At 32.3% G+C, this 57,671-nt stretch carries 59 protein-coding genes (1 of these 59 running past the window's edge); 44 read left to right on the top strand and 15 right to left on the bottom strand.

Annotated features, from left to right (window positions below; all coding sequences use genetic code 11):
• Positions 1-609: 609 nt before the first annotated feature.
• The 20 genes from QZ143_RS00005 to QZ143_RS00100 all read left to right on the top strand — a co-directional run bounded on the left by QZ143_RS00005 (position 610) and on the right by QZ143_RS00100 (position 16,803).
• Positions 610-846, top strand: a complete 237-nt coding sequence (locus QZ143_RS00005) for a helix-turn-helix transcriptional regulator (RefSeq protein WP_292606539.1) — start codon at positions 610-612, stop codon at positions 844-846.
• Positions 847-854: 8 nt separating this feature from the next.
• A complete protein-coding gene (locus QZ143_RS00010) occupies positions 855-1,616 on the top strand; it encodes a DUF4013 domain-containing protein (RefSeq protein WP_292880066.1) in 762 nt (253 codons plus the stop codon).
• Positions 1,617-1,802: 186 nt separating this feature from the next.
• A complete protein-coding gene (locus tag QZ143_RS00015) occupies positions 1,803-2,720 on the top strand; it encodes an ABC transporter ATP-binding protein (RefSeq protein ID WP_292880068.1) in 918 nt (305 codons plus the stop codon).
• 9 nt (positions 2,721-2,729) lie between these two features.
• Positions 2,730-3,455 carry an ABC transporter permease gene (locus tag QZ143_RS00020; protein WP_292880071.1) on the top strand — a complete coding sequence of 242 codons (726 nt, stop codon included), beginning with the start codon at positions 2,730-2,732 and terminating at the stop codon, positions 3,453-3,455.
• Positions 3,456-3,523: 68 nt separating this feature from the next.
• Complete coding sequence (locus tag QZ143_RS00025; RefSeq protein ID WP_292880073.1) at positions 3,524-3,799, top strand: zinc ribbon domain-containing protein; 276 nt, start codon at positions 3,524-3,526, stop codon at positions 3,797-3,799.
• Positions 3,800-3,865: 66 nt separating this feature from the next.
• Positions 3,866-5,314, top strand: a complete 1,449-nt coding sequence (locus QZ143_RS00030) for an asparagine synthetase B (RefSeq protein WP_292880075.1) — start codon at positions 3,866-3,868, stop codon at positions 5,312-5,314.
• Positions 5,315-5,417: 103 nt separating this feature from the next.
• On the top strand, positions 5,418-5,633 hold the full coding sequence (gene gatC / locus QZ143_RS00035; RefSeq protein WP_292606527.1) for an Asp-tRNA(Asn) amidotransferase subunit GatC: 216 nt from the start codon (positions 5,418-5,420) through the stop codon (positions 5,631-5,633).
• An 11-nt stretch (positions 5,634-5,644) separates the two neighbouring features.
• A complete protein-coding gene (locus QZ143_RS00040) occupies positions 5,645-6,130 on the top strand; it encodes an amino acid-binding protein (RefSeq protein WP_292606525.1) in 486 nt (161 codons plus the stop codon).
• 8 nt (positions 6,131-6,138) lie between these two features.
• Positions 6,139-7,158 carry a homoserine dehydrogenase gene (locus QZ143_RS00045; protein ID WP_292880077.1) on the top strand — a complete coding sequence of 340 codons (1,020 nt, stop codon included), beginning with the start codon at positions 6,139-6,141 and terminating at the stop codon, positions 7,156-7,158.
• 30 nt (positions 7,159-7,188) lie between these two features.
• On the top strand, positions 7,189-8,400 hold the full coding sequence (locus tag QZ143_RS00050) for a cofactor-independent phosphoglycerate mutase (RefSeq protein WP_292880079.1): 1,212 nt from the start codon (positions 7,189-7,191) through the stop codon (positions 8,398-8,400).
• Between the two features lies 1 nt (position 8,401).
• Entirely contained in the window at positions 8,402-9,037 is a 636-nt protein-coding gene (locus QZ143_RS00055; protein WP_292880081.1) for a flavodoxin family protein, read from the top strand.
• Position 9,038: 1 nt separating this feature from the next.
• Entirely contained in the window at positions 9,039-10,397 is a 1,359-nt protein-coding gene (locus tag QZ143_RS00060; RefSeq protein ID WP_342765201.1) for an MATE family efflux transporter, read from the top strand.
• A gap of 201 nt (positions 10,398-10,598) precedes the next feature.
• The gene (locus tag QZ143_RS00065) at positions 10,599-10,766 is read left to right on the top strand and encodes a hypothetical protein (protein WP_292606515.1); all 168 of its coding nucleotides are present in this window, start codon (positions 10,599-10,601) and stop codon (positions 10,764-10,766) included.
• Between the two features lie 9 nt (positions 10,767-10,775).
• Positions 10,776-11,552 carry an alpha/beta hydrolase-fold protein gene (locus tag QZ143_RS00070; RefSeq protein WP_292880086.1) on the top strand — a complete coding sequence of 259 codons (777 nt, stop codon included), beginning with the start codon at positions 10,776-10,778 and terminating at the stop codon, positions 11,550-11,552.
• Positions 11,553-11,572: 20 nt separating this feature from the next.
• A complete protein-coding gene (locus QZ143_RS00075; RefSeq protein WP_292606511.1) occupies positions 11,573-12,076 on the top strand; it encodes a hypothetical protein in 504 nt (167 codons plus the stop codon).
• A 163-nt stretch (positions 12,077-12,239) separates the two neighbouring features.
• Complete coding sequence (locus QZ143_RS00080) at positions 12,240-13,841, top strand: CTP synthase (RefSeq protein WP_292606569.1); 1,602 nt, start codon at positions 12,240-12,242, stop codon at positions 13,839-13,841.
• Positions 13,842-13,937: 96 nt separating this feature from the next.
• Entirely contained in the window at positions 13,938-14,807 is an 870-nt protein-coding gene (locus tag QZ143_RS00085; protein WP_292606509.1) for an A24 family peptidase, read from the top strand.
• Entirely contained in the window at positions 14,808-15,233 is a 426-nt protein-coding gene (locus QZ143_RS00090; RefSeq protein WP_292606507.1) for a class III signal peptide-containing protein, read from the top strand.
• 78 nt (positions 15,234-15,311) lie between these two features.
• The gene (locus QZ143_RS00095; protein WP_292880088.1) at positions 15,312-16,118 is read left to right on the top strand and encodes a hypothetical protein; all 807 of its coding nucleotides are present in this window, start codon (positions 15,312-15,314) and stop codon (positions 16,116-16,118) included.
• A gap of 4 nt (positions 16,119-16,122) precedes the next feature.
• Complete coding sequence (locus QZ143_RS00100; protein ID WP_292606503.1) at positions 16,123-16,803, top strand: TIGR00289 family protein; 681 nt, start codon at positions 16,123-16,125, stop codon at positions 16,801-16,803.
• Here the strand turns inward: QZ143_RS00100 and QZ143_RS00105 are convergent, their stop codons facing one another.
• From QZ143_RS00105 to QZ143_RS00115, 3 genes are read right to left on the bottom strand one after another with little or no spacing between them, the layout of a single operon-like run.
• Positions 16,804-17,343, bottom strand: coding sequence for a nucleoside monophosphate kinase (locus tag QZ143_RS00105; protein ID WP_292880090.1), 540 nt, complete (start codon positions 17,341-17,343; stop codon positions 16,804-16,806).
• A 6-nt stretch (positions 17,344-17,349) separates the two neighbouring features.
• Complete coding sequence (locus QZ143_RS00110; protein WP_292606499.1) at positions 17,350-18,087, bottom strand: 4-phosphopantoate--beta-alanine ligase; 738 nt, start codon at positions 18,085-18,087, stop codon at positions 17,350-17,352.
• Positions 18,084-18,467, bottom strand: coding sequence for a hypothetical protein (locus tag QZ143_RS00115; protein WP_292606497.1), 384 nt, complete (start codon positions 18,465-18,467; stop codon positions 18,084-18,086). Before QZ143_RS00115 ends, QZ143_RS00110 begins: the two co-directional genes overlap by 4 nt.
• A gap of 327 nt (positions 18,468-18,794) precedes the next feature.
• On the opposite strand from QZ143_RS00115, the gene QZ143_RS00120 reads away from it, so the two are divergent.
• Together QZ143_RS00120 and QZ143_RS00125 are read left to right on the top strand one after the other, a co-directional pair.
• Positions 18,795-19,838: a ribonuclease H-like domain-containing protein gene (locus QZ143_RS00120; protein WP_292880093.1), complete on the top strand. Its 1,044-nt coding sequence runs from the start codon at positions 18,795-18,797 to the stop codon at positions 19,836-19,838.
• 1 nt (position 19,839) lies between these two features.
• Positions 19,840-21,345: a HEAT repeat domain-containing protein gene (locus tag QZ143_RS00125; RefSeq protein WP_292880096.1), complete on the top strand. Its 1,506-nt coding sequence runs from the start codon at positions 19,840-19,842 to the stop codon at positions 21,343-21,345.
• Here QZ143_RS00125 and QZ143_RS00130 read toward each other — a convergent pair.
• Positions 21,340-22,098 (bottom strand): ferredoxin, encoded by a 759-nt coding sequence (locus QZ143_RS00130; protein WP_292880098.1) that lies wholly within the window; start codon positions 22,096-22,098, stop codon positions 21,340-21,342. The two genes, QZ143_RS00125 and QZ143_RS00130, sit on opposite strands and share 6 nt — an antisense overlap.
• Positions 22,099-22,201: 103 nt before the next feature.
• Between QZ143_RS00130 and QZ143_RS00135 the strand changes: the two genes are divergently transcribed.
• On the top strand, positions 22,202-23,230 hold the full coding sequence (locus tag QZ143_RS00135; protein WP_292606490.1) for a M42 family metallopeptidase: 1,029 nt from the start codon (positions 22,202-22,204) through the stop codon (positions 23,228-23,230).
• A gap of 42 nt (positions 23,231-23,272) precedes the next feature.
• Here the strand turns inward: QZ143_RS00135 and tsaA are convergent, their stop codons facing one another.
• Positions 23,273-23,758: a tRNA (N6-threonylcarbamoyladenosine(37)-N6)-methyltransferase TrmO gene (gene tsaA, locus QZ143_RS00140; protein WP_292606488.1), complete on the bottom strand. Its 486-nt coding sequence runs from the start codon at positions 23,756-23,758 to the stop codon at positions 23,273-23,275.
• A 334-nt stretch (positions 23,759-24,092) separates the two neighbouring features.
• On the opposite strand from tsaA, the gene QZ143_RS00145 reads away from it, so the two are divergent.
• Positions 24,093-24,299 (top strand): TOBE domain-containing protein, encoded by a 207-nt coding sequence (locus QZ143_RS00145; protein WP_292880101.1) that lies wholly within the window; start codon positions 24,093-24,095, stop codon positions 24,297-24,299.
• A 151-nt stretch (positions 24,300-24,450) separates the two neighbouring features.
• Here the strand turns inward: QZ143_RS00145 and QZ143_RS00150 are convergent, their stop codons facing one another.
• The 3 genes from QZ143_RS00150 to QZ143_RS00160 are packed head-to-tail and all read right to left on the bottom strand — an operon-like array spanning position 24,451 to position 26,189.
• Entirely contained in the window at positions 24,451-24,888 is a 438-nt protein-coding gene (locus tag QZ143_RS00150; protein ID WP_292608151.1) for a molybdenum cofactor biosynthesis protein MoaE, read from the bottom strand.
• A gap of 48 nt (positions 24,889-24,936) precedes the next feature.
• Positions 24,937-25,470 (bottom strand): nicotinamide-nucleotide adenylyltransferase, encoded by a 534-nt coding sequence (locus tag QZ143_RS00155; RefSeq protein ID WP_292880103.1) that lies wholly within the window; start codon positions 25,468-25,470, stop codon positions 24,937-24,939.
• Positions 25,471-25,481: 11 nt separating this feature from the next.
• Entirely contained in the window at positions 25,482-26,189 is a 708-nt protein-coding gene (locus QZ143_RS00160) for a hypothetical protein (protein ID WP_292880105.1), read from the bottom strand.
• 124 nt (positions 26,190-26,313) lie between these two features.
• Here QZ143_RS00160 and QZ143_RS00165 point away from each other — a divergent pair, with 124 nt between their 5' ends.
• From QZ143_RS00165 to QZ143_RS00175, 3 genes are all read left to right on the top strand, one after another.
• Positions 26,314-26,979, top strand: a complete 666-nt coding sequence (locus QZ143_RS00165) for a hypothetical protein (protein ID WP_292880107.1) — start codon at positions 26,314-26,316, stop codon at positions 26,977-26,979.
• A 15-nt stretch (positions 26,980-26,994) separates the two neighbouring features.
• Positions 26,995-27,507, top strand: a complete 513-nt coding sequence (locus tag QZ143_RS00170; RefSeq protein WP_292608162.1) for a DUF367 family protein — start codon at positions 26,995-26,997, stop codon at positions 27,505-27,507.
• 194 nt (positions 27,508-27,701) lie between these two features.
• Positions 27,702-28,229 carry a hypothetical protein gene (locus QZ143_RS00175; RefSeq protein WP_292880109.1) on the top strand — a complete coding sequence of 176 codons (528 nt, stop codon included), beginning with the start codon at positions 27,702-27,704 and terminating at the stop codon, positions 28,227-28,229.
• 105 nt (positions 28,230-28,334) lie between these two features.
• Here the strand turns inward: QZ143_RS00175 and QZ143_RS00180 are convergent, their stop codons facing one another.
• The 3 genes from QZ143_RS00180 to QZ143_RS00190 all read right to left on the bottom strand — a co-directional run bounded on the left by QZ143_RS00180 (position 28,335) and on the right by QZ143_RS00190 (position 32,492).
• On the bottom strand, positions 28,335-29,858 hold the full coding sequence (locus tag QZ143_RS00180; RefSeq protein ID WP_292880111.1) for an MFS transporter: 1,524 nt from the start codon (positions 29,856-29,858) through the stop codon (positions 28,335-28,337).
• A gap of 366 nt (positions 29,859-30,224) precedes the next feature.
• A complete protein-coding gene (locus tag QZ143_RS00185) occupies positions 30,225-30,797 on the bottom strand; it encodes a TIGR00645 family protein (RefSeq protein ID WP_342764023.1) in 573 nt (190 codons plus the stop codon).
• A gap of 12 nt (positions 30,798-30,809) precedes the next feature.
• Positions 30,810-32,492 (bottom strand): hypothetical protein, encoded by a 1,683-nt coding sequence (locus tag QZ143_RS00190; protein WP_292880112.1) that lies wholly within the window; start codon positions 32,490-32,492, stop codon positions 30,810-30,812.
• 149 nt (positions 32,493-32,641) lie between these two features.
• On the opposite strand from QZ143_RS00190, the gene QZ143_RS00195 reads away from it, so the two are divergent.
• From QZ143_RS00195 to QZ143_RS00255, 13 genes are all read left to right on the top strand, one after another.
• A complete protein-coding gene (locus tag QZ143_RS00195) occupies positions 32,642-33,547 on the top strand; it encodes a toll/interleukin-1 receptor domain-containing protein (protein WP_292880114.1) in 906 nt (301 codons plus the stop codon).
• Between the two features lie 11 nt (positions 33,548-33,558).
• The gene (locus QZ143_RS00200) at positions 33,559-34,434 is read left to right on the top strand and encodes a toll/interleukin-1 receptor domain-containing protein (RefSeq protein ID WP_292880116.1); all 876 of its coding nucleotides are present in this window, start codon (positions 33,559-33,561) and stop codon (positions 34,432-34,434) included.
• 24 nt (positions 34,435-34,458) lie between these two features.
• Entirely contained in the window at positions 34,459-35,235 is a 777-nt protein-coding gene (locus QZ143_RS00205) for a hypothetical protein (RefSeq protein ID WP_292880118.1), read from the top strand.
• A gap of 304 nt (positions 35,236-35,539) precedes the next feature.
• Entirely contained in the window at positions 35,540-37,795 is a 2,256-nt protein-coding gene (locus QZ143_RS00210) for a RyR domain-containing protein (RefSeq protein WP_292608183.1), read from the top strand.
• A gap of 14 nt (positions 37,796-37,809) precedes the next feature.
• The gene (locus QZ143_RS00215) at positions 37,810-40,173 is read left to right on the top strand and encodes a RyR domain-containing protein (RefSeq protein WP_292880120.1); all 2,364 of its coding nucleotides are present in this window, start codon (positions 37,810-37,812) and stop codon (positions 40,171-40,173) included.
• Positions 40,174-40,360: 187 nt separating this feature from the next.
• On the top strand, positions 40,361-40,507 hold the full coding sequence (locus tag QZ143_RS00220) for a 50S ribosomal protein L40e (protein WP_292608188.1): 147 nt from the start codon (positions 40,361-40,363) through the stop codon (positions 40,505-40,507).
• Between the two features lie 88 nt (positions 40,508-40,595).
• Complete coding sequence (locus QZ143_RS00225) at positions 40,596-41,348, top strand: geranylgeranylglyceryl/heptaprenylglyceryl phosphate synthase (protein WP_292608191.1); 753 nt, start codon at positions 40,596-40,598, stop codon at positions 41,346-41,348.
• A gap of 54 nt (positions 41,349-41,402) precedes the next feature.
• Positions 41,403-42,470, top strand: coding sequence for a DNA double-strand break repair nuclease NurA (locus tag QZ143_RS00230; RefSeq protein ID WP_292608195.1), 1,068 nt, complete (start codon positions 41,403-41,405; stop codon positions 42,468-42,470).
• Between the two features lie 9 nt (positions 42,471-42,479).
• The gene (locus QZ143_RS00235; protein ID WP_292880123.1) at positions 42,480-43,979 is read left to right on the top strand and encodes an ATP-binding protein; all 1,500 of its coding nucleotides are present in this window, start codon (positions 42,480-42,482) and stop codon (positions 43,977-43,979) included.
• A 191-nt stretch (positions 43,980-44,170) separates the two neighbouring features.
• The gene (locus QZ143_RS00240; RefSeq protein ID WP_292880125.1) at positions 44,171-44,566 is read left to right on the top strand and encodes a hypothetical protein; all 396 of its coding nucleotides are present in this window, start codon (positions 44,171-44,173) and stop codon (positions 44,564-44,566) included.
• Between the two features lie 9 nt (positions 44,567-44,575).
• Entirely contained in the window at positions 44,576-44,968 is a 393-nt protein-coding gene (locus QZ143_RS00245; RefSeq protein ID WP_292880127.1) for a hypothetical protein, read from the top strand.
• A 174-nt stretch (positions 44,969-45,142) separates the two neighbouring features.
• Positions 45,143-46,378 (top strand): DNA repair exonuclease, encoded by a 1,236-nt coding sequence (locus QZ143_RS00250; RefSeq protein ID WP_292880129.1) that lies wholly within the window; start codon positions 45,143-45,145, stop codon positions 46,376-46,378.
• A complete protein-coding gene (locus tag QZ143_RS00255; RefSeq protein WP_292880131.1) occupies positions 46,375-49,122 on the top strand; it encodes an AAA family ATPase in 2,748 nt (915 codons plus the stop codon). Before QZ143_RS00250 ends, QZ143_RS00255 begins: the two co-directional genes overlap by 4 nt.
• A gap of 26 nt (positions 49,123-49,148) precedes the next feature.
• Here QZ143_RS00255 and QZ143_RS00260 read toward each other — a convergent pair whose 3' ends face one another.
• A complete protein-coding gene (locus QZ143_RS00260; protein WP_292880133.1) occupies positions 49,149-49,544 on the bottom strand; it encodes a nuclease in 396 nt (131 codons plus the stop codon).
• A 115-nt stretch (positions 49,545-49,659) separates the two neighbouring features.
• Here QZ143_RS00260 and QZ143_RS00265 point away from each other — a divergent pair, with 115 nt between their 5' ends.
• From QZ143_RS00265 to QZ143_RS00275, 3 genes are all read left to right on the top strand, one after another.
• Entirely contained in the window at positions 49,660-50,943 is a 1,284-nt protein-coding gene (locus QZ143_RS00265; protein ID WP_292880135.1) for a Mur ligase family protein, read from the top strand.
• A gap of 67 nt (positions 50,944-51,010) precedes the next feature.
• Positions 51,011-52,201: a hypothetical protein gene (locus QZ143_RS00270; RefSeq protein WP_292880137.1), complete on the top strand. Its 1,191-nt coding sequence runs from the start codon at positions 51,011-51,013 to the stop codon at positions 52,199-52,201.
• Between the two features lie 24 nt (positions 52,202-52,225).
• Positions 52,226-52,879 (top strand): NTP transferase domain-containing protein, encoded by a 654-nt coding sequence (locus QZ143_RS00275; protein ID WP_292880139.1) that lies wholly within the window; start codon positions 52,226-52,228, stop codon positions 52,877-52,879.
• Here the strand turns inward: QZ143_RS00275 and QZ143_RS00280 are convergent.
• From QZ143_RS00280 to QZ143_RS00290, 3 genes are read right to left on the bottom strand one after another with little or no spacing between them, the layout of a single operon-like run.
• Positions 52,871-53,545, bottom strand: coding sequence for a DUF169 domain-containing protein (locus tag QZ143_RS00280; protein WP_292880142.1), 675 nt, complete (start codon positions 53,543-53,545; stop codon positions 52,871-52,873). The two genes, QZ143_RS00275 and QZ143_RS00280, sit on opposite strands and share 9 nt — an antisense overlap.
• A gap of 27 nt (positions 53,546-53,572) precedes the next feature.
• Entirely contained in the window at positions 53,573-54,799 is a 1,227-nt protein-coding gene (locus tag QZ143_RS00285) for a PD-(D/E)XK nuclease family protein (protein WP_292880144.1), read from the bottom strand.
• Positions 54,800-54,809: 10 nt separating this feature from the next.
• The gene (locus QZ143_RS00290) at positions 54,810-57,272 is read right to left on the bottom strand and encodes a DEAD/DEAH box helicase (RefSeq protein WP_292880147.1); all 2,463 of its coding nucleotides are present in this window, start codon (positions 57,270-57,272) and stop codon (positions 54,810-54,812) included.
• Positions 57,273-57,659: 387 nt separating this feature from the next.
• Here QZ143_RS00290 and QZ143_RS00295 point away from each other — a divergent pair, with 387 nt between their 5' ends.
• On the top strand, positions 57,660-57,671 hold the 5' end (the start) of the coding sequence (locus tag QZ143_RS00295; RefSeq protein WP_292880149.1) for a DEAD/DEAH box helicase. 2,877 nt of this gene lie beyond the right edge of the window; only the first 12 of its 2,889 coding nucleotides appear in the window; its start codon is at positions 57,660-57,662; the stop codon falls past the right edge of the window.

A 57,671-nucleotide genomic window follows, 5' to 3' on the forward strand; every position in this document is an offset into this window, starting at 1 on the left:
TTGGATTTGGTTTTGAAAAGTGTTTGATATATATCTGAAGTTGAACAGGTCTTGTTTTGTAAAATCCTTGATGTTAATGTAAAAAACAATCCATTAAATTAAACTTAAAAAATCTTCTTTTAATTTAATCGACTTTAACGTTAATTATTCTGCAGTCAATATATGTGTGAAAAATAGTTTAGTTCCAGGCAGAGTTTTAGGAAAAACGGGTTGGATATTATGGGTTCTTAATTATGATTTTTCTGCCTGGAAGTGATATGTAACATCGAATGTGTTAATCAAATGTTACATATGTTAAAGATGCATTACCTCATATATAAATATTTTGTTTTTAATTTTATCATTAAAAAACTTGTATAATCATCATAAATTAAAAAATAATAGTTAATAGTTATGTATTATATTTAGATAAATTAAATATATCTAATTTTTGAAAATTACAGTTATATTTTCTATTTTAATATTTTTAAATAAATTTAAATGAATTAATATAAAATAGTAAAGTTTATATACTATGTAATGTAAGGTTAACATAAGTAATTATATTTTAACATAATTGCTTAAGTACTTAAATACTTTTTGCAAAAATGAATTAATTTGTGGATTACTATGAGAACCATGATTAAATATTTAAGGCAAGAGCTCAAAATGAGCCAAAAAGAACTTGGGGACAAAGTTGGTGTAACCCGTCAAACCATTAATGCGCTGGAAAATGGTAGATATAATCCATCTTTATTTTTAGCTTATGAAATAACCCAAGTTTTCAATAAAATAATGTTCAAAGGTGATCGAGAGAAATATTTCATCATGGAAGAGATATTTATCTTCGATGATGACTATTATTAGGTGATAAAATGATTTTAGACATATATAAGGATGCATTTGAGTATTCAGCTCAAGACTGGAAAACATTATTGATATTAGGTGTGATTTGTTTATTCAGTGTATTATTGTTACCAATTTTCTTAATTACTGGATATAATTACAGAGTTATTAATAATGCGGTGCACGGGGTTATCAATGGAAGAGATCCTCTGCCAAAATTTGATGAAATTGTAAATATGTTTGTTGATGGAATAAAAGTCGCAATTGTCCAAATTGCATATGTGATTGTGCCTGCAATAATATTTTTAATATTCATGTTTGGTGCATCATATGCCGGCGATGTTGCAGCTGTTGCATTGATGATTATAGGATGCTTGATTACATTGGTTGTTGGCGTAGTGGCATGTTTAATGAATCAAATGGCATTATGTCATATGGCATATAATGATGGTGAATTATCAAAAGCATTTGCATTAAAAGAAATAAAAGGAGTCATTGATGATATCGGCTGGTTTAATTGTATTCTAACCTATTTGGGATTAATAATCATAACTGTTGTCATTTCATCTGTTGTAACTGCAATTGTTGGATCAATATTCACAGTATTGGGGATGTCCGGATTCTTGATAGATGCTACCCTGGGAGGAGGAATACTCTTTTTAGGAATGTTGCTTAATGTAGTAGTGTCCATGTTTATTATTGGTCCATATTTGAGCATATTCAATGCAAGATCAATTGGATTATTGTATACTATGCAAATAGGTAATTCACCTGATGTTGTTGAAGAGTAAATATCTTCAACGACATAACTTTTGAGTTTTGCATGTTACTTTAGATGTTATCAATAATCGGACATAATCATGTCTGTTACATTACAGTAATTGAAGGATATTGTCCTTCAATAGGTTATGGATTGATATATGGAATGTTTTAAACATTCCGCTTTTCTTTTTTTTAATTTTGTGGGGGGTTGTATTATGGTAGACTATGTTATCGAAACAAATAACTTGTCAAAAATATATTACAAAAATAAGGTTGTAAATTCAGTAGATATGCATGTTGAAAAAGGTAAGATTTACGGGCTTTTGGGCAAAAATGGTGCTGGAAAGACTACAACAATGTGCATGCTTTTAAATCTCACATATCCAAGTGAAGGGGATATACTTCTATTTGGAAAGAATGTTAATAATCATTCAAATGAAATCTATTCAAATATAGGTTCCATTATAGAAACTCCAGGTTTTTACGAAAATCTGACAGCATTTGAGAACTTAAAAATCATTTCTAAAATAAGGGGAGATTTCAACCCTCATAACATTAATTCAGTTCTTCAAATGGTAAACTTGGATAATGACAAATCAAAAAAATTTAAGGATTTTTCATTAGGTATGAAGCAGCGTTTGGGAATAGCTGCAGCTATTATGCATAGTCCGGAATTGCTGATTTTGGATGAACCAATAAATGGTCTTGATCCGTTTGGTATTAAAGAGATTAGAACACTTCTTAAGAGATTGTCTCATGAATTCGGAATAACGATACTTATTTCATCACATATTCTAAGTGAAATAGAAAACATTGCGGACGTTATTGGATTTATGGATAACGGAATTTTGATTGAGGAAATTTCAAAGGAGGAATTATATGCTCGATTGGACAAATTTGTAGAATTTGAAGTATCAAACATTGATTTGGCTATTGATATATTTAAAAAATTGGAGCTTAAGGAAAATAAGGATTACGCCGTTAAAGGGGATATGCTTTGTTTGTACACTCATTTAAACTTGAGAGATAAATTCAATGCATTATTCGTTAAAGCTGGAATTGATGTTAAAAAGGTAAATCTTCGTGAAGAAAATCTGGAGGATTTTTTCACACGATTTGTTTCAAATAATTGAGGTGATTTGATGTTTACTTTTATTGAAATGGAATTCTTAAAACTTAAAAGATCAAAAATATTTTTGTTGAGTTTAATGGGGGCTATTCTCCCTCCATTTTTAATGTTCATTGCCGTAACATCATTTGATGAAGGACAGACTTTTGAGGCATTGTTTACTAATGTGAATATGTATATGTCAGCAATGTTTGCAGTCATGATATTTGCAATAATCATCTCTTACCTTTTTGGCAGGGAATACAATGAACATACTCTAAAGACTATGCTGACAATACCTGTATCCAGGTCAAAGTTTTTATTGAGCAAATACGTCATGTTTTTAGTTTGGATTGTGATTTTGACAATAGTTACAAGCATATCAACTCTAATATTTGGTTTTATTGCAGGCCTTGACGGATTTAGTTTAAGCCTATTTGCCAAATGTTTTGCACAGCTTCTTTATGCTAATGTACTGTTGTTTTTAACATTCTCACCATTTGTATTCATATCATTATTCATTACTAATATGGTTCCTGCAATGGTCGGCGGTGCCGCTTTAGCATTGGTGAATCTAATGGTTTACGGTCAAAACTGGGCACCGTTTGTTCCTTGGGTATGCCCATATTTAATCGCATCTGGTGAAATAGCACAATATGGTGTAAGCATTACTGTATCTTATGCAATAATTTTAGTTACTTTCTTAATTGGGTTGGTTATTTCACATAGCTACTTCATTAAAACTGATGTTACATTGTAGGGTTATTTTCCAAATGCTCTCTGAATTAACTTAAATATTAAGTCAATTAAAATAATACTGGAGGTGATATGGTGGATAATTATGAAAACCAAAAGTTTTGCCAATCATGTGCGATGCCGTTAACCGATGAACTTTTCGCAACCAATGCGGACGGTTCAAAAAATGAAGATTACTGCATGTACTGTTTTAAGGATGGGGAATTCACTTCAGACATGTCCATGGAAGAAATGATGAATTTCTGCATTGAAAAAATGGTTGAGGTCCATCCGGAAATTGATAAGGATGAAGCAAGTGCAATGATGAGAGAAGTATTTCCCAAACTAAAAAGATGGGCGAATGATTAATTATTCGTCTCACTTTTTTCTTTTTCTTTTTAAATTTTAAGTATTATTAATTTATAATATTATATCATGTGTTCAATAGTAGGTTTACAAGGAAATTTTAAAGGTAATGATATAATTAAAATGTTAAAAACCTCAAAAAATAGGGGTCCTGATTCATCAGGCGTTTTTTTGGATGAAATTCACACTGACATTAATTTGGATGATTTTTCAGATGATAATGACTATTCAATAGCTTTTGGTCATAATTTACTTTCTATTTATGATTTGGATGACCGAATTTCAAAACCTCAGCCTACAAGAAATGACAATCTTGTTTTGGTTTTCAACGGTGAAATATACAATTTCCACACAATTCGAAATTTGCTTAAAAAAGTTGGCGTTACTGCTGAGATAACTTCTGATGCTGATGCACTGCTTTATTTGATTGATAGCTATAACAAAGGAGATTTGGTTAATGCCATCCAACTTGCAACACGCCTAATAGATGGGGACTATGCCTTTGCAGTATATGATGGTGAAAACTTGGCACTTGTTCGTGATCCTTTAGGAGTAAAACCACTATTTTATTCAAGAAACGGCAATAATTTTGGATTTGCATCATCAGCCCTTTCACTTAAGGAAGTAGGATTCAGTGACATTAACACATTGAAACCTGAACACATACTCTTTAATGGAGAAGATATATCTCCAGCACAGCATCTTTGGGAAAAGATTCAGGATGGGGATGTTGCTAAAATAGACAAAATGTTAAAGTTAAGTGTCGTTAAAAGAGTTGAAGGATTAACTGAGGTGGGCGTAATATTTTCCGGAGGCATTGACAGTTCATATTTGGCACTGCTTTTAAAAGAGATTTCTGAAAATGTTCCCCTTAAAATTAAACTCTATGCAGTTGGTGTTGAAGGTTCAAAAGATGTTGAAGCGGCAATTTACGCTTCAAAATTCCTGAATTTGGACTTGGAAATCTGTGAAGTAAATGAAAATATGATAAGGGACGCCCTGCCGAGTGTTGTAAAGGCCATTGGTGATGATAATCTGATGAAAGTTGGTGTTGGACTGACCACTTACTTTGCCACCAAATTAGTTGCCAAAGATGGCATAAAGGTAGCAATTTCCGGCCAGGGTGCCGATGAGCTATTTGGAGGATACAAAAGATATCTTCAAAACTTCGTTGATGGGAGCCTAAATTGGACATTGAGGGAAGACATGTCAAACATGTATCATGTAAATCTTGAACGGGATGATGCATGTTCAATGATTAATTCGGTTGAATTGAGATTGCCGTTTTTAGATAAGAAACTGGTGGAACTGGTATTGAATATTCCGGATAATAAAAAAATAGTTTCAATGCATGATGATATGAGAAAAAGTATCTTGAGAAAAATAGCTTTTGAAGAGGGACTTGACTACGAAATAGCTTACAGACCTAAAAAAGCAGCCCAATATGGAACGGGCATTGATAAGATTTTAAGAAAGAAAATAGTTAAAGACACGGATATTTCACAATATTTGAATTAATTAAATTTTACATAAATTTATTTTTTTAGATATTTTAATCTTTAACTTTATTAATATTAAAAAACATAATAAATATATTATTAATTATTAGGAGTTTTTATTTATGACAATCGAAAAAGATGCAGAAGATATTATAGAAAAATTCTCAAAGATTTTAGAAGATATTCCTGATTCTGATGAAACATGGTATATTACCGATAATTTAAATTTAACACGTAAAGATGAATCTCATGAAAAAAATCCTGAAAAAATATTAAGGAATGCAAGAATAGATAAGGAAGGAAATCTTGTAGTTAAAAGAGCAGATTGGACTAATTAAGAGTGATTTATATGAGAATGAACTTAGTTCTAGAACTTCTGGATGTTCCAGGGCAGTTAGTTAAAGTGTTGGAACCGATTGGCAGTCTTGGTGCAAATTTGGTAACTGTAATTCATAAAAGGGACTATAAAACTGAAAACGGCAAGGTTCCTGTTCAACTCACATTGGAAGGTGAATTTGAAGACCTTAAAAATGTCGTCAAAAGATTTGAGGACTTGGGTATCACAATTACTGAAATGGATGATGTTGTTTTAAAAGAAAAAATAAGTACAATCTTTTTCGGACATATTATTGATAACGATTTAAGAGACACAATGGATAAAATCAATGCTTTAGATGGTGTTTTAATTGTTGGATGCGAAATTAAATTGGATGGTGAAGATAAATCTACTGCATTATTGAATATTGAAGCAGACATTGGTCTTAAACAGATAGTATTTGATAAAATTGCAGAAATTGCAGAAGAAAAAGAGATACTTGTTATTAATGAGGTTTAGTGATTATTATGGATGAATGTAAAGTTATTATAATGGGATTTGGATCAGTTGGTCAGGGTGTGGCCAATGCACTTTCCATGAAAAAAGATTTAATTAAAGAAAAAACTGGAGTAACTGTTAAAGTGGTTGCTGCAGCTGATTCATCTTCATCTGCAATTTCACAAGATGGACTGGATGAAGAATTACTTGTGCAAACTAAAAAAGAAAATGGAAAGTTATCAGCATATCCTGAATTCGGGTCTGATTTGAATGGTGCAGATGTGTTGGACGCTGTTGAATATGATTGTCTTATTGAAGCAACTCCTACAAATATCGTTGATGCAGAACCTGCATTTTCACTAACACTTAAGGCTTTTGAACAAGGAAAAGATGTGGTAACATCAAATAAAGGACATTTAGCACTCAAATTTAAGGAAGTAGTTGGTGCTGCTGAAAAAGCAGGTGTCCAATTCAGATATGAGGCCAGTGTTGGCGGTGCAATGCCAATTATCAATCTGGCAAAGGAAACAATTTCTTCATGTGGTATCAAATCAATTAAAGGTATTTTGAACGGTACAACAAATTATATCTTATCAAGGATGACTGCAGAAGGTTCAGATTATGAAGTTATCCTAAAAGAATCTCAGGAATTGGGAATAGCTGAAACCGATCCTACACAGGATGTTGAAGGTATTGATGCAGCTTGTAAAACCGTAATCTTGGCAAATTCCCTTTTAGGAATTGATGCCACATATAGTGATGTTAAAGTCATAGGTATTTCAAGCATCAATTCACAGGCTATTGATTTGGCTAAAAAAGATGATTATTTAATTAAACTGATAGCTGAGGTATCTAAAGATAATTTACAAGTATCTCCACGTTTAGTTAAAAGAGGAAGCTCTTATGATGTAAGTGGTACTTTAAACATGGCTACAATCACAACTGATTTGGCTGATGAAGTATCAGTAATTGGACTTGGAGCAGGTTCTCTAGAAACTGCTTCTGCGATGTTGACTGATTTAATTAGTATTTTAAAAAATAAAAACTAATTAAAATTTTTTTTACTTTTTTTTGATAATATGAAATATGTAATTTTTATTCCAGATGGATCAAGTGATTATCCTGTAGATGAATTAGATGGTAAAACTCCTTTGCAAGTGGCAAATACTCCAAACATTGATAAATTAGCTCAAATGGGCTATGGTGGATTTACAAATAATGTTCCTGAACAATATACTCCAGGCTCTGATGTGGCCAATATGAGTATTTTCGGATATAATCCTGCAGACTACTATACCGGTCGTGGACCTCTTGAGGCAGGCAGTGAAGGCATTCCGACAACACCTGAAGATGTAATATTCAGATGCAATACAATATTCAGTGAAAATGATGCAATGGATGACTTTAATGCAGGCCATATCACAACTGAAGAAGCAGATGTGTTGATGAAAGGTTTAAATGAGTATTTCACTGAAAAATACCCTGATTTCAAAGGCAAATTTTACACTGGCGTAAGTTACAGACATTTGTTTATATATTCCTGTGACAGCATAGAAGATGCAGAAATATTGTCCGGCATTAAAACAATGCCTCCTCATGATATTTCAGGTGAAAAATTAGCCGATAATCTATTTGGGGACTGTGAACTTGCTCAGGAAATTCAATCAATAATGTTTGAAGCAAGACAATATCTTGAAAACCATGAAATTAACCAACAAAGAGAAATTCCAGCTAATATGATATGGTTGTGGGGACAAGGCGTAACTCCAAGCCTACCTAACTTTGAAGAGACTTATGGAATCACAGCTTCAGTTATTACTGGTGTGGACTTGTTGAAAGGTATAGGAAACTTTGCAGGTATGAACATTGTTGATGTGCCTGGAGCTACCGGATACTTTGATACAGATTATAAGGCAAAAGGCGAGTACGGAATCGAAGCCTTGAAGCAAACAGATTTATTGTTGATTCATATAGAAGCTCCTGATGAAGCTGGTCATGCTCAAAATACTGAAGAAAAAGTCAAAGCAATAGAAAGAATTGATGAGTTTATTGTCGGTCCTATTATCGAAAGCTTAAAAGGCGGAGAATTTAGGGGAGCAATTTTACCTGACCATCCGACTCCAATCAGTGTTGGAACTCACACTCGTGATAATGTGCCTATTATCATCTTTGATTCTGAAAGAGATGGTGATGAATGTGAATCATTTGATGAAGAAGGTGTTAAAAAAGGTTCATTGGAATTTAAGAAAGGTCATTTCTTAGTTCAAAGATTAATTGATGGAGATTATTAAAATGAAAGTATTGTTAGTCAATGGTAGTCCTAATAAAAATGGCTGTACTTATACAGCTTTAACAGAAATTGAGAAAACCTTAAAAACTCATGATATTGAAACAGAAATATTTTGGATTAAAACAAAACCTATAACAGGTTGTATTGCTTGTATGAAATGTGGTGAAAAAGGAGAATGTACTTTTGACAATGATGTTGTAAATGAATTTGTAAAAAAAGCATATGATGCAGATGCATTCGTATTTGGTTCACCTGTTTATTATGCCGGTGCCAATGGATCTATGACCTCATTTTTAGACAGGGCATTTTATTCAAACTCTCATGGTGCGGGAGGAGAAGCGTTCAAACACAAACCTGGTGCAGTAGTATGTTCTGCAAGACGTGCAGGTACAACTGCAACCTATGATCAGTTAATAAAATATCTGGGAATTAGCCAAATGCCGATAATCTCTTCATTTTATTGGAATATGGTGCATGGAAACACTCCTGAAGAAGTCATGCAGGATGAGGAAGGTTTAGGAACAATGAGGCAATTGGCCCATAATATGGCATTTTTCCTAAAGTGTATTGAAGCGGGTGAGGAGAAAGGTTTAGCCATAACTGAAGAAGAAAAACCTCGTACAAACTTTATCCGATAAAATTATGAACATTTTTAAAACTCCTGAAGGTTATCTGTATACAAATAAGGCATTACTCTACTTGTTTCTGCCTTTGTTGGTAGAATATGCTTTAGAGTTTTTTGTAGGCTTGGCAGATTCAATAATGGTGGCTTCACTTGGTGAAGCAGCTATTTCAGGAGTTTCTCTTGTTGATTTTTTAATTCAACTTCTTATTTTTTCATTTTCAGCTCTTGCAACTGGTGGAGCTGTTGTAGCTGGACAATATCTTGGCGACAAACAGATAGATAAGGCGCAAAATTCTGCAACTCAACTTGTCTGGTTTTCAACAATTTTATCTTTCGTTTTAATGATTTTAGTAATGATTCTAAGGCATTTTCTAATCGGGTTATTGTTTGGTCAAATTGAAGCGGATGTATGGAATAATGCTGACATGTATCTGTATATCGTTGCATTGTCAATTCCATTCATCGCAATATATAATGCCGGAGCAGCTATTTTTAGAACAACCAATAATGCAGTTTTTCCAATGAAGGTCATGATTATCTGTGATGTTTTAAATGTTTTGGGTAATGCCTTTTGCATTTATTATCTTGGGTGGGATGTACGTGGTGTAGCTATTCCAACAGTAATGGCACGTGTCCTGGCAGCGCTTTTAATATTGTACTTTGTCCTTGATGAAAATTACAGATTGCATATTAAAAGGACATTCAGACATAAATTCGATACTAAAATACTTAAAAAAGTATTGATGGTAGGTGTTCCATATGGTATTGAAAATGGTTTGTTTCAACTGGGCAGGGTGTTGGTTTTAAGTTTGGTTTCAACTTTTGGAACAATGGCGATAGCTGCAAACTCTGTCGGTTATGCAATAGGAATATTTTCGGTACTGCCCGGTTTTGCAATTAATTTGGGACTTACTGCAGTAATATCAAATTGCGTTGGGGCAGATGATTATCAGCAGGCAAAATATTATAATAGGAAATGCTTGATTTTGGTTGTCCTATCTCATATTGTAATTAATTTGGTGATATTTGCAATGTTGCCTTTGATTTTGGGAATTTATAATCTGTCTGCCCAGACTGCAGCAATGGTAACTGAAATGGTTATTTGGCATGGAATTTTTGCAATTATAATATGGCCATTGTCATTTACACTGCCTGCAACATTCAGGGGAGCTGGAGATTCAAAATCAGTAATGTATATAAGTTTGGCAGTAATGTTTACATGTAGAATTGCCTTATCTTATGTTATAGCAGATTGGATGGGCATTGGAGTATTTGGAACATGGATAGCGATGTTTATTGATTGGTATGTGAGGGCAGGAATTTACATTTACCGATATTTCTCAAATAAATGGATGGAATACCGGGTGGTTTAAATGAAATCTAAAATCTTATATAAAAATACACATATAATTAGTAAAAAACAACTTCAAGATTTGTTCTTGTAGGTGATGGTCTTAGGGTCATTTTTCCTGAAAGTTGGTAATATGAATTAAAATTCCATGAATATTCGGATTTGAAAAGCCAGATAATGCAAATGCAATGTTCATAACCGAATTGTGGGCATAGGTGATTAGATGATTGATAATGAAGACATATTCAATAAGGTAGTGAGTTTGGTAAATTTGAATGACGCACACTTTAAAGTGATTGTAGACAATCAAAATTTGCTTTTAAAAAATCAGGAAATATTGTCAAAGCAGCTTAAGGAAATAAATGAAAAATTGGATAAGATTATGGAATAGGTGTTTCAATTGGTTTTATTTAGAGGAGATGTCAAGTGTAAGAGCTTACAAAGGCGCACATCCATTAGCGTTATTCTTCCCTCTGACAATATCCATTTCTTAAATGATGCTGAAGAAATCGTTCCGCAGCCATACAAAACATTATACTTCCTTCATGGATTGTATGGCAGTGATGATATAGTCCTTGCAAACACTTCCATTCAGAAATTTGCAGAGGATAATGGGATAGCTATTGTGATTCCCTGTGGAGAAAATAGCTTTTATGTCGATCATGAGAAATCTCATGCATATTATGGTGAATATGTTGGTCAGGAACTTTTGGATATTACTCGAAACATTTTTCCATTGTCTCACAGGCGTGAAGATACTTTCATAGCAGGTTTTTCAATGGGAGGTTATGGAGCTATCCGCAACGGTTTAAAATATTGGGATAACTTCTCAAAAATTGGAATGATTTCTGCTGCTCTTATTACAGATGATATTGTAAATTACACTGATGACGATAATGTATTGCGTTCAAAAGATTTCTATGAATCAATTTTTGGAGATTTAAATAAAATTAAAAGTTCGGATAAGAATCCAAAACATTTGATTGATAACTGCAGGGACATTCCGGATATCTATATGGCATGTGGTGTTGATGACTTTTTATATGGAAAAAATGTTGATTTTCATGAATTTTTAAAGTCTAGGGAAATTGATGCCACATTTGTTGAAGCTGAAGGGGAACATACCTGGGAGTTCTGTGACAAATATCTTAAAGAATTTATTAAAACATTGCTGTAATGTTTTCAGGTGGTGATAAAATGGTAAAGTTGTGTCCTAAGTGTGGAGCTGAATTAACTGAAGTGATTGGTGGCTATTTGTGCCATGAATGTGGTGGAGGAATGTTTAGCGAAGATGAGGTCATATGTGTTAAGTGCCCAACTTGCGGTAGTGAATTGGGAGATTTGGCCGATGAGTATTATTGCTATAATTGTGGCAGATCAGTCAGCAAGGATAATGCAGAATGTGGTAAAAGCATTACATTCGACGATAATCATGATTATGGGGAGCCTGACTATGATTCAATGGTGAACAATGGTGATGAAATTTGTCTAAACTGCACATATTGGAGTGTAAGTCCTTACGGGCGTGCTCATGGGATGTATTGCAGACGAGGCAACGGTCAGACTGAACCGACTGATTCCTGCTATGATTTCGTACAATCAACTTCCTTTGCAAGCTATGGTAATGAAGGTCAATATCAGTTTAATGAAACGGATAGAGATATTTCAAATAAATTATATAGTTGGCGAAACAGCAGGTAAAAAGAGTTATTAACTGTTTAATTTCTGATTGTTTTTTTAGGATATTGAAATTTTTATATATTTCAGGTTAATTTTGCTTGTTTATAAGTGAATATGAATTTTATTAAATTTTTATATATCATGAAAAACTAAAATTATAGTATAATTAATGGAGAGGATTTAACTGACAAAGTACATTATTATAACTGGTGGGGTAGTTAGTTCCATAGGTAAAGGTATAACTTCAGCATCTATGGGTAGAATTTTAAGATCATATGGTTTAAAAGTTTCTGCTATTAAGATAGACCCTTATTTAAACTGGGATTCAGGAACACTCAATCCATATCAACACGGTGAAGTCTTTGTAACTCATGATGGTATGGAAACCGACCTGGATTTGGGTCACTATGAAAGATTTTTGGATGTTGAACTTGATGGAATGGCTAATATTACAACTGGTAAAGTTTATGAATCTGTTATTGCTAAAGAAAGAGAAGGAGGATACTTGGGAGAATGTGTCCAAGTAATTCCACATATTACCAACAGAATTAAAGAAATGATTAGAGAAAATTCTGAAAGCTCTGATTATGATGTAGTGCTAGTTGAACTTGGAGGTACTGTTGGAGATATTGAAAGTCAACCTTTCCTTGAAGCTTTAAGACAACTAAGAAATGAGGAAGGCAGACAAAATGTTATGTTTGTCCATGTTACATTTATTCCCTACCTAAATGCAGCTGGAGAATTCAAAACAAAACCAACCCAACATTCCACTAAAGAATTGAGAAGTGTCGGTATAAATCCTGATGTTATTGTCTGCAGATCACAAGTGCATATTGATGATGCATTGCTTGGAAAAGTTGCTCACTTTTGTGATGTGGATGCAAGTGCTGTTGTAAATACTCCTGATGCTGGTACAATCTATGAAGTGCCTTTGGTCTTGGAAGATAAAAACATCGGTGAGTTAATTGTAAATAGAATTGGTTTAGATATTGACCCTGATTCATCCAAATTGGATGAATGGAGAGAAATAGTTAAATCCCTTAGAACCACTGAACCTGAAGTTACCATAGGTATTGTTGGGAAATATGTTGAACTTGAGGATTCATACATCAGTATTCGCGAATCATTGCTTCATGCAGCTGCAAGCATTGGCGTAAAAGCCAATATCAAATACTTAAGTTCTGATGTTGAAGAATTGGATCAAAAAGCTTTAAATGAATTTGATGGTATTTTAATTCCTGGAGGATTCGGAGAACGTGGATTTGAAGGAAAATTAGATGCCGTTGATTATGCAATTGAAAATAATGTTCCATTATTTGGAATATGTCTTGGTATGCAATCCATTGTAACTCAATTTGCAAGAAGGAACGGTTATCCTAATGCCAACAGTTCTGAATTTGATGAAAATTTGGAATTCCCAGTTATTGATATGATGGAAGAGCAAAAGAAAATCAAAAACATGGGTGGAACAATGCGTTTAGGATCTTATGATTGTAAAATCATTGAAGGAACTAAAACTCATGATGCATATGGTGAAATCGATATTGAAGAACGTCACAGACACAGATATGAGTTTAACAATGATTTCAGAGATGACCTACAAGAAAAAGGTTTAATTATTTCAGGAACTAGTCCTGATGACTTTTTAGTAGAGATTGTTGAACTTCCAAATCATCCATGGGCTATTGGTTGCCAATTCCATCCTGAATTCAAATCAAGACCTAATAGGCCACACCCATTATTCAAATCATTTTTAGAAGCTATTTATGAGCATTCTAAAAATTAATTTTTTTTATTTTTTTATCAATTTAATGAACTAAAATCAATTTTGCAAGCTTATTTTCTATCTAATTAATATTATAGTTCGTATAATACTATAATTATGAATTTTAGTCTAATATGCTTATTTCAAATATCAATTACGGTGCTATTTTGCATTATGGCTGCAATTTTTGATGTAAAAGATGGTATTATTCCCAACTGGTTGACAAGATTTCTTTTGATTTTTGGATTTATATCTAATTTAATTTTGTCGCTGTTTTCATCTAACATTAAATACATTTTAGCTTCAATTATTTCAGTAGTTATAACTTACTTCATCACTTATATGATGTGGCAATTGAATATATGGGGTGGTGGTGATGTAAAATTATTCACTGGAATATCTTCAGTAATACCATTCGGTACCAATGTTGACTTTTTGGATATTTTTCCCCAATTGTCCATATATCCGTTTTCGTTTAGTGTTGTCTTAAACAGTATCTTGGTATCATTTCCATTTCTAATAATCTTTGTAACCTATTTGATATTTAAAAACAATATTTTCAAAGAAAATAAGGATTTTCTATTCAATTTACTTAATATTAACAGTGTAAAATATCTGATTGAATCCACCCTCAATAAAATGATTCCTGTAAAGGATATATGTGAAGGCGCAATTGTTAATGAATATTATTTCAATAATGAGCATATTTGTCATTTAATAAATGAAATTGGGGGTAACTTGAAGGTCTATAAAAATGAACATGATTCGTATTATAAATATTATTTTAAATCACAAAGTGCAGGTGGAATAACTGAAAAGGAAATGTATCTGCTAAAAATTATGAATGCTCAGGGATTTATTTCTGATGAAATTTCAGTTAAGATTTCATTTCCATTTGCGCCGGCAATTCTTTTTGGTCTGATGGTTGCAGTTATTTACGGAGATATAATAATGTTGTTTACAAAAAATATTTTTTTGGTGGTTTGAATGATTGGGGAAAATCACGGTCAGGTATCTTTAGAGTATTTGTTGATTTTTACAATTTCTTTAATTATTTTGATTGCATTTACTATGCCCTTAGTAAATAAAAGTATGGAAACAACATTGGATGTTTCTGATTCTCTAAAAATCAAATCTGATTTGTCAAAAATCGCTTCAGCTATCAAAACGGTCTATGGAGAGGGTCAAGGATCAAAACAAACGGTCAATGTTTATGTACCACAATCAGTTAAGGTAAATTTTGAAAGTAAATATCTGTCTTGCAATTTAAAGCTTAAGGATAAATCGAATAAATATATTAAGGTTCCTTATAAGTCAAATCTTGAATCTTCTTCATTAACTCTTAAAAAGGGTAAAAATTCTGTTGTTGTCGAATGGCCTGCAGGTAGTGAAAACATGTTTGTTAGTGTATGATTTTGCATGATTCTATCAAAAGTTATTTTAATAGCGTTATTTAAAATATAATCTATAATGTTAAATGGCGTGTGAATTATGGATATTATAACTTCAATTATTTATATCATTTTATTTGTTATAATGATGATATTTGTCTTTTCTATTGGTATGATTAGAAAATACATGCCAAAAAAGGAAATTCTTTTAGTTATTCTTGTAGCTTTTTTAATCGGATCAATTGGAGGTGCATTTTTCCTGGAACCTATCTATCAGGAAGTGCCTTCGGTTATGACCGCTGTTGAAAGGAATATGCCTAATAATGAAGAGACATTATATTTGGATTTATCTTCTTCAAATGATTTGGCTGAACTAGAAAATAATCTGTCTCATACTGACGGTTTTAAATCATATAATGAAGAAAGTGTTTCGATATCTCTGTGGAGTTTTAGTGATACTGAAAAGTCCTATTTTGAAGAGATAGTTGGAAACATTGATGATCACTATAAGAATTATACTGTAAACTCTTCTGGAAAGATTACTATTTATCTTGCAGATAATTATTCTGCGTCCAATGCTTTGAAATCTTTTTCAGATTGGTATAAGTTAGTATATGGAGATACATTATCTTATGCACAAGTACATTCCAAATTGGTAATCGATGCATCACATTTGGATGAATTTGAGAAAAACTTGCTTGCCAGAGGTATTGTTGCAAGTAAGATGGAAGGTCCAATTCAGAGTAGTATTGACAATGCAAATGCATCAATGGTTTCAGATACCAGTTTCGTATTATTCACTGGAGCAATAGGAATTTTCGTTGCAGTACTTGGAATTTATTTCGATTCATTTGTTGTATATTATAGAAGACTTAGAAAATTCTTAAGGACTAAACAAAAACGGTAATTTTATGAAAGTTGCTATTTTATTTTCTGGTGGAAAAGATAGTACTATGGCATTGTATTATGCATTAAAGGAGGAAGAAGATGTTAAATATCTTCTTTCCATGAAATCCGTTAATGATGAATCTTACATGTTTCATGTCCCAAACATTCACATCACTGATTTGCTTGCAGAGGCGCTTGATATTCCTATCATTTCTGCGGTGACTCAAGGTGTTAAAGAAGAAGAACTTGAAGATTTAAAAAGAGAATTTGAAAATCTTAAAAGTTTGGGTGTTGAAGCCATATACACCGGGGCACTTTATTCTGTTTATCAAAAATCCAGAATCGAAAGACTGGGGGATGAAGTTGGCCTAAAGATCATTTCACCATATTGGCATGTAAATGAACTCGAATATATGCGAGAAATTGTTTCTCTGGGATTTAAGATTATTATTTCAGGTGTAGCTGCTTGGGGTTTGGATGAATCTTGGTTGGGACGAATCATTGACGATAAAGCCATTGATGAGTTGGTTAAACTAAATGAAAAATATCAGGTCAACATTGCCTTTGAAGGTGGTGAGGCCGAAACATTAGCTATAGATGGTCCTATTTTTAAAAAAAGAGTTAAAATATTAAATGATAAAAAAGAATGGCATCTTGACAGTGGTGTTTATATTATTGAAGATGCAATTCTTGAAGAAAAGTGATTACAAGTTAATCTCTTTTAAAAATTCATTAATTTCTTTGCTGTAGCTTTCCAAATCGCTTTCGTTGATAATTAGTTTATCTGAAAGTGCAATCACATTACCGATTCCAAAGTCCAATTCCATTTGGTCTCTTTTTGCAAATTCCTTGTAGTCTTTAGAATCATCTTCTCTCATCCTGTTTTGCAATCTTTTAAAACGTAATGTGGGATTTGCAAAGATTGAAAGAATAATGAAATCATCAAAGTTTTCCTTAAACATTTCCACTTCGTGATGGCTTCTAATTCCATCGACAACAATGGCATTTTCAATGCCTTCCTTTTCAAGTTGTTTAATTTTTTTGATGGTAAGTTCTGAAACTATATATTCGCCCTTTTCTTTTCTAAGATTTTTGGCAGTTTCTTTAGTACTTTCACCTCTTTTTTTAGCTTCCTCTCTTATTATATCTCCCATACTTACAATAATGGCTCCTCTTTCGGTAGCCATATCAGAAACTAAACCCTTTCCAGATCCAGGTAACCCTGAAATTCCCATAACTTGCATTCTTATTCACTCTTTAATTTTTATTTGTTGTAATGATTCTTTAAGGTTTTCTTCATTGTCAAATTCATTAACTATGTTTATCAGGACTTGCTTATCCTGAGTTTTTAAGTCTTCAGCAATTTTTGTCATATATGGTATGGCTCTAACGATATTGTCCATAATTGATACGTCTGACATCTTTGATGTTCTTGAAAGTGGATTTAAATCGATTGTAATGATGTTCTTGCCTGATTTTTTTAGTATTTCTGCTCTGTCACCATCTTCAAGAGGAACCAAAACGGTGTCTGATGAATATATTCCTGTCTTGCTTGCTGAAGCTCTATTGTTTTTAATATCGTCAATATATTCGATATCATCATCCAAAGTGCCTAAAATATCATTATATCCATGGTCCTTGTATAGTTTTGTCAATAATCTTATACGTTCATCAGTTCTGTAAAATAAGTTAATTTCAATTTTAGCATCAATGCTTTGCGCCAATTCAATTAGTTCATCACAGGCAAGAGCAGATGCATTACCATTGACGGAAATAACAGGATTATTTGATAAAAGTAGGGCAGCTACGGCAACATACATTGCCCTTTTTGCAGGGTATGTAGTTTTTTCTCCAATCAAATAATCAAAAGCTTCTCCTCTTCCATGTGCAATCATTCCAGAATCTGCAAGGTAGCCTTTCTGTGAAGCTTTAACTATTTTGTCTCTTAAAAGCAATGACTCATAACGGGGGTGAGATTTTGGTATCATTTTAAATCAATCCTCATTTGGGCAAGATATCCTAAAAATGTTGTTATCAGTAAAGTTATTATAATCATTGAAGTAATATGAAATGGATAATCTCCAATTATTGGATTATTTACATTAGGTATAATAAAAAATATGTAATCTAGAATCATATTCACTATTATAAATACTATTCCTGCAAGTAAACCTTCAACAACCTCATTTTCGTTAATATTTCGAATGTAGAGTATTCCGAAAAATCCGGTTATGATAATTATGAGTATTGGAACCATAATATTGACATATGGGAGGTTATTATTAAAAATTGGATTGAAAATATTTGTTAAAAAATATGTTAAAAACCATATTAATGCTCCAAATATTATCGCTAATTTTAATTTCATATTAATTAAACCTTAAAATAACTATCAATAGTATCTTTGATTTAGAAATATTAAATACTTTTCTAAGTTAATCTAAAGTCTATTTAAAAAAAGTGTTGGGATGGTTAGGTAGATAATTATGTAATTATCCACCTAACTACTTGTTTTTTACAAGCTTTTAGAGAAATGAATTTTAAAATTTGGCTGTTTAATCTATCTCTCGGCTACATTGTAGCCAAGTAATACTTTATACATTCAAGTATATAAACTTATTTGAATTTTATTAAAATTCAAGTATACTTTACTAATAACCTATATATTCTTTGATTTACTAAAATTAAATTGACCATGTATAATGAGGAACAAGAAAATTATTATCAAAGAATGTTATCTAACTCCATTTCTTCAATGTATCCGTCAGAAGAAGCTAAAAAAAGAGCTAGAAGAAAATCCCCACTTTATTTTGATGATTTAAAAGAAAAATTATTAGTAAAATATGGTGGAAAAAAAGTAACTGATATTAAAAATTCAGAAATAATTTCCACAGATTATGGGGAGACTTTGAAGATAACAACAAAAGAAAAGATTAATTTCGATATTGTTGATAATGATTTTAAAAATCAGATGAACCATAATCTGAAATTGCTTCCAAAAATTGGCATTAAAAAAGAACAAAACCTCAAAAATCAAGGTTATGACACAATAGAATCACTTAAAAAACATGATACATACTGTAATGTAGCATCTAAATTTTTGGATAGCATCGAAGATATGTCATTCCATGATGTGATGAATTTGCTTGACCGCAATAAGTACTCCCGTAAATGCAGAGATAATCTGATAAAATGCGTCAGTCTTACAGATTGCGAAAACTTCAAATTCATGGACATAGAAACAAAAGGTCTTTCAAATGTGCCTGTAATCCTAATAGGAGTTGCTGAAATAAAAAATGATAACATTATAACTTCACAATATTTTTTAAGGGATTATGGTGAGGAACCTGTAATTCTGGAAGCTTATCTGTCACATTTGGATGAAGATTCTGTTCATGTGACTTTCAATGGAAAAAGTTTTGATGTACCATTTATTAATAATAGATGCATATATAATAGAATTAATGCCAACCTTGATTTGGCTCATATAGATTTGATGTATTTTGCAAAAAATTTATGGAAAGATGAATTGCCAAATTGCAAACTTCAAACAATTGAAAGGGAGTTTTTTGGCATTGAACGGGAAGACGATGTTCCTGGCCAATATATTCCCGGATATTATGATACTTATTTATCCAAAAACAATATTGGTCCTATTGTGCCCATTATAGAACACAACAGGCAGGATATTGTTTCACTAGCATCTTTTTTGGAGAAAATGTATAAGGATGTAAATTAAAATGGGACTTTTTGATAGATTTAAGAAAAATGATAAAAAAGAACGCAAAGCCATTTCAAAAGATGATGTGGAAATTGAAGAAGATCAACTGTTATTGCAAAAAATAGCCACAACAAACAAGGACAGGTACGAACGGGCAGCAGCTGCAGATCAAATAACTAATCAGTATGTTGCATTGGACATGGCTAAAAATGTAAAGGATAGGGCAATCAGATTAATTGCAGCAAATAAACTCACAGATGAAAATTTACTGTGGGATGCGGCTGAAAACTCAAAATTCTTTGATGTAAGGAGTTTTGCATACGAAAGACTGGGCGAAAACAACAAGTCAATTGCCGAAATTGTAATAAATACAAAGAAAAATCAACATGTGGATGAAATATTTGAAAAGGTCGTTGATGAGGAAACCCTTAAATGGATTGCTATTGAAGCTGACGACAAACGATATAGGAATGAAGCAGTAAGTAAAATAGAGTCCCGAGAAGTTCTGCAGGATTTGATCTTTAAGGCTAATGATAATGATATTAAAAAAGCAGCAATCAATAAAGATAACTTTGATGATGAAAATGTCCTTGAAGAAATTGCAATTTCTCAAAAGGATGAAGGTGTCAAAACTGCAGCCATTAACAAAATCACTGACAGTGAAAAATTAGCAAATATAGCTAAAAATGAAGACAATGCAAAAATCCGTTCACTTATTTTTGAAAAGATAGATAATCCAGAAATATTAAAGGACATAGTTTTAAACTCCGACAAATCTGATGTACGTCTGGATTTGGTCCCAAAATTGGATGATGAAGAATTACTTACACAAATAGCCTTAAATGACCCTGATAAAATTGTCAGAAGCGAAGCTGTTAAGAAAATTAGTAATGAAGATGATTTGTTGAAGATTATTAAAAATGATGATGACAGGTTCGTTCGCCAAATTGCGGTAAACAATATTAAAAGTCCTCAAATATTAATAAACATAGCATTAACTGATGATGATCAATTTGTAAGAAATCATGCAATTAAAAATCCAAATCTAGTTGATGAAGGCGATTATTTGGAAATAGTAATCAATTCGACTCATGAAGATGTGGCCAGTGAAGCCATGAAACACATTCATGATGAAAAATCATTTATTAAAATCCTGAACGAAGCAAAATTGGAAAATATCAGAAAGGACACATTGGATAATATTGATGATTTGGAAACATTGATAAAAATCGTTTTAGCCAATAAAGATGAGGAATTTTCACTTAAGGCCTTAAATAAAATCAATGTTGAAAGTTGTCTGATAAAAATATATGAGCAGGGAATTTCCGAAAACATTTCAGTCAGGGCAGTTTCCAAAGTCAGAAATCAGAAATTTTTAACAAAAATAGTTAAAAATGAGCCTCAATGGAGAGTTCGTGAAGCCGCTGTAAAACATATTGTAAGTAAAAAGGTTTTAAAAGAAGTTTCAATCAATGATGAAAATGAATATGTAAGAAATGTTGCAAAAAAGAGGATGAATCTATAAGTAGAATTCAACTTCTTTTCTTTCGCTGTTGGCCTTTTCAAATTCAGGTTTTTTAGCTTCAAATGCATCTCCTGAAAATGAGCGTGCATTTTCACCACAAATGCTGATGCATGCGGTACATCTGCTGCAGAGGTCTAAGTTTGTTGAAATAGGGTCATCGTCCGGAATTGCCTTTTCAGGACAAATTGAAACACAATCATAACAGAATGCACAGGTTGTTTCATCGCAGCTGATTTCAAACGGCAGCTGTTTGTAATCGACATAAGGTCTGTTTCCTGGAATTTCACTTTCAAGACTTTTTCCGCTTTTTATTTTTTCAATGCATTTTTTTGAAAAGTCATCAATTTTTTCAATGTCTGCACTGTCAGGTCTTCCCAATGCAACCCCCTCAAAAATGGAATGGTGGCTGATGGTTGTTGCAGCCGCAATGACATCAAAATTATTTTCTTTTAACAAATCGGTTAATTCAAGCAATGCATCAGTAACATGAGCGTTTCCGTAGTTTGCAATAGCAATTGCTTTAGTATTATTTCCTTTTAGTTTTTCTAATCTTTCACGACCGCTTTTTGGGATTCTGCCTGCAAAAACGGGCATTCCTACAATAGTGATGGCGTCTTGCGGAAATTCTTTTTCGCCATTGAAATTCAACAGGTCATAACTTTCACTACCATCATCAAAATTACTTGCAATCTGTTCCACTACTTTTTTAGTTGTATTGGATGGGCTAAAATATACTTTAACAATTTTTGACATACTCTCACCTGATATTAATTATATTTTTCATACAACTTAATGATTTTTAAATCAATAGAAACTATTTAATAATATTAAATTTAAAAAATAATTTGGTGATACGATGGAATTAATGAGAGAGCTTTCTTTAGCACCTGGTGTATCAGGTTCTGAAGAGGAAATAGCTAATATAATTACACGTGAATTAAATGATGTTGCTGATAAAATCGAAACTGACAGTATGGGAAACTTAATTGCCACTAAAAAAGGTGAAAAAAAGGCTCCTAGTATTATGTTAGCAGCACACATGGACGAAATTGGTCTAATGGTAAGATATATTGATGATAACGGATTTATTAAATTTTCAAATATTGGTGGAATAAACGATCAAATGTTAATGAACCAAACCGTAACAGTTCATTCATCAGTTGGCGAACCGATTGTTGGAGTAATTGGATCTAAACCACCTCACGTTACCAAACCTGAAGAAAGAAACAAAGTTGTTAAATCTGACGACATGTTTATTGATATTGGTGCTAAAGATAAGGAAGATGCAGAAAAAATGGTCAGAATAGGAGATAAAATGACCTTCAACGCATTATTCGAAGAGTATCCAAACAACTTAATCATGGGTAAGGCATTAGACAACCGTGTAGGATGTTATGTAATGATGGAAGTTTTAAAAAGGGTTGAAACCAGAGCTACTGTTTATGGTGTTGGAACCGTACAGGAAGAAGTAGGTCTTAAAGGAGCTAAAACTTCTGCATTTAGATTAAACCCTGATTTGGCTATTGCACTTGATGTTACATTATCAGGTGACCACCCTGGAATCAAACCTGAAGAGGCACCTGTAGTGATGGGTAAAGGTCCGGCTATTATTTTAGCAGATGCAAGCGGAAGGGGAATTTTAACCCAACAATCAATTAAGGACATGTTAATCGAAGCTGGGGATGAAAATGACATTCCATATCAACTTGAAGTAAGTGATGGTGGAACTACTGATGGAACTGCAATTCACTTAACTCGTGAAGGAATTCCTACTGGTGTTTTATCTGTTCCTACTCGTTATATCCACACTCCAGTAAGTGTATGTAGTATGGATGATATTGAATCAACTATTCAATTGATTACTGAAGCTATAAATAAATTATAGCTATTTTTTCTTTTTTTTTGATTAAATTAAACATATATTGTTTTATTTAAATCTGTCGTCTGATTTTTGTGATTTTGCTTTTTTGTGTTTGGTTTCAAACCAGCCTATCTTTAGCTCATCAATAGTGTCTTCATATAATTGGGGTACATAGGGTTTGATGTCAAGCAGTGGTGTTCCATCCAAAATGTCAACATTTTCAACATGTATCGTGTTTCCTTCAACTGCATTGACTTTAACAACACTCATTCCAATACGATTTGGCCTTTTGGGAGATCTTGTAGCGAATACTCCATGTGTATCATTATCCATAAACGGTTTTACTTCAAGCATGTAACCTTCTACTTTATGAAGCAGGTAAATCAAATGGATGTGTGAAAAATCTTCAAGGTCTTTTAGACCATCAGCATATTTGTCTTTAATTTCTATTGTTCCTTTTATTCCTTTTGCCCCAGTAGGTTGAATGGGCATTCCTTCAATTTCACTAAATTCGGTATGGATTGTACCGATTGATTCCATTTCGATATTCATAATTATTATTTTCGTTTTGATTTGTAATATAATTTTCTGGTTGAATTTTATTAATTTTATGAATTTCGATAAAATAACTTTTAACAAATTATATGATTTCTATTTTTAATAAATTTACTTATAAATTTTTATTTTTATTTTTTATTCTTTAATAATTCTAATTATAATAAATTAAACTTTTTAATTTGTTTTATAAATGAGTTAATATAATTTTATATCGATATGAAGTATTTTCGGTAATCGATTTTAAATGCCTTATTTCATAGAAAAAACGAAACATTTATATACAATTCGATACAACTTAGTATTGTCAAAAACATATTGATGTGAAATTATGAAATTAAGTGCTAGAAATCAATTAAATGGAAAAATTACTAATGTTGAAAAAGGAGCTGTTATGGCTAATGTTAAAATTGAAATCAGTGAACCTGGTGTTATTACTGCTGTGATTACTAAAGAGTCTGCTGAGAAATTAGGTTTATCTGAAGGTGATGATGTAACTGCTATCATCAAATCTACTGAAGTTATAATTGGAAAATAAGTTTAGGAATTAGGATTAAATTCCTAATAATCCTAATAATATAGAAATAATAAATATAATTATTGCGGCTTTAAACAATGTTTTAAAGCCTTTTACCACTGCATAAATTATTAGAAATAGTATTAATATTCTAATAATATTCATTACCATTTTAACCTCCTGCGAGGATTGTTTTAGTTCCCTCTTCGGAAATTTCCTCTTTTTTAAATTCAACCTCATATTTTACGGTTTCAATTACTTCTTTTAATGCATCAAGGGTTTCTGCCCTGTGTGCACCTAAAACCGCAACAAGGAATAACATGTCTCCAGTATAGAATTCACCAATGTAGTGAACGACTGAAATTTCGTGAACATTATATTTAATTTTAGCATTATCTACAATCTTTTCAATTTCTGATTTTGTTTTTTCTTTATCAGGTGTTGTTAGAATAAGCTTTTTTAAGTTCATGTTCTCTTCTTTTCCACGTACAATTCCTTCAAATGTGAAAATTGCACCGGAATAATCTATTTTGCTACTTTTTTTCAATTCGTCTATTAAATCTGCTGTTGTTACTTTGTCTTCTTTTGCTTCGATTACACGTACAACCATTTTATCTCTCCATTAGTTAATAGGATTTTATAATATAAATAACTATTGTTATATATCACTGATTTCCTTTTCAGATAAGTTTTTCAACCTTTCAATGCCGTTAATTTCTGAAAGTACATCGGCAGTTGCTTTTGGAACTAACTCTTGCCAATTTTCATCTTTTAAAATTCTGCGCCTAACTTCAGTTCCCGAAAGGTGTAATCTGTCATAGAGTGGGGGTTGTCTGACTTCAAATCCTTCTTCAGCAAACAATTGCTTTACCAAAGGATTTCCAGAATAAACAATTGAAAATGGTGGAGTCATCATTTTAACATGGGATGGCCAGATTGCATTGAAATTGATATCTTCCATAGGTATGATATAATATCTTTTCGGGTCAATATTCATTTCGGCCAGTGCCTGGCTCATCATGACAATTCTCTCACCTGCAGTAAAGGGATCTTTAAGCTCATGGCTTAATTGAGCGCTTCCGATTCCAATAATGATTTCATCCACTTCTTCCAGAATCTTGTCAATAACCTGAAGATGTCCGTTATGGACAGGTTGCATTCTTCCAATTAAAATTCCTCGAATATTATCCATGATATCCTCCGTTAAGGTTCCATTGAATCTAAACAGTTTATGAAATTTGTTGCTGTTTGCTGTTTTTGTGTTAGTGAATCTGTAATTGATGTTTCCATTAATGCTGTTGGAATGCCTTTTTTGGCAATTGGTTTTGTTACCTTTTCAGGGCTTGTTCCTTCACTAAATTCATAATCCACCAAATTGACGTCTTTTGATAATTTTGAAATATAAGAATTCATCTTATCAGTCTTATTGGATAATGAGAATATGAAATTAGAATACTCGTAATCAGGATTGATTTCATGAACGTCAACAACTAGGAAAGGATTGTCTTTTGCAATATTGTTTACAACAAATTTATTTGCCAGAAGTTCCCCTGCAGGACGTGTATCATCACGTGAAGTCAAATTATCATTAACTTTCACATAATAGACTACGAATTTTTTTGTAAGATTTTTATCCTCACTATGTGTTATATTGTGAATGGTTTTATTGATTGCTTCATGGATTTCATGTTCTCTTGAATGAACTCCTAGAATAACCCCTACAGTATCATTAGACGATGCATTGCCTGCAACAATCTTATATACTGTTCCATTTACATTATGTCCAACTTCAGTAACATTATAATAGTTTCCATTTGTTTCCTCATGGGAAGTAAAGACAATAGCAAGATTAAATATAACAATAGTGATTAGAACTATCAATAATAGTTCATATTGAAGTTTCTTGTTCATATTTTTAACCTAAGAATATTTTTACATTACTTTTTATTCTTTTTAATAAAAATACTTTTTTAGTAAACCAAACTTTATAAAACAGTATTTACTAAATAATAATATAAATTATGGAGTTTACATAATGGAAAAGAAAAATATTATTTTAATTGCAGTAGTTATTATAGCAATCGTTGCAGTTGCGGCAGCTATATTTTCTACTAATTTAACTGGTGGATCTGGAAAAAGCATAATTGGGGAATCTACTCAATTTAAAAATTCATTCATGGAAGGTTCTTTTTCAGGAGACGTTAAATTAGCAAATAACTCTTCAAAATACATGCAGTCATATGAAGATAAAAAACACAATATCACATACAACATCTCAACTGTTGACAATTCAACTGCTTTGATGGATATTTATTATCTTCAGGGAGTTATGAATCCTGAACACCGTTCATACAATGGAAATGATTGGAATATTTACTTCTCCCAAGCTATTGAAGGAAATAACTCAAACAACACATTATCAATCGTAATCTGTCAATGTCAAAAAGATAAACAAGGTTATCTGGTCTATATGATTATCGGATCTAAAACAGATGTAAATACATCTTCACTAAATGTTTACGGAGATGTTTACAAAGGATATGTCGAACCGTTACTCAAATCTTTAACCTTGAAAGAAAGCAAAAACGTTCCGACTATTAACGAAGAATTCGGCCTATCATCTAGTGAGTTCGCTCAACAGATGGAACTTGTAAAACAGTATAAGGCTGGAAATACTTCCGCATTGAACCAACAATCTTAAGAGGCGTCAGGTTAAATGAAAATTACAGTTTTTCATGCAGATGAATGCGACAGAAAAAAATGCACATCCATCAAAATGGAGAAAATGGGCAAATGTAGGTTGGTTTATAACATAAATAAAATACCTTCCGGAGCCATCGTATTGAATCCATATGCTGAAAAAGCTGTATCCTATGAAGACTATAGATATGTTCAAAGAAGAGGAATTGTGGGGCTTGACTGTTCCTGGAACGAAGTTTCAAGCTCTAAAAAATTCTTTTCTCTTTCAAAATATCATCGTTCATTACCTTTTTTGATAGCAACCAATCCTGTTAATTATGGGAAACCATGCATTTTATCAACTGTTGAAGCTATTTCAGCTACACTGTACATTACTCGCTTTAAGGATGAAGCTCGTGAATTGATGGATGGTTTTAAATGGGGTCATACATTTTTGGAACTCAATCATGATTTGCTTGAAGCATATAGTGAAGTTGACAGCAGTGCTGAAGTTGTAAAAATTCAAAATGAATTCCTTTCGGAATCCTGATAAATATCACCTATTTTTTTCATACTTTTTTATATTTTTTATACAAAATGAGTCATTCCTCAAGAATCAAACAAAATACTTATTTTTTTTTAAAAAATAATTAATTTTGAGCCTCCTTTTAAATAAAAAACTTAAAATATTTATATGTCATGATATAATAGTATTATTTAATAAATCTAAATTATAGTGATTAAATGAATTATGTTGTTCTTGCAGTTCTTTTTATTCTATCTGGTTTTTTCATGAAATATTCCGATGACTTATATGATGAGAAACATGATTTGGTTTTTTCAACATTTTTCGGCATTTTATGTGCTATTGCATCTGTTGCAGCTACAGTATACAATACTGGGGCAGCATATATTTTTATTTCTATCCTAATAGGCAATCTCATAGCTTTAAAAGTAGATGGAATCCATCATATTATTACTTTGATTGTTTTTTTAGCAGTGCTGTTGGTTGTAGGAATTCCTGATTTGAGTTTAGTTATTTTGCTGATATGTATTTTAACCATTTTGGCTGATGAAGTATGTCATGAAATAATTCCAAAAAAGACTGAAAACGGGTTTTTAAATTTATTTTTCGAATACCGGTTTTTGATGAAGATTGTAGTATTATTGCTTGCTGTTTGTGGAGTATTTGATATTTGGGTCTTTGTTTGCTTTATTTTATTTGATTTGTCCTACGCTGGAGCAGGTATTGTTTTTGAAAAATTCAATTAAAAAAGTCTGTAAAATTTGGGGTAGATGTTGTAAAGATGTTATGAAACATAACTATCGTTTCACATCAATGATTTTTTTAAAAAAAGGTTAATGAGAGATAAACTCTCATTTTTTAATTTTTTTATCCTTTAACCTGAACGTCAGGACAAAAACAATAGCCATCAGGACAGCCGTTACCAGCATTACGAATGCCATTGAATCCTGAATAACAGTATCTGCAATATTAATGACAGTACTGTTCTCTGATTTAATATCGTCTACATTCCCTACTTTTTCGAAGTAATCAAAGATGTCTTGATGTACTTGTTCATTTCCTGAATATTCCGGTGCGTAGGTATCGACTCCATTAGCAATGCCTCCCATTACTCCGAGAATTAGAATTATTCCGATAATTGCTGTACCCATTGATTCACCTAATGTCTGACCGGTTGTAGTAATGCCTGATGCGTTATTTTGATTTTCATCCGGAATATTGATTAATGCAATATCAGTACTTAAAGCCATTATGAAACCAATTCCAGATCCCAATATGAACATTCCAGGCATTAAATTCAGCATTGTTGTATTTATTTTAAATTGATAACTTAAAATCACACATCCGATGATTGCTATTATGCTTCCAATTGCCATAAGTGACTTGTGATTCAATTTTTCAGTTAAACTTGGAGCTATCGCTGCAAAAATAAGCAAACCTACAGTCAAAGGAAGTGTGGTCAAACCGGTATTGAATGCATTTAAATTTAATACAGTTTGCATAAACAGGGAAACTACAAATAATCCTCCTCCCATTACAATATAACTCAATAATATAATGGTCGAGCCAACACGTAAATTTTTGTCTTTAAATAAGTCCATATCAAGTAATGGCACTTTACCTTTTCTTTTTCTTTTGATTTCAAACAATGCAAATACTGCTAAGGCAATTACGCCTAAAATAATTACAACTATGCTGGTGGTGGCATCCTCACTCAACATCAAAATACCGAGAACAAATAAAATAAGGCCTATAAATGAAATTATGGCGCCGGTAATATCCAAATCTCTTTTGGATTCTGTAGGTTCGAAATCAGGTATTTTATTTCGCATTGCTAAAATAATGATAACGATTAGTAGTTCACTTGCAAACCCATATCTCCAACTGAGAAATGTTGTCATGATTCCTCCGAAAAGTGGGCCGACAGCGGCTGAAAGTGCGGCCATTACACTCTCAATTGCCAAAGCAAATGTGCGTCTTTCTCCGGAATATGTTCCACTTATTATGGAAACGGTTGCAGGTGTCATTAATGCCCCTGCAAGACCTTCTATCACTGCCCATCCGATAAATAACATTGTATCACTTTGACTTATTGCTGCAATGAATGTACCGATACCATAAAGTACAGCACCGATTAAAAACAGTCTCTTTTTACCAACTATATCTTGAAGTTTGGTACTTAACAGCATGAATGCTGCAGTTATGAGGGTATAAAATGCCATGGTCATTTGGATGGTACTTACAGTAGTATTCAAATCAGCAACAACCTGGGAAATACTAACGTTCATGAATGTAGAATCCAAAGTTATAATAAATGAAGCACAGGCCACTAATATTAGTGGAATCCAAGAGTGCTCCCTAATAGTTTCATTCATTAATTAATCCTCCAATATATTGTCTCTAATATAATTATATGTATAGAGATACCTTCAATCAATTTATATCTCATTGTGTGTTATTTTTCTTTTTGTTGTTTTATATAATTTTCATAAAAAAATTAGATGAAGATATCCTTAAAAAAGCAAGAATTATCGAAAAAATCAATCAATTGCTAATTATATGTCAAATACAAATCTCTTAATGTAATGGAGAAAGTTGCCATAAACAATGATTTAAAAGTCTTGAAATAGCAATTGAAAGGGGATATAAAAACAATTATCCAATGATTGAATTCTTACAGGTGATTATATTAATCACGTATTTGATAAAAAAATAGATGATTGTAGATTGAATCTACAATATTAAAACTTGTTTTTCATTTCAGCCAAATGGTCTTTGTTTTTCATTTCATGTCTTTTTTCGGCTAATATTTCCATTCCTGCAAATACCAAACCGGTTAAAACAAATGTCAAATGAAGTGCTATTCTCCAGAATTCAACATTTGGATCGACTGTTGTTGTTGCATTTAAAAAGTCCTGAAGCAATTCAATCAGGGATATTGCCACTACTGAACCGATAATCTTAAGTTTAAGACCTGAAAAATCCAAACGTCCCATCCATGAAGGGCGGTCTCTGTGCTTTTCTGCAACATCTATCTTTGATATGAAATTTTCATAGCCTGAAAATGCTACAATGACCACTAAATTTGCGACCAGAGTCAAGTCCAGCAATTCTAAAACATGAACAATCCATTCGTCATCAGTCAATGTGTTCATTATCTGGATAAAGTGGATTACGTCCCCTATGAATTTCCATAATATTAAAAACAGTACTAAAATTAATATTATATACATTGGGGATAAAATCCATCTGCTTGCAAACAGCAGTTTTTCAGCTTTGTCTTCTAGCCAGTGTCTGTTGTCTTTCAGTGAAATAGTGTCCTCCTCCTATAGGTATTTTATATTCAGGCTCTCATTACCTGATTTTACATAATCTTTAAGTTCCTTTTCAATTTCCAGAATATTGTTGTTGTATATCAAGTTGTTTGAAAGATTTTCAAATTTTAGATTTTCAACTTTAACAACTGCATTTTCATTATATATGATAAATGAATCTTCATGCTCTCTTTTGATTATGAATTGTGATGATTTGATATGTGATTTGCCGTTTTCAAGGAATATCAAATTGTTGTTAAAGCTGTCTCTTGTAAATCTGCATTTTTCAATTATCAACTCGCTGCTTTCATTATCATTTTGAAATATTATGTTGGAATACTTGTTTGAAATGTTATTTAGAGATTTGCAATTTTTCATCCAAACAATTGAGTCATTGAATAGAACGCTTCCCTGTTTAAACGCTTTGTTTTCTTTAAACCTGCATTCATCAAGTGAAACATTTCCCTCATTATTTAGGACTCCTCCATTTTTAGCGACGTTTGATTTAAAACAGCAATTGTTCAAATCTAAAATCTTTTTGTTGTCGATTGCACCGCCATTTCCAATGGCTGAATTGTATAAAAAATTGCAGTCAGTCAGTTTCAAATTTCCACAATTGCCTATTGCACCTCCATTATCGGAATTTGCAATGTTCTTGTTGAAATTGCACTTTTTCGCCTCAAGTGTGCCTTCGTTTTTGAGGGCTCCTCCGTCAGATGAAATGTTGCAATCGAAATCGCAGTTGAACAGGCTCAGAGATTTTCCTTTGTTGATTATTGCTCCGCCTTCTTTGGATGTGCCATTCCTAAAGTTGATGTTTGATAAAGAAACATTGTCTGCAGTGATTTTGAAGATATTTGACATTCCCATTGCATCAATCCTGTGGCCTGTCCCATCAATCCTTAAATTGTCGATGTCAATAACAATCTCATTTTCCCCTTCAAATTCGATATCGCAATCAAGTTTGATTTCACTTTTTCCGCTTTGAATCAAATCATTCAGGTATTTTGGTGATTTTGCATCATTTGAATTGATATGTATGAATCCACCGTGGGTTATCCCATTAATGAAATCCTTTTGAAAGCTTTTGATGTTAATGATTCCAACATTATAAACTTCAATGTCCTGTGCTTTGCGGCCCATTTTAAAGTTGCAGGTTTCCAAAGTCAAATCCAATGCATTGAATATTGACGGTCCCTTTGACGAGTTGTTGTTTGAAAAATTGGAAAACATCACGGTCATGGTCTTTTTGTTGTATATTGCACCTCCAAAGCGAGCAGTATTGCTTCTAAAATCACAGCTATCAATAATTACAGAGCCGTTTTCATTGTAAATAGCTCCACCATTGTCTCGGGCGGAATGGTTGTTGATGAAATTGCATTCAATAATTCTCAATTTCCCATTCCTGTTGTAGATGGCGCCTCCGGCCTGATCTGGATGTGCATTTTTAAAGGTAATGTTTTTTAGGGTAATGTTGTCTCCAGTGATATTGAAGATTTGTTCCCTGTTTGAGGTGATTGCATGGTTTTTCCCGTCAATTGTGATGTTGTCTGTGTTGATATTGACGGTTTTGGTTAAATCAATGTCCTTTTTTAAAGTAATTTCATTTAAACCTTTATTGATTAAGGACTCTATGTCATTTTCATCAATTTCCGGGGAAGAAATAACCTTTGTAATTCTGTCTTTAAAACCCATGGCTGCACCTTGTTTAATAATATATTATTTATTAAATATAAATGGTTTTTTTAACGGTTCTTAATGAAAGCTTTTGCTTTATATGACTTATATTAAATATTCAATATAAATAGTTCTATATTATAAAACATGTTTTAATTGGTGAAGTCATGGCGCATGATGTTTTTATTAGTTATTCAACAAAGAATACAGAATATGCAGATGCGGTCTGTAAAAAATTAGAAGATAATGGTATTGAATGTTGGATTGCACCGAGGAATATTAAAACTGGTACCAATTATGCTAAAGAGATTATGGATGGTTTGAAATTAGCCAAACTGGTTGTTTTGATATTTTCTAAAGACGCGCAGGAATCTGAATATGTCAACAATGAAATTGATACTGCTTTTTCGAAAAATGGTCAACCTATTGTTGCATTGAAAGTTGATGATTCATTTCCTGAAAAACAAATGGAATTCTTTTTGAAAAATTCCCAATGGTTGGATGCATCTCCTACTGCACTTAAAAAAGAAAACAAAACACTTGACAGTTGTTATGATCAATTGGTTGGTGATGTTCAACGCATATTGGATGGAAAAACTCCAGTTTTAGATTCTAGCGGTGTTGGAAACATTGTTATACCTGGCAAGGAAAAAGGATTTTTTGATAAATATAAATGGCCTATTGTAATTGCGGTTATTCTTTTGATTGCTGTTGGAGGGTTTTTGGCTTATAGTAATATGAACGGTCAATCAAGCAATGGGTCAAATGAAACTGGAATGTCTATAGGGTATATTGGTTTGGAAAAATATGGTGATGCCTACACTTATTTTGTATTTGGAGATATTGCTGAAGGATTCAGCAACTCATCTAGTGATGTGATTCATATTGATTATTATGACAATTCTGGAAAAGTTGTCAAAAGCAGCAATACTAAAATGGGTGATGTTGACGGTAATATTTTAGGTTCTGTCGATGTAAACAAAAAGGATATAGTTAAAGTTTCAGCACAATTGCAGAATAAGGACAAAAAGGTATTGTATAGTGTAGAAAGTGATAATATTATAGAACAGTAGTGGGGTTTATTATGGCTGATGAGGTATATATCTGTTATGATGAACGGGACTTGGAAATGGCAAAAAAGGTTTGTGACACTTTAGAGGACAATGGATTGGATTGCTGGTTGAAAAACCGTGACACCGGTGCAAAACACATGGTTGATGAAATCATGAATGCAATCAAAAAATCCAAAGTTATGGTTTTGTTATATTCACAAAACTCCAAGGATTCCAATTTTGTTAACAATGAGGTGGATATTGCATTCGCGGAAAAAAGGTCAATTTTGGTCTTTCAAATTGATGATTCAAAATTGGACGGCAGTTTAGAATTCTTCTTGAGGAATAAACCTAGGATTCAAGCTTATCCAAATCCTGAAGATAGATTTGACCGTTTGGTTCAAAACACTTCAAAACTTGTAAAAGAACAGTCAGCAATCGATAGGAATATTGGTAATGTTATTAAAAATCATAAAATTCCTGTAATTATTGGAATTGTCGTTATTTTGCTTGTTGTAGGTGTTTTAGGATATATGATGTATAATGGCGGAAGTGGCACAACGAATGCCACTCAAATAAAAGCGGGTGACATTAAGCTCAATATCACAGATTTCCATGTTGATGATGTCGGGAAGGAAAAAACCAACTGGAACTACTCTTATTATGTGGGTGGAAAAATTTCTCCAGCACCTGGTGATCAGGACGGATGTGTGATTGTTGTTGATTTCTATGATGAATCAGGTAAACTGGTTGAAACAACAGAAACTCCATTTAAAGATGCTCAAAAGGTTAGTTCTGGATTTTTACTAGGATCTGCAACATCTGATAAGAACAATATTAAACTTGCAGATGCCCAATTGGTTAATAAGGAGAATATTATTATTGCTCAGGATGAAGCGCAATTATGATTTTTGTTAAGGGTGATGATTATTATGGATAAAAAATATATTCTAATAATTCTTTTGATTGCAGTGATTGCCGTGGTTGGAGGTTATTTCCTATTGAATGGAAACAATATTCAAACTGTATCCGGCGAACAAACTACAATTGTTTTAAGTAAATCAGCATATATGGAAGTTCCTAAAGATTCAAATGCTACATCCAATGCTGATAAAAAGGGAATTTTCTATTATAAGGATAAAGATGATAATATAAACATTACTAGTTGTTCCAATTTATCCGCTTCATCAAGTGTTAAGGAAATGAAGAAACTTAAGAATTCAGTTTCAACCGGAGCCAAGAAAATGGTTGAAAATGATGTGGTTGTGTATGAAAAGGATGGTGTATACTCAGTATTCGCTAAAAACACTCAGTATAATGATACTTTATTGATACAATCATCTGATAAAAACGTTTTATTGGCATGTTGGAATAGTGTTAAATACCACGACCCAACCGATAAGATTAAGTTTAACGGTACTGCAGGCGATAATGGATCTGGTTCTGTAGTTAATGCTATCGAACAAACTCAAAATGCTGTTCAGGCTAGTGAATCTTCTTCTAGCTCTTACAGTGAGTCATCATCTTCCAGTTCCTCATCAGATTCATCTTCTGATTATTCAGGTTCTGGTAGTGGAGGTTACAGTGACTTTGGTTTTGACACTGGTTCGTCCAGTTCCGGTTCCAGTTCCGGTTCCAGCGGCGGGGGTTACAGTGACTTTGGTTTCGGATACTTTGGTTACTATAGAGATTTAGGATTTATCCTTTAATCTCTTTTTTTCTATTTTTCATGTACATGGATATTTTAACAATATTTCTTTTTATGACCCATCATGTTTTTTCAGTAAGTAATGGTCAATTAAACTGATGGTTTTGTGCTTATTTTAATTTTAATTAAGGGCTTTTTTACAAATATTTGACTTTTCAAGTGGCACTGAATATCGTTTTTCTTAATTAAAGCATTTGCTTTACATTAGAATTTAAAATATTTATATATACTAATTGATTCCATATTTAAACATATAAAAAATAAATCAATGGATAACTAGAAAATTGATATGATTAGGTGTTAGCATGGGTGAAAGTAATTTAAGACAATATATTGATGATTTTTTTGATGAATTAATCCTCTATGATGATTATTACAATGGCCATTACTATAAAATGTTGTTAAAAACAGGAATTGATGTTTTTCTAGATAATGAGAATTCATATACTGCCTATGAAATTTATAGGACATTTTTCATGATTTATCAAATCTCACATGAAAACAAATCTGAAAAACATTCTCCTAACGAAATAAAAATCGTTAAAGAGAAAAATATCCTTTTGGATTTGGTTAAGACAATGAAAGATTATGAAGAAAATACTGGAGATTTGATTGAAAAGCAAAGGGACCATTTTATTCACTCTGTAAATGTTTTTCTATTAGGATTGGCAATTTATTCTCAAAATAAAAGTTATAGGGATAAATTCAAACAGTATGTTCTTAATAGTCCTTATAAAAAATATTATAGGATTGACGGCGAATTTTCTCATGAGGAATTTTTATACCGTTGGGGTGTAGCAGCCCTTTTCCATGACATAGGTTATCCTGTTGAAATTATTGGAAAACAATTAAAAAAATTTATCAATGATGGAATTAAATCTATTTCAAGTAGCTACAATGCCGATACTGCAATTGATTTTAAAGATTTCAATGAATTTAACACAATCGTTAAAAAGGATCCTAATTTTGCAGACAAATACACTTCCGTTTATCCTGAAGCAAAATTTTTAAACTTATTTAAACCTACTGACATCATGGCCCATAAGATTTCTACTGATTTTAAGGGAATTGATGTTAATCAGGTAATCAAACACCTTGACTCCTTTGTTGACATCATGGGGGACAGCGGTTTTATCGACCACGGGTTCTTTTCATCAATTTTAGTTTTAAATTCCTACGGGTATCTGATTCAAAAATATGCTAAAAACAATGATTTCTTCTTTTATCCGATAGTTGACAGTGCTACCGCTATTCTGTTGCACAATTATTATAGAAATGTTTTGCAAAAAAAGCCTTTTGATTTAAAAACTTTGCATCCGTCTCAATCTCCATTGGCGTTCCTGCTGATTTTATGTGATGAGCTTCAGGAATGGAACAGACAGCCTTTTGGTGTTAAAGACAAGCAAAGAAGCCATGTAAATGAATTGGTTATAAATATTGATGACAGAGGAATGGATGTGGAATATATTGTTAGGGAAGGTGCAATGGGACTCGGCTTTTCTGAAGATAAAGAGGAATTCCTTAAAACAGTCTTATCATTAAGAAGCATTTTCAAATTTGGTTTGAGAATAATCACCGATGTTTCACAGGATAACATTATTAGGGAAAATGTTCACTCAGAAGCTCAAGCGCCGGATATCCTGCTTAGAAATGTTGAAACCATTGCTATTCAAATTCACAATCAGTATGTGGAAACCACCAAACAGCAATATGAAGAAAAGCTTGCACTGGGTGAAGAAATTGATGATGAATTCATGGAAAAATACAATAACCTGACAACATTTGATGAGTTAACTCCACAGCTTAAAATAGCAAACATTAGACAGGCAAGGTCAATCCCAAATAAATTGGATATCATCGGCTGTGAAATTGCATCTAATGATGATGAAAGAGATGCAATTTTAAGATTCTCTAAAGATGAAATTTTGGATTTGGCTATTCTGGAGCATCAGGAATGGTGTGATGAAAAAATAGGTACTGGTTGGACTTTAGGTGAAAAAGATGTTGAGAATCTCGTTACTCCTTATCTTGTTCCATGGGATGAGTTGACAGAGGATATTCAGCAGTATGATATTGACCCTATCAAGAACATTATTCCGCTTATGGATTCTTTAGGGTTGAAGGTTGTAAGAACTAAAGAGAGGCTTTTAACATTTGAAATGCATAATTTTTACTCAGAATATAACAAGAGTGCCGGTCATTTCGATGATTTGCCAAGCTATATTAAATATTCCAACTATAAACAGACTGATTTCCTTTTAAGAATCTTGTCTGAGTTGGGTTATGATGTAATTGATATTGAAGATGCTGGTGAGACAGTAATGTCATTTGATGAGGATTCAATTGAATATTTGGCTAAAAGGGAACATAATGAGTGGTATAAACTTAAAGTTAACTTGGGATGGACATATGATGCAGTCAAAGATGATGTGGCAAAAACCAACCCTAATTTAGTGGAATGGGATCAGCTTGACCATGAAACCAAGGAGCTGAACAGACGCACATTCAGAAACCTCCCTCAATTATGTGGAAATGTTGGCTTGAAAATTGTTAAAAATTAGTGTCGGTGGAAATTATGGATAATGGGGGAAGTTCTACTAATATCGGCAAGTATGTTGATAAATTCTTTGACATGCTGGTTTTATACGATGATAATCTGGTATTTAAGGACGGTACAAAAAGCAATCATGACTATAAAGGCCTTCTAAAAGCAGCAATTGATGTATTTTTAAACCATCAATCCAACTATACTGCTTATGAGGTCTATCAAACTTTTTTCATGATGTATCAAATCACTCCCGAAGACAAAAGTGAAATCGATGAAAAAAGCCCTGACGTTTTGATTAGTGAACCCAATTATCTTCTTGATTTGGTAGACATAATGAGAAAGTATGAGGAAAATACCGGTGAATTGATAAACTGGCAAAGGGACCATTTCATCCACTCAGTCAATGTTTTCATATTGGGTTTGGCAGTATATGCTCAAAATCAATCTTACAGAGCCATATTTCAAAATTATATTCTTAAAAATAAGCATTATAAAAAATATTATCGGATTGATGGCAATTTTTCTCATGAGGAATTCCTATATCGATGGGGTGTAGCAGCGCTGTTTCATGATATAGGATATCCATTTGAAATAATCGGAAAACAGCTGGATAAGCTAATCGAAGATGGGATAAAAAACATTTCCCATAGCTATGACAATGTCAAGATGGGTCTTGATTTTAGGGATTTCGATGAATTTAATGTAATTGCCAAGCTGGATCCGTTTGATTATGCAGACCAATACCGTGAAAGATATTCCGATTCTAAAGTTCTAGACTTATTTAAGCCGACAGATATTATGGCCCATAAGCTCAAATTGGACTTTGGATTTGACAATGAAGTATATAAAAAGTTAATCAAACATCTCAACGGTTTTCCCAGATTCATGACTGAAAGGGATTTTGTTGACCATGGATTTTTCTCAGCTATCTTGGTTTTGAATTCCTATGGAAAACTGATACAGAAATATGCAAAAAAGGATAAGGATTTCTTTTTCTATCCTATTGTAGATAGTGCTACTGCAATCCTGCTTCATAATTATTACAGTAATGCCCTACAAAAGCCGCCCTTTAATTTTGGCAAGCTAAGACCTAAACAGTCTCCAATTTCTTATTTGTTAATTTTATGCGATGAGCTTCAGGAATGGAACAGACAGCCATATGGCGTTTTGGATGTAAAGGAAAACCATGTAAACGATTTGGATGTTGTCATTGATGATGAATACATGAAGGTTATCTATATTTTAAATAATGGGCCTATGGGCTTTGGATTTTCCAAAAAGAAGGATGATGTGATAGATAATGTCTTGGAGATTCAGGATATTTTCCTTGGAAAATTATCCATCAGAACAAAAATTGAATTGGATAATGTTATAAGGGACATTTCCATTGCTGAAATTCAAACTCCCAATATTTTACTAAGAAATGTTGAAAAATTGGCCAGGCAAATCAATGATGAGTACAATGAGGAATTGAAAGCCAAGTTGGATGAAGCCATTAAGAAAGGTGATGAAAAGGAAATTGCGGAATATAAAGAAAAATGTTCATATTTATGTGATTTTGAAGATTTAAGTGCCGATTATAAAATTTCCAATGTTCGCCAAGCAAAATCAATTCCAAAGAAATTGAGCATGATAGGATGCGAAATTGCACACATTGATGATGAAAGGGACGAAATCACCAAATTTGATGAAAAGGAGATTGAGGATTTGGCGATATTTGAGCATGTTGACTGGTGCAGGGAAAGAAAAGGTACTGGATGGTCTTATGGTGATGTAAAAAATCCTGAAGAGCGCAGAACACCTTATCTTGTCTCATGGGAAAAGCTTCCTGATGATATAAAGGATATGGATCGAAAAGCAACTGAAAATATTCCAAATCTTTTAAATTCAATTGGTCTGAAAGTCGTTAGAAATAAAATCAGATTGCTTACCTTTAAAATGCATCAGTTTTATGAAACAGGCAGTTTGGATGATAAGTCCGATGGTGAAAAAAGATTTAAGGAATTGCCGAAGCATGTTCAGTATTCCAATTATAAGCAAGCCGATTATCTGGTTAAAATTTTAAAGGAAAAAGGATTTGAATTGGTTTCTCTAAATGATTCAAGGGATAAAATTCATAGATTTGATGAAGAGGATATTGAATATTTCGCCAAAAGGGAACATGAGGGGTGGTTAAAACTTAAACTTAATTTAGGTTATGCACATCTTCCGATTGACGAATCTGATATTCAAAAAATAGAAGAAGGTATTCGAGAGTCCCATAATCCAAATCTTGTTTCCTGGGAAGATCTTGATATAAATGTTAAAAAGGCAAATAAGGATACTTTCATCAATCTTCCGAATTTATGTGATGACTCGAATGTAGGGTTGAAAATTGTTAGGAGGCAGTAATTAGTTGGGAAATAATAATTATTTTTCATTATGAAAAATTTTTGTTCTTTTGATGCTTTATTACTAAACCTTTAAATACTATTAAGTTAATATAATTTATTAATAGTTATGAAAACGGACATATTGTTTTTTATTTCATAGCATTTTTATTATTATTGAATTTTCATGATTATAGGAGGAGTTATTAATGGCAAGATTTGAAGAAGCAGAAAATAGAATGTTTAATGTAAAAATCTGCTTAAAATGTAATGCTCGTAACCCTGCTGCTGCAACTACTTGCAGAAAATGTGGTTACAAAGGTTTAAGATTCAAAGCTAAAGAACCAAGAGGATAGATTCATTCTCTTTTACTTTTTTTTATTATTTTTTTAAAACAATTAATTTAATATATTATTTTTTATAAAACTTATTTTAGGTATTCTTATGAAAGACGTTGAAAATTACATTAGAGATATATTAAAAACAAGGAAAATACATTTCACTTTAATTGATCCTGATGAACAGACACCGGAGGAAGCTTTAGAAATTGCTACAGCTGCAATAGAAGGTGGTACTGATGGAATTATGATTGGAGGGTCTACTGTTAATGGTGATGACGTCGACAATACCTGTAAGATATTGTCTGAAAACATTGCAGTTCCAATTATTATTTTCCCGGGCAATACCAGTAGTGTAAGTAAATACGCAGATGCAATATTCTATATGAGTTATGTAAACTCAACCAATCCTTACTGGATTAATGGTGCTCAGGCATTAGCAGCACCTGCCGTTAAAGCATCAGGAATGGAAGTATTGTCCATGGCATATATGGTTGCAGAACCTGGTGGAACCGTCGGATGGGTCGGAGATGCAAAATTGGTACCTAGAAATAAGCCAAAAATACCTGCAGTCTATGCAATGTCTGCAGAGATGTTTGGAATGAAATTCTTTTATATTGAAGCTGGATCAGGTGCATCAGAACCAATTCCTCCCGAAATGGTTGCATACACTAAAAAAGCCACTGAAAACATGATTGTGGTTGTTGGTGGTGGAATTCGTGATGCCAAAGCAGCATATACTGCAGCTAAAGCTGGTGGAGACATCATTGTAACAGGTACTGTTGTAGAAGATACAGATAATGTTTTAGCTAAAATTCAAGAATTAACCGGGGCTATCAAAAAAGCTTCAATGGAGTAGTTTTCAGCTGCTCTTACCATACTTTTTTATTTATTTATTAACATAAGATATATTATGTTAAATTCACTATATGAAAAAGCCATCGCTAAAAGAGGATTTATACAAGATATTGAGTCAGACAATAATTTGGATGCTCAACTTGAAGTAAACTGGTTTTCAAGAGAATTCAGTGAAAGTTCTGATGATTTTTCCATCGCTGCGGGAGATGGGAGCTTCAACAAAAAGAAGTTTTTAAAAAGCAACTTCTGTGCTGTAGGTGCCGAATCCATAATTTACGATGGTGAAATAAAAAAAATCGATGATGCTGATATTCTGGAAGTAAATCATATCTCTTTTTTGGATGAGCTTTTAAGCAATTATATGTCAATATTGGAACTTAAATGTGCGTCTAGGGCTATCAAAGAATATGATGTAGATTATTACTTATTCGATGGATCCATTTTAGGAGATTTGGAGAATGCATATCCGAGAGGTGCTGAACTTCCATCCAAAATTAGGGATAACTTGGATGAAACCATTTTGAATGAATTTAAGAGAAGATTGGAAATAACACCATTTGGATTCGTATTTCCTCAGATTAAAGAAAGAATATTGGCTGATGTAAGTGTAAATGAGGAATTTGAGCAAAAGGAAGATTTTGACCTTCATTTGTCTTCAATCGAGAAAATAATATTGTTAAAAGAAATTTTGGAAAACAAGAAAAAAATCATTTCAATATCCAAAACATCTTCAGACAATGATTTGTTTGGATGGAACATTCCGGACATTTCAATTTTAGATAATTTGACAGATAAAAAGCAGGGAATATCAAGAATTGAGTATAGGCGAGTCTATAAGAATGCATCTTTCCAGTATTTCAATGATTTTTTCAAACAATTGAAATTTACGGTATTTTATGTAAGGCTTCAGGACAATAAAAATGTATTGAAAGTTGAATTGCCTTACAAAGCATCGATAAGTGAAGTTGTAGATGTTGTAGAGAAGATAAATGTATTGTCAGTTCAAGGTTATCCTTATTTGCTGAGTAAGGCACATAATGATGTAGTCATTACTGACAGGAATATTAAAGAATTATTAAAACTTGCTAAAATTTATGAAACAACAAACAGGGAAATGTTATAGGTGGTTTAGATGGTAGTTGGAATTTGTGTTGGCGAAACATCACTTTCAGAAGTTACTTTCATTTCAGATAAGATGCCGAAAGTTGGAGAATATGTGACTATTGAATACGATGGAAAAAAAGTATTGGGAATGATTGAAAATCTAATTAGAGGTAATGATGCTTTAAATGTTGATATCAACGATTTCAAAGCCATTCGAAAGATTTCACAAATAGGTGCTGATGAAAATTATATTCGAGGTAAAGTAAAGATTCTTGGAGATGTCAATGATAATCTGAAATTGCCGAGAACCCCTGTGCTTCCTGGAACTGAAATAAAACTGGCTGACAGAGATACTTTAAATGAAATATTCAAGGTTAACAATCCCATTAAATTAGGATGTCTTGTAAATCAGAGTGATGTGGACGTTAATGTTGAAGCAAACCCAATTTTGTCAAGACACCTTGCAATTTTAGCAATGACCGGAGCTGGAAAATCAAATACTGTATCTGTTTTAATAAATGAAATGTTAAGTTATTTTGTTCCGGTATTCGTATTTGATATGCATGGTGAGTATGTTGGAGCCAATTTCCCAAATGGTGAAGTTAATGTTATTAAACCTAAAATAAATCCTGTTTACATGTCTTTTCATGAGATAAAAAGATTGGTTAACATTCCGAGTAATGGTTATATTCAGGAAAGACATTTCAGAAGAGCATTTAAGACAGCTAAGGAAATGGTTCGCAGTGGAACAGCACATACAAATAACTTTTTACAAATTATTTATGATATTCTATTAAGCGATTCTCAAGAAGAGGGCTCAGACAAGCAAATTGTTGATGTAATGAATAAGATTGACGATTCGATGGATAAGTATGCCAATATCTTTGACAATAACATTGGAAATATATTGACAAACATTAAAATAGGTCATGTTAATGTTTTGGACTTAAGCCAGTCTGACGAATCAATTGCAAATGTATTGGTAAGCCATATTATGAGAAATGCCCTGCAAATGAGAAAAAATGCAGTTCATGGAAAAGATGAAAGAGCATTGGATTTCCCAGTATTTTTCATATTGGAAGAGGCACATATATTGGCTCCTAATAAACGTGATTCAGATTCAAAACGTTGGATTCAAAGGGTTGCTAGAGAAGGACGTAAATTCGGATTGGGATTATGTTTGGTAAGTCAGTCTCCAAAAACAGTTGATCATGATGCATTGTCTCAAATGAATAATATGATTATTTTGAGGCTTGTTGAACCTGAAGACCAAAGGCATGTTCAGTCTGCAAGTGAAAGTTTATCACAGGATTTGGTTAATCAGCTTCCATCCTTAAATGTTGGTGAAGCCGTTGTTTTAGGTTTGATGAGCAAAGTACCAACTCTTGTCAAAATTGATGAATTTAAAGGTCGTCTTCATGGGGATGACATGGATATTGTTTCCTATTTTGCTGATATCAGGCAAAAAGAACAAGAAGAAATTGAAGAGTTGGAAAAAGAAAGCATGGAAATGGGTTATAATTATTAATCCTATTTCTTTTTTTTAATTTTAATATTAATTTTTCCTTATAATATTGTATGGACTTATTTAGAAACTTATTTATATTAAATTGCTTATATTATTACTTAAAATTAAATATTGGAATTTATTATTTGTTTAAAAGCAATTTTACATATTAAAAGCAATTTTTCAATATTAAATCAATAAGGAGTATAATCATGTTTCAATGGAAAGATTTCAAAACTGTCGGCGATGAATTGATGGCTAATTCACAGGAAGCATATATAAGATGTGCTACAAGCAGATATTATTATTCTATTTTCGGTTCAACAAGGGAATATTTAATAGATATTATGAATAAACATCAATTTTGTAACGGAAAAGATATTCATAAAAGAGTATATGATGAGTTAATTAATTCAAATGATTTAAATGAAATTAATTTGGCTAAATGTCTATTTTTTTTAAGAGAAGCAAGAAATCATGCTGATTATGATGGAATAAATGAATGCCATAATTATTTTAAAAAAAATTCAGAAAAAATCATTGATTCAACAAATAAGGCATTTGATTCATTAAATGTTTTAATAAATAATCCTCCATATAATTTTTGAGGTGTTATTGTGGATGATTTGGATTTTGTTAAAAAATTAGAAGTTGATGATGAGTTATTTGATAAGGAATACGATAAATTGGGTGATTTTTATAATCTACGTCATTATTGGAAAGTTCATGATTATATTGCTGAGCATAAAGGTCTTATTGTATTCTTAAATAAACTAAAACCAAGATTGATTGATTCTTTTCCGACAGGTAAATTTGATTTGATTTTAAATACTGATTTTGAGTATCCTGATTGGGCTACTGTTATATTATTTGTTAAGGTTGATGAATATACTTTTGATAATGGGGTTATGGAAGACATTGATAAAATTTTTTTCGATTTTCTCCCATTGCAACAAAAATTAGGTGTGATGCCAAATTTAGCTATATGGCCTGCATTATATGATTGCTAATCAAATTTAAGTCATTTATTTTCATTTTCTTTTTAAATTTTAAATTCATTTTACTTTTCAACTGCTCTCTTTCCAAACTATTAAATATACTATATGATAAAATATTATTCAATTAAATACTTTGATTTAAGTGTTTAAATTGGTTATATACAATTGACAAAAAAAGGTAATATAATGAAATTTGCACATTTAGCAGACACTCATTTAGGTTATCGTCAATTTGGTTTAATTGAACGTGAAAAAGACTTTTATGAAGTGTTTGAAAAGGTTATAGATAAAATAATTGAAGAAAAAGTGGATTTTGTAATCCATAGTGGTGATCTATTTGAAACCGCAAGACCGTCCCCTATTGCACTTTTAACCTTCCAGAAAGGATTGCTTAAATTAAAAGGTGCTGGAATTCCTATGTATGCAATAGCAGGTAATCATGATATTGTAATGCGTAATGATTCAATCCCGCCTCAAGTAATCTTTAAAAAGTTGGGTTTAAAAGTAATAAGTCCTATTAATACTACTTATATGCATGGTGATATTTTTATAGCGGGCTTACCATTTTATCCGTCTTCTCAAGTTAAGAATTTAAAGTCTAAATTAGCTGATTTATCTAAAAAGGCTGCAAAACATGAAAAATCAATTCTTGTATTGCACCAAGGCATTGATAAATACTTTGGACAAAATTATGAACTTGAAATCGGAGATTTGCCTGATAATTTTAATTATTATGCTTTGGGACACATTCACAATTATATCAATGATAATTTTGGAAATGGAAAATTGGTCTATCCGGGTTCTAGCGAAATATGGAAAACTAATGAATTAAAGGACTATAAGGAAAACGGAAAAGGTTTTGTTATAGTTGACTTTGATGGTCCAAAACCTCTTGTCAAAAGGGTTAAAGTTGATATTTCCCGTACATTCATTGAAAGGTCACTTGATTACAATGAACTTGAAAGTGGAATTGCCGGTTTAAAAGAAACAATTGTCGGCTTTGATAAAAAACCGATTTTAGATTTGAAAATTAACAATGTCGAATCAGATACCAACAGAGTTTATGAACTGATTAAGGAAGAGCTTGGTGATTTGTCTTTAATGATAAGACCTACATTCAGCATGATTGGTGAAGATGACATTGATGTTATAATCAATCAAAAGGATTCTTTAGGTCCTTTGGAAATTCTAAAAGAGCAATTGGATGCTTATGGTGATGAATCTGTTACCCGATTGGGACTTGACGTTTATACTTTCCTATCAAAGGATAAGATTGATGAAGCTGATGAAATATTAAATCACTTCTTCGATGATTATTATCATAAAGACGAAGATGAAGAAACTGAAACTGAAGAAGAGGGAGAAGCAGAATCAGCTGATGAAAAGGATATTCAAGTTACATTTAAGGAGGTTCTAGAATGATTTTCACAAAATTAAAACTGGTTAATTTCAAATCCCATGAAAATACTATTATTGACTTTGAAAAAGGGATTAGTGTTATTGTGGGTGAAAATGGTGCTGGAAAATCCACAATTTTAGAAGCGATTAGTTTTGCTTTATTCAAACAGCATACTGCTAAAAAAATCGATGATTTGGTAAGAAATAATGCAGATTCAATGACTGTTGAATTGGAATTCAGTTCCAATAATCGTGAATATAAGATAGTTCGTAATAAAAAATCAATGTTAAAATCTTCCATTTACAAAAAAACCTCCAATGATGGTGGTTTTGTTCATATCTGTACTGGAGATAAGGAAGTTGCAAATGAAATTCGCCAGATATTGGACATTGATTCTGATTTGTTCCTCAATGCAATTTACATAAGACAAGGTGAAATTGCAGAGCTTGTTGATAAAACATCTGCTGAGAAAAAAGAGCTGATTGCAAAATTGCTTGGAATTGATTCCTTGGAAAAAGCCTGGAAAAATTTATTGCCATTCATCAGCGGATATGAAAATCAGTTGGCAGAACTTAAAGGGAAACTATTCAATTCTGATGAGCTGAAAGAGGAATATTCTAAGAAAAAAGCAGAATTGGAATCTCTTAAGGATAGGGGTCATGAACTTGAAGAACAAATTGAAGATGTAACTGCCTCCCTAAAAGATATTTCTGAAAGTAAAAGAAATATGGAGAGGGAAAAAGAAATTTATGATACTCAGGTCAATAATCTTGAAAATGAACAAAAAACTTTGGCCAAATTAGAAAATGATAAACATGTTGTTCAGGAGAATCTGGATAAAATCAGTGAAGCTGAAGAAAAAATTACCAGATTAGACAAGTATGTTTCAAAATTGGAAGTGTATCTTGACTTTGAAAAGTCAGTTACCAGCATTCAAAGATTGAAAAAGGATGAAGAAGAAATCAATAATAAATTAGATTCAATATCCAATCAGAAAGCTATTGTTAATGATAAAAAAGAGGAATATAATAAGTTTTTAGCATCCGATGAAGAGATTAACAAATTGAATAATCAAAAACTCAATCTTGAAAAGCAATTGGCTACAGCAGCTAAAATGGAAAAGGATAAAAAAGAATTGCTATTGCACATTGAAAATGAAAGAAATGATATTGAAGACTTTTTCTCAAGAACAAAAGATAAATTGGCTGATTTTGGATTATCACAAGATATCTTGGCAGAGGTTGAACATTTTAATCAAATTGAAGAAGTCACTAATGATTATATTGTTGAAGTTGCAGAAAGCATTGAAAAATTATCCGGAGATATCCTTTCTAAAAAGGAAAGTCTTGTAGAATTTAAACAAAATATTAAAGCTGCTCAAAAACCGTTAGAAGAGTTAAATGAAGTTGATAATAAATGTCCGGTTTGTCAATCAGACATCAGTTCAGATCAGAAGAAGGATTTAATCGAAAGTTATGAATCAACAATCAGTGAAAATGAGAAATTAATTTCTGAAACTGAAGAGGATGTTCGTTTATTTAATCAGAATAAGGAAAGCTTTGAAGATAAACAAACTAAACTTCAGGAGTTATCTAAAAATATTGTTGAGTATAAACAGAAGTTTGTTCATTTGGAGGACGATGTTGTTAAACTAAATGAAATAGATGAAAATCTTGAGTCAAAAGAATACATCAGTAATAAATTAGGAGAACTTATACTTGTTATTGCTCGTGAAAGAGATGCTAAAGAAAGTTATAAGGAGTCTTATGATGCATATGTTCAAGCTAAAGGTGCTTTGGATGTTTTAGGTAGTGAAACTGAATCTCAATATAAATTAAATCAAATTAAAAATGAGATTGACAATCACGTTACTAATATTAAATTGGCCATTAATCAGGATCCTCATCTAAGCGGAGATATCAGTCCGGGTGAACTTCAGGATAGAATAGCTGATTTGAAACAGAAAAATGAAGAATTTAATCAGCTTAAAGGTTTTGTTCAAAATAAAAAATCCCTATTGTCTCAACATGATTCTATTAAGGAGGATATTGGCGTATCTAAAAATCAGATTGACATCATTCAAAATAAAATTGCCGCCTCTCTGTATGATAAGGAGAAATATGAACAAATCATTTATCGCTCAGAGTTATATGAAAGACGTCAAAATACATTTAATTCAGAACTTTCTGAAATTAAAGGCAGAGCACGTGAATCAATAACTTACATTAAAGAGTTAAATGAGAAAATCATGATGGCTGACAAGTTTAAAAGGGAATATGATAATTTGGAAAGTTATATTTCCATGTTGAAAAACATCAGGGAATTATATGGTAAAAATGGTGTTCAAAAAGATTTAAGGAATATTTCCAGACCGTTAATTCAAAAGTACACCAAAGAATTCTTTAATGAGTTTAACTTCAATTACTCTGATTTGACTTTGGATGATGAGTATAATGTAACAGTCTATGGTCCTGAAGGTGAATCTTCAATGAGCATGGTTAGTGGTGGTGAAAAAATAGCTATTGCCCTAGCTTTAAGACTTGGTATCACTCAAGCAATTTCCAAAGGAGATTTGGATACAATATTATTGGATGAGCCTACAATTCATTTGGACAGTTCCAGAAGACATGAATTAATTAATTTATTAAAGGACATGTCTTTATTGCCTCAAATGATTATTGTAACTCATGAAAGTCAGCTTGAAAATGCAGCTGATAACATAATTAAAGTTGAAAAAGAAAATGGTATTTCAAAAGTTATGATGTAATATCATTACTTTTTTTTTATTTTTTTTTACATGGTTTCGCAAGCGTTTTTAATGGAATCAACTATACAATTTGCATTCCATCCGACAATGGTTGCTGCTTTTTCTTCAAGTATTTCAGGAACTTCTTCAAGTCCGTATGGCCTTACTAATATTATTGGAATGTCATAGCTTTCACTTGCCTTTAAAAGACTTTCAAAAAGTTCCTTATTGTCTTTATATAATCCTGCTAATAAAATTATTCTATCAATTTTTTTGTAGAATTCTTCACCGGCGAGGGAAAAATCACCTGATATGGATTCCTTCCATAGAAAATCCACTTTTGAGAATAGCTTTTCTGTAAATTGCCCATATTCATTGTTTCTATCTATGCCGTTACTTATGATTAGATTGTAAATTTTATCGTCTTTTTCATCTTCAAACATTTTATCACCTTGCTTTTATTTTAACTGTTATTGTATAAAATAATTTGTTTTACAAAATATTTATTAGTTTTAAAGTAGTATAATTGTATAGAACTAGTTATATAAGGAAATTTTTATGAAAGCTGCTGTTATTGGATTGGGTGTAGAAGGAAAAAAAGCAGTGACTTCCCTTTTAAATCATGGATGGGAAGTTTATGCTACTGATTTAAACATTAATGTCGATTTGTCCGGTTTAAATTTACCACGTTTATCTATGAACATGTTGGATAGTGAACAGACAGTTTCTATTGTTGGTGATAATTTAACTGTTGATTTGGGATTTACAAATTCATATGCTATTGAACAATGTGATGCAATAGCTATTAGCCCCAGCATGTTTGGCGGAGCATTTGCACAGCGTTTGCTTGAAGATTGCGATTTGTTAAGTGATGTTTTACAGAAGCACAAGGACATATTTACTATAGGTATTACCGGAACCAATGGAAAAACCACAACCGTTCATATGTTGAGAAATATTTTAGAAAATGCCGGAAAGAAAGTTTTGGTCGGCGGAAATGGTGGCGGAGGATTTTCAGGTTATTATGACTTGATGCTTGAAGCCAGTGAAGGCGATTATGACATATTGCTTGTTGAAGTATGCGACATGACATTGGACTTTTGCAATTATTCATTTGATTTTGATTTCGTAGGCCTTACCAATATTGGCAATGATCATATGGATGTTCATAAAACCATTGCAAACTATAAGAATTCATTAGTTAGATTTTTTGAAGGAAAAACAATATTTACTGCATTTAATCAAGATTTCAATAGTGATTTTAAGGAATCTGCAAGTAAACACATTCCTTATTTCGAATATCAGGATGAATTGCAGGTTTTTGGTAAATTCAATTTACTTAATGCAGGGTTGGCCACTGCAATTTCAAAAGAATTAAAGATACCTAAAGATATTATTCGAGACACTCTTTTTGAGTTTAAAGCAGTTCAAGGAAGATTGGACGTTTATAAAATTAATGATGCATCTGTTTATGTAGGAAAAACTGATAATTCTGATGCTTTAGCTTCAATATTGGCTGAAAAAGATTTTTATGCGATATTTATTGGTACTCCAAGACATAATGAAGAGCATAGGCTTGATATACTGGATGTTGCTGTCAAATATAATCCGGAAGTTATCGTATTGTTCCCAGGTCTTGATGATACTTTAGATTTGGCAATTTATAGATTAAACTCATTGAGATATGAAGGAAACATCATCACTGTAAATTCTCTTGATGAAATAATTGAACTTGTTGCCGAGTATTCTCATGAAGATGCTATACTGATTGGTGGTAATGGTCAAGATGTTATTATTGATATTCAAGAAAGGATTAAACTAATTTCTGAAAAATTGTCATAAAAAACATAATCTTTTTATATAATGTTAAAAAGATATAGTTATGTTATTTAATTTATGGTGTATTATAATGAGTAAAAGTTGGAGAAGTAAATCAATCACAATATTTTTAGTATTGTTTTCAGTTAGTATTCTTTTATTTGCTTTCACATTTGTAAATAGTACTCCTTACACTGGTCAATCCATTGCCGATACTTATAATTTAACTGTTGGGCAATCAGTATTTAATGGAGATTCAATAGTTGGTGAAAATGAAACTATTCAGCTTCCGTTATTATCCAATCTTGGTTTCATCGGTCATCAGCTTTTGGCTTTTGATTTGCATGGGATTTTGATGTCGGTTTCAACTGGTGTGGTTCCTTTTGATTTTACAACTGTGTCAAGTGAAGGAATTGATTCTTATGGAAATGCAGTTGGTATAGATGGACCAGGATATTTGACTTTTGAAGGAGATAAATTGGCAGTTAAAGGACCAGATAACTATGTATGGGGATATAGTGCACCATCTAAAGTTTTAACAAAGACATCTTCTGGTGTTAATCTTGTTGAAGATGGAAAACTTATTAAATCCATTCCTGCTAATGAAATTAAAAATTTAAATTTCTCCAGTGAGTATTTCAATAATGATACTATTGTAAGCTGGTATAATTATGATGCTCAGGAAGGAGACAATTTTACTATTGATAAAGGTATGGTAGGATTTTCCGATGGAAGGAATGACATTAATGCTTCTGATGTTCCACGTATTTTCGGACAGGATGTTGTAGATTATGCGGCTGAATACCCAACAGGTTCACCGATTTTATTATATTCTGGTAACTATACAGAACAACAAGGTGGACAAGGTTCAACTACTTTTGATTCACACCCTGAATATGGTGATTCAATTAGGGAAATTAATGCGAATCAGTTTGTAGAAGCATGGAACGGAACTGTAATCCCACCAAATTCCACAAGTAGTGGTAAAGATTATGTATATTTTGAATCAGCAAGTGATGCTTCAGCTCCTGGTGGAAGTGCAGCACACGGTGTATGTCCTCCTGCAAGAGCATTAAGGGATGCAGCATTGGCTGAAGGATTTGAAATGCCGGTAGGTTTGACTTCTGATGAAAGTGCTGTGTTGTTCGGTTATAACCCTGCAAGTGGTGTTACTGTAACAAACAACCATACTTATCCAGTCAAAATTTTAATGTGGACTGAAGGTGAAGGAGTCGGTATGGGTATTTACTGTCAAATTGTAAGATATATTCCTGAGAAATAAATATATCTTCTTTTTTTTTATTTTATGTCAATTTCAACTATTATTACTGCAGCGGGAAAAAATTCTCGGATGCGAAAAGATCAAATTTCTCGAAATCTCGTTTTGAAAAATAAACTTATTTTACCATTTAACAATAAAACGGTTTTGGAGACAACTATTGACAATGCATTATCTGCAAATACTGATGAATGTATTGTGGTACTTGGCCATTATGCTAGTGAAATAATGGATGCTATTTCTGATAATTATGAGGGTTCTGTCAAATTTGTTAAAAATAATCCTGTTGATGTAGGTTTATCAACATCTTTATTTAATGGTTTATCTAATTCGAATTCTGATTATGCCTTATGCATAACTGGAGACCAGCCGACTGTTTCTGCAGAAACGTTCAATAGGATGATTGAAACGATTCAAAATTCTGAAAGTCCTGAAAAAACAATAGCTATTTTAAGACGAAGAAAAACAGGATTGCTTGATACTGCAGAAGGATTGGGAATGCCGTTTGTAGCTCACAGAAAAAATTTAATGACTTATCTGGAAAATGAAGATGATAACTTAAATCCGATTCTTAGAAAAATTTTTGCTGACGGTTATGTATTTTATGGAATAAAAGAAAAAAATGAAAAAGAATTATTAAATATTAATCATTATGAAGATTATTTAAACCTTTTAGATTGAATCTAAGCCAGAAATAACTTCATCTATTTTTGCTGCACTGATTCCAACAGTCATTTCATTATCTTTAATGTCTGCTGCTTTTCTAGAACCGTCACAGCCTAATGTAAAGTTAATTCCATCTGTAATGTATGGGTTTGCAAATGCATCTCCACATAATGATTGAATGCCTGCAAATGATGGGGTGATTTTTTCTCCAGTCTTATAAACGATACTTTGGGCAAGTTTCATTCCACCAACAGGTTCTGTTATGATTTCAATTACGTCAGCTTCAAAATCAGCTTCGTCCAATGGAGCGTAAACAATTCCCCAATGTTCGTCTTCAACAATTGAAAGTTGACTGGTGAGTTTTTTAGCAGTTTCTAAATCTTGGAATCTTCCTAATGAGAAGTATTTTTCACCATTTGCCAATTTTGGAGGCATATCTCTAAGGCCTATTGCTCCTGCCCCTCCTAAACACATCTGTTCTTCAAGAGTTGAGTAAAATTTATTTCCTAAAGATGCTTTTCTAACCATTTCGCAGTGTCTTACCTTTTCATCAATTAAATCATAACCTTCGGGAAGGTCATTTTCTGTTTTGATTAATTTCATTGCTACTGGTTTGGCATCTAGTTTAATTTTACTTTCAATTGCTTCACAGTATTTTTGATTTTTCTCTAAATTTGTCATAGTAACAACCTCATTTAAATATTATGTTTAAGGAATTTTAAAGTCTTTTGTTTTATTCTTATTGTTTTTGCAAAATGTCCTAAAATCACATGCTGTACATGTCCTCTCATCAGCTTCAGCTTTCCAGGCATCCTGAATTTTACATCCTTTCATTTCATTAATCAATGACTCTTCAATATTGTAAACAACTTCATCAAATTTTTCAAGGGATTTGTCTATTTCTTTTGAATCAATGTTGATGATTCGAATAGACCTTTCCAATTTAAATTCATTACTTAGTTCGGGAGCCTTGTCATCATCCTGCCATTTGTCAATCAATTCAAAATCCTTTTTGTATTTTTCAAGTGTTCTTTCATCAATTAAACCGTTTTTCATTTCTTCTTTAATCAAGGCCAAATCTTCTTTTGATGGAACAAGTTCATTCAAATAAAATATTATTCCAGCAAAAATGGATTTGGAATCTTCCTGTTGGGATCTAAGCCAAGAATAGGTTAATATCTGCTGTTTATGACTTTCCCATTTGTTTTCAGATTTCGGGTCGGACACTTCAATTGGAGGTCTCTTCATTCCTTTATAGTCAATAATTATTTCATAATCCTCTTCATCCACACTTTCTGCAATTCTTTTTCTGAAATCTTCATTTTTCTTTAGTATTTCAATTATTTTGTTGTCATAAGTGTCCAAATTACTTTGTTCAAGAGTTTTGTTAATTTTCATAGATGTCAATACATCAACCACTCCATTGATACCATAATAATTTGATCTGCTTCTTTTTTCATCATATTGTGGCATATTTCTAATTCCTTTAATTAGAAGTTCAGATGAGTCAATCAGGGGGAACAGGTGTTTGCCCCAGATATTTATGGCTTTTTCTGCTCTTGCGCTTGCTAATTTCTTATGGTCATGTTCATTCAGATTTTCAATGTCATGATTTGTTGAACTGAAAAATAAATCTTCATCGTGAGGATACAATCCTCTTGTTTGCAGTCTTAAATCGATTTGTTCTTCAATAGGTCTAATATCTTCAAGCCAATCCCATGGAAATTCTGTTTTGTTCTGTTTCCATCTAATAAAGGCTTCTTCCATTACGCCGTGAATAAACTCACCAAACCATCTTTGAACAGGTTTTGATGGAGGTAGCGTACCTTTATTTTGGTAGCGGTATTGTAGATTGCATGTTAAAAAGGACAGTAAATCTCCGGTTAGGCTGTATTCCGGAATCATATATGCTTTTGATCTTGAAGGCAATTTCATATTTAATCTCCTAAATTAGATAAATTTCTCTAAATCCAACATATTTCTCATCTCTGCTCCAACCCAAAGCAATATTAGGTATATCAAAATGGTCATTTTTCTTATTATAACCTTCAATTGCTGAGTTAAGGCCAATCAACAATAAAACACTTTCAGCTCTTGAAAAAGCAACAAAGTAAAGTCTTGTCAAGTCATCAAATGACCTGTCTTTTTCACTTCTTTCACTTTCACCAAGTATGCTGTGTTGTCTGATTGTATCTTCAATAGTTTTCTTATCCGGCAATGTCTTAGGGAATCTTAATCTTTGGGTTCTGATATCATTTGTTTTAAATCTTGAACCGACATCCACTATAACAAGTGGAAATTCCAGTCCTTTCGATTGATGAATAGATAAGACATTTATTCGGTCATCAGGTAATGTTTCAAGAAGGGATTCATCAATACTTACTCCACCAGTTGAAAGAGGTATAAAAATATTCCATATGGCTTCCAAAACAGATTCTCGTTCATCAATTGGTGTTTTAAATGAAATATTTGAATGATAATCATTAAAAAATCCAGTTTGTGTAATTGATTTGGTAATAGCTTCAAGATATACAATTCCTTCAACATCGTCCTGCAGCTCTTCAATCCATGTTGTCAATTTGTATGCGAGTTCCATCAGACTTGCATTTTTGGGCCAGTGCTGTTCGATTCCATTAATGCTTTCGGGATATGGCCTTCGAAGTTGCCAGCGGGTTACGAAATCATTTAAAGAAATAGGTTCATGAGGTTCCGGATTAAGTTTAATGTAATCTTTTGCCTTAAACCTCCAACGAATCATATTTCTTCTGGCCAAGTTTGGAATTGTTTTATCTGAATTTTGAATGCTTCCTTCAGGGTCAATGCATTCAAGGATTAGGCCACAAAATATTGCAACGACATCAATTTCCTGAAGGTCAATTCCTCTTGGGTTAAACATTTCAATTGGTTTTCTAAGTCTTTTGAGATTTTTTCTTAAGTGATGGAGAAATGAACGGTTTCCATATTGCATTTCTTTTGGTGAATATGATAATATAGCTATATCTGAAGCTGATCCATAATCGCTATCTAGTTTAATCTTAATTTTTTCTTCATTTTTACCGGCTTTAATCGATTCCTGTTTTATTTTCTGCAAATTTGCAATGTTGATGTTGCCGTTTACCTTTTTATAGTACTCTTCATCCAGAACCTGCAGCACTTTTATTTCGCTTTCGCCTTTATTCACCAGATTATCTATCAATCGTGATAAGTCACGAGCTAGCATTTCAGGATTATTTCTAAACATTCCCAAAATTGGCATTTTATCTCTGTCAAAGTCAGGAGCGATAATTTTTGGTTTGTTTTCAACTCTTGCCTTTTGATATTCCCTGTCAAGTTCTGCAAACTGGTTACAATGGTTGATGATATTTTCTGTTGACCTGTAATTTGTTGTCAAGTTAATTTCCTCAACATCAATACTCAGTTTGTCTTTTACGCGTTTTTGGTAGTTTGTGAATAAGTCTACGGTTGCTCCTCTAAACCTATATAATGATTGGTCATCATCACCGACTACAGTAATATTGCCGTCGTTTTCAAGTGCGGATTTGGCAATGGTAAAGTAGATGTCTTCCTGAATTAGATTGGTGTCCTGATATTCATCAATCAAGACAATTTTTATTTCATCCAAAAATAAATCCAGTTCATTGTTCTTGAGCTTTTCAAGGAAATTGGATTCAAGCATTGCAAAATCAATCGTATTTCTATTTTTAAGTGTATTTTCGTATTCTTTAATGCAGTCAAGTGCTAATCTTGGCCCGCTATTTTCCTGTGTTTTTTCATATAATTCATCAAAGTTTATCTGGTCATAAAAAATTCTGTTTTTTATTTCCATTAATATTTCACTCATCTTGGACGGTTCTTCAAGTTTTGTTTTTCCGCTTAACTCCTTTAGGTATTCAACGAGCTTTTCGTTTCGGTATTTTTCATCTTTAATCAAAATCTTAATCATTGCTGTGTTTGCAACAAATTCTTCAATTACAATCGATTGATTTTCACCGGGCTTTCTGTTATCCCTAAGCAGCTCTTCGGCTATGCTGTCTGTAGTCCCTATTATTATTTGGTTAAAATCAATGCTTTCTATTTTTGCAATTGATTCAAAACTCTCATCACAGTATTTGTCTTCCAGATGCCTTTTTATTTCATCTCCCCATCCTAATATTCTTGAATACAGTTCATCTGCAGCTTTTTTTGTAAAAGTTGTAGCCAAAATCTTTGATGGATCAATATCATCCACGAAGATATATTTTAATATCTTCAATACCATCACTGTTGTCTTTCCGGATCCTGGTCCTGCAACTATAAAAAGGGATTTATTGGGCTCGGATAAAATGGCTTTCTTTTGCTGTTTATTTGAAGAAATGTCTCTTTTAAGTACTTTTGATGTGATGTCTTCAAATTCCTCATATGATATCATGTTTTCCCTCTCTTTATATATTTATTAATTTATGTCATTATCTTATTAATATAATAAGTGAGAGAGCGCTTGAAAAGTATTCATTGGTCATAAAATTGTTGTGTTTAATCGGAATTATGATGCTACAATAATTAAATTTTTATGTTATGATATTCAAATATTATATGTGGAAGTTTATACGTTCCATAATATGCATAATGAAGTTAGGGTTTTTAATCCTAACTTTCATTTGGATATTTCTCTTGTTTTTGATTACTTTTCAGATGCTCTAGGGCCTTTTGTTTATATAAGTATTTTTAAATATCTAATTTGAGTTTGGTATTGAAAAAATAGATTTTATATATTATGTTAATTTAAATTATATTTGTTAAATTGATTAGTGAAATTATGTCTGATTCC

It is taken from the genome of Methanobrevibacter sp. UBA188, from assembly GCF_905234905.1.
Lineage (GTDB): Archaea > Methanobacteriota > Methanobacteria > Methanobacteriales > Methanobacteriaceae > Methanocatella.

Bases quoted from the DNA above. Each gene is read 5' to 3' on its own strand.
- QZ143_RS00250 (WP_292880129.1), top strand. From the start codon at position 45,143: ATGAAATTTGCACATTTAGCAGACACTCATTTAGGTTATCGTCAATTT.
- QZ143_RS00105 (WP_292880090.1), bottom strand. From the start codon at position 17,343: ATGCAAGTTATGGGAATTTCAGGGTTACCTGGATCTGGAAAGGGTTTA.
- QZ143_RS00285 (WP_292880144.1), bottom strand. From the start codon at position 54,799: ATGAAATTGCCTTCAAGATCAAAAGCATATATGATTCCGGAATACAGC.
- QZ143_RS00175 (WP_292880109.1), top strand. From the start codon at position 27,702: ATGAATTATGTTGTTCTTGCAGTTCTTTTTATTCTATCTGGTTTTTTC.
- QZ143_RS00040 (WP_292606525.1), top strand. From the start codon at position 5,645: ATGAGAATGAACTTAGTTCTAGAACTTCTGGATGTTCCAGGGCAGTTA.
- QZ143_RS00090 (WP_292606507.1), top strand. From the start codon at position 14,808: ATGATTGGGGAAAATCACGGTCAGGTATCTTTAGAGTATTTGTTGATT.
- QZ143_RS00135 (WP_292606490.1), top strand. From the start codon at position 22,202: ATGGAATTAATGAGAGAGCTTTCTTTAGCACCTGGTGTATCAGGTTCT.
- QZ143_RS00005 (WP_292606539.1), top strand. From the start codon at position 610: ATGAGAACCATGATTAAATATTTAAGGCAAGAGCTCAAAATGAGCCAA.
- QZ143_RS00100 (WP_292606503.1), top strand. From the start codon at position 16,123: ATGAAAGTTGCTATTTTATTTTCTGGTGGAAAAGATAGTACTATGGCA.
- gatC (WP_292606527.1), top strand. From the start codon at position 5,418: ATGACAATCGAAAAAGATGCAGAAGATATTATAGAAAAATTCTCAAAG.
- QZ143_RS00150 (WP_292608151.1), bottom strand. From the start codon at position 24,888: ATGGTTGTACGTGTAATCGAAGCAAAAGAAGACAAAGTAACAACAGCA.
- QZ143_RS00010 (WP_292880066.1), top strand. From the start codon at position 855: ATGATTTTAGACATATATAAGGATGCATTTGAGTATTCAGCTCAAGAC.
- QZ143_RS00030 (WP_292880075.1), top strand. From the start codon at position 3,866: ATGTGTTCAATAGTAGGTTTACAAGGAAATTTTAAAGGTAATGATATA.
- QZ143_RS00055 (WP_292880081.1), top strand. From the start codon at position 8,402: ATGAAAGTATTGTTAGTCAATGGTAGTCCTAATAAAAATGGCTGTACT.
- QZ143_RS00235 (WP_292880123.1), top strand. From the start codon at position 42,480: ATGGTAGTTGGAATTTGTGTTGGCGAAACATCACTTTCAGAAGTTACT.
- QZ143_RS00280 (WP_292880142.1), bottom strand. From the start codon at position 53,545: ATGACAAATTTAGAGAAAAATCAAAAATACTGTGAAGCAATTGAAAGT.
- QZ143_RS00255 (WP_292880131.1), top strand. From the start codon at position 46,375: ATGATTTTCACAAAATTAAAACTGGTTAATTTCAAATCCCATGAAAAT.
- QZ143_RS00230 (WP_292608195.1), top strand. From the start codon at position 41,403: ATGTTAAATTCACTATATGAAAAAGCCATCGCTAAAAGAGGATTTATA.
- QZ143_RS00075 (WP_292606511.1), top strand. From the start codon at position 11,573: ATGGTAAAGTTGTGTCCTAAGTGTGGAGCTGAATTAACTGAAGTGATT.
- QZ143_RS00165 (WP_292880107.1), top strand. From the start codon at position 26,314: ATGGAAAAGAAAAATATTATTTTAATTGCAGTAGTTATTATAGCAATC.
- QZ143_RS00015 (WP_292880068.1), top strand. From the start codon at position 1,803: ATGGTAGACTATGTTATCGAAACAAATAACTTGTCAAAAATATATTAC.
- QZ143_RS00125 (WP_292880096.1), top strand. From the start codon at position 19,840: ATGGGACTTTTTGATAGATTTAAGAAAAATGATAAAAAAGAACGCAAA.
- QZ143_RS00290 (WP_292880147.1), bottom strand. From the start codon at position 57,272: ATGATATCATATGAGGAATTTGAAGACATCACATCAAAAGTACTTAAA.
- QZ143_RS00145 (WP_292880101.1), top strand. From the start codon at position 24,093: ATGAAATTAAGTGCTAGAAATCAATTAAATGGAAAAATTACTAATGTT.
- QZ143_RS00110 (WP_292606499.1), bottom strand. From the start codon at position 18,087: ATGATACCAAAATCTCACCCCCGTTATGAGTCATTGCTTTTAAGAGAC.
- QZ143_RS00095 (WP_292880088.1), top strand. From the start codon at position 15,312: ATGGATATTATAACTTCAATTATTTATATCATTTTATTTGTTATAATG.
- QZ143_RS00180 (WP_292880111.1), bottom strand. From the start codon at position 29,858: ATGAATGAAACTATTAGGGAGCACTCTTGGATTCCACTAATATTAGTG.
- QZ143_RS00025 (WP_292880073.1), top strand. From the start codon at position 3,524: ATGGTGGATAATTATGAAAACCAAAAGTTTTGCCAATCATGTGCGATG.
- QZ143_RS00195 (WP_292880114.1), top strand. From the start codon at position 32,642: ATGGCGCATGATGTTTTTATTAGTTATTCAACAAAGAATACAGAATAT.
- QZ143_RS00065 (WP_292606515.1), top strand. From the start codon at position 10,599: ATGATTGATAATGAAGACATATTCAATAAGGTAGTGAGTTTGGTAAAT.
- QZ143_RS00275 (WP_292880139.1), top strand. From the start codon at position 52,226: ATGTCAATTTCAACTATTATTACTGCAGCGGGAAAAAATTCTCGGATG.
- QZ143_RS00210 (WP_292608183.1), top strand. From the start codon at position 35,540: ATGGGTGAAAGTAATTTAAGACAATATATTGATGATTTTTTTGATGAA.
- QZ143_RS00155 (WP_292880103.1), bottom strand. From the start codon at position 25,470: ATGGATAATATTCGAGGAATTTTAATTGGAAGAATGCAACCTGTCCAT.
- QZ143_RS00190 (WP_292880112.1), bottom strand. From the start codon at position 32,492: ATGGGTTTTAAAGACAGAATTACAAAGGTTATTTCTTCCCCGGAAATT.
- QZ143_RS00170 (WP_292608162.1), top strand. From the start codon at position 26,995: ATGAAAATTACAGTTTTTCATGCAGATGAATGCGACAGAAAAAAATGC.
- QZ143_RS00240 (WP_292880125.1), top strand. From the start codon at position 44,171: ATGTTTCAATGGAAAGATTTCAAAACTGTCGGCGATGAATTGATGGCT.
- tsaA (WP_292606488.1), bottom strand. From the start codon at position 23,758: ATGAATATCGAAATGGAATCAATCGGTACAATCCATACCGAATTTAGT.
- QZ143_RS00085 (WP_292606509.1), top strand. From the start codon at position 13,938: ATGAATTTTAGTCTAATATGCTTATTTCAAATATCAATTACGGTGCTA.
- QZ143_RS00270 (WP_292880137.1), top strand. From the start codon at position 51,011: ATGAGTAAAAGTTGGAGAAGTAAATCAATCACAATATTTTTAGTATTG.
- QZ143_RS00215 (WP_292880120.1), top strand. From the start codon at position 37,810: ATGGATAATGGGGGAAGTTCTACTAATATCGGCAAGTATGTTGATAAA.
- QZ143_RS00200 (WP_292880116.1), top strand. From the start codon at position 33,559: ATGGCTGATGAGGTATATATCTGTTATGATGAACGGGACTTGGAAATG.
- QZ143_RS00120 (WP_292880093.1), top strand. From the start codon at position 18,795: ATGTATAATGAGGAACAAGAAAATTATTATCAAAGAATGTTATCTAAC.
- QZ143_RS00220 (WP_292608188.1), top strand. From the start codon at position 40,361: ATGGCAAGATTTGAAGAAGCAGAAAATAGAATGTTTAATGTAAAAATC.
- QZ143_RS00045 (WP_292880077.1), top strand. From the start codon at position 6,139: ATGGATGAATGTAAAGTTATTATAATGGGATTTGGATCAGTTGGTCAG.
- QZ143_RS00020 (WP_292880071.1), top strand. From the start codon at position 2,730: ATGTTTACTTTTATTGAAATGGAATTCTTAAAACTTAAAAGATCAAAA.
- QZ143_RS00260 (WP_292880133.1), bottom strand. From the start codon at position 49,544: ATGTTTGAAGATGAAAAAGACGATAAAATTTACAATCTAATCATAAGT.
- QZ143_RS00160 (WP_292880105.1), bottom strand. From the start codon at position 26,189: ATGAACAAGAAACTTCAATATGAACTATTATTGATAGTTCTAATCACT.
- QZ143_RS00225 (WP_292608191.1), top strand. From the start codon at position 40,596: ATGAAAGACGTTGAAAATTACATTAGAGATATATTAAAAACAAGGAAA.
- QZ143_RS00115 (WP_292606497.1), bottom strand. From the start codon at position 18,467: ATGAAATTAAAATTAGCGATAATATTTGGAGCATTAATATGGTTTTTA.
- QZ143_RS00205 (WP_292880118.1), top strand. From the start codon at position 34,459: ATGGATAAAAAATATATTCTAATAATTCTTTTGATTGCAGTGATTGCC.
- QZ143_RS00050 (WP_292880079.1), top strand. From the start codon at position 7,189: ATGAAATATGTAATTTTTATTCCAGATGGATCAAGTGATTATCCTGTA.
- QZ143_RS00265 (WP_292880135.1), top strand. From the start codon at position 49,660: ATGAAAGCTGCTGTTATTGGATTGGGTGTAGAAGGAAAAAAAGCAGTG.
- QZ143_RS00130 (WP_292880098.1), bottom strand. From the start codon at position 22,098: ATGTCAAAAATTGTTAAAGTATATTTTAGCCCATCCAATACAACTAAA.